This window comes from Erysipelatoclostridium sp. An15 (assembly GCF_002160675.1).
In the GTDB taxonomy this organism is placed as follows: domain Bacteria; phylum Bacillota_I; class Bacilli_A; order Erysipelotrichales; family Coprobacillaceae; genus Thomasclavelia; species Thomasclavelia merdavium.
In genome coordinates this window covers 1-57,671 of record NZ_NFLA01000002.1, presented here as the reverse complement: position 1 = coordinate 57,671, position 57,671 = coordinate 1, and the positions used below count along the sequence as shown (strand labels likewise).

The following is a 57,671-nucleotide window of genomic DNA, read 5'->3' as shown; positions in this document are numbered from 1 at the left end:
ATTACATGTTATTGATAGTCTCCCTTACTAGTGTCGTTTTAATGCAAGTGATGATGTATCTAAAATTTATCAAAAGTAAATATTTAGCCCTGATAATTGCTTTGGTAAGTTTAATTTTTCTATATATATATCAGTATAGTTATATTGAAATGTTAGTTATATTATCCTTTACTATCTTACATAGCTTGCTTTACCTAGAAGTAATCCCTCTCTTTGTCCATAATACGATAGAGGTTTATACAAACAAAAGAATGATGATTTTATCAGTAATGATAATGTTAGCTATTACTTCTTTAATTGAAGTTAATCAAGTTTATACAATGATATTATTAAGATTTTATTTATTACTTAGTGTTTATTATCTAGGTATAAATAATACAATGCCCACAATTTTATATATATCAATTGTCTTGATGTTTATGAATTCTTTATTAAAAGATGAGATATTATCATTAATCCTTCCCTTTAGTATATTCTTTATGTATAAACCGGAAAATAAGTTAATATGTTCAACAGAGTATTTGTTAAGTCATTTAATATTGCCGTTTTTTATTACCTATGATTATTTTTATCATAGCTTTGTTATTGTTGTCAGTGCAGCGTTGTTTCTATTTATTCCAAGTTTTAAGAAAAAGCCAAAAGTACTAAGCGAGGAGTATAAAAATGTAACTAGTCGCAATAAACTGATTCAAAAAGCCAATACATTCGCCTCTTTGTTTAAACAATTAACTGATATTTTTCAAGAAGCTAATCGTGATGTAAATATTGGTGAGTTTGTGGGATATGTCTATGAAGATGTTTGCAGCCGTTGTCCTAGCAGGGATTTATGTTTTTATCGTGATGGAAATGTAAGTAGATTAGGTAAGTTGATCAATAAGGGATTTAAAAGTAGTTATAGTGAAGATGATTTAAAATATATTGAACAAAATTGCATTAATCCTGATCGGTTTATAAGCGCTGTTAATGAATATAAAGAAAGTTATGATAAGATCAAAAGAATTAATCAGGAAAACTTTCATTTAAAAAAAGATTTATTTTATGAATTTTCATTGTTAAGTGATGTTTTTAATAATTTTAGTAGTTCATTAGAACAAACACCATTAAGTGATGATAGTTTAAAAGAACATTTATTAGGCTATCAATTTAATATTACATATTTATATCGTCATCAAATATCGATGCATTGTTATACTTTAGAAATTGGGTTGATGGATATTAGTAAAGAAGAAGTTGTTGAAGAATTGATTCCAATTATTGAAGGATATTTAAATGAAAAACTAGAGGTGGTATCGATTAAAGATACTATGCATTATCTAGGTTACACATCTTTAATTTTAAAACATCAGCAAAATTATTCTTTACAATATGGGATCCAGCAATATTCTTTAGAACCAATGTATTGTGGCGATTCTTTTAGTGTATTTCATCAAAATAATATGCATTATTTAGCTTTAAGTGATGGTATGGGTCAAGGTAAAGTAGCTGCTAGTGAAAGTAAGTTAACGTTGGAAGTTTTATCAAAGCTGATATTAAATGGCATTGGTTTGAAAGATACTATTGATTCGGTTAATTCGTTATTAAAAATAAAAAATCGTAATGATGTTTTTACAACATTAGATTTATGTAATATTAATCTTGCAAATGCTAGAATGAAAATGATTAAATATGGTGCTAATCCAAGTTATCATATTAGAGGTAGCGTGGTAGAAAAAATTACATCTCATACTTTACCGGTGGGAGTAGTATCTAAATTAAAAATGGTTAGTTATGAAATGCCGTTATTTAATAATGATCTGATTATTATGTCTAGTGATGGTGCTGGGAGTAATTTTGAAAAAATTATATCTGATAATATAGCATTATTAGAAAATAAGCATCCTCAAGAAATAGCTACTTACTTAATGGATCAGGTTTTAAATGAAAATAATTTAGATGATATTAGTATAATTGTAATTAAAGTTATTGAAAATGAGGTAGAGTGAAGTGATATTTATTATTGCTTTGAATAATGGTAATAAAGTTTGGACTTGATAGTTCAGACTTTTTTATATATAGGAAATAAAGTCGAAAAAATTATCTGTTATTAAAATGATAATTTGATATAATGGTAAAGATAATTGAGGTGAAATAATGGATAATTTTAAACGCTTATTATCTAAAGAAAAAAAATATATAGTTGGGGTATCTGGTGGTTGTGATTCAATGGCGTTACTGGATATGTTACGAGTTGCTAAGTATCGTTTAGTAGTCTGTCATGTTAATTATCATTTACGTCATGATAGTGATTTAGATCAAAAAAATGTTTGTGAATATTGTAAAAAAAACCAAATTCCTTTATTTGTTAAAGAAATAGATCCAGCTAATTATGGAAAAGAAAATTTTCAAGAACAAGCCAGGATTTTAAGATATCGTTTTTACCATGAAATAGCTAGTAAGTATCAAACTAATGAAGTTATTTTAGCGCATCATCTTGATGATGTAATTGAAACAATCGTGATGCAAGTACGCCGTAATAATACTCGTGGTTATTTAGGAATCAAAGAAATTAGTAATGTCTTTAATTTAAAGGTTATTAGACCATGTTTAAATGTAAAAAAGGAATTTTTACGTAATTATTGTCATGAACATAATGTTGCATACCGTGATGATTATACTAATTTTGAAACAGAATTTACCCGTGATTATGTTAGAAATGTTGTTTTAAAAGATTATGATGATAAAAAGGTGGATAAACTATTAAAATGGGCCGATAAGCATAATCAGGATTATTTAAACCAATATCAAGATATTCAAAAATATCTAATGATTTATCATCAACAAGAGAAAATTGATTATACGACTATTCCTGATGAGTTATTAGAAAAATTTATTTATGAAGTTGTAAAAGAAAAAGTATATCCGCCATTAATTAGTGAAACCTTAATTAAGGAAATAATTAAACAGATTAAAAGTTCTAAGCCAAATATTGATATGTCATTACCCGTTAATATTAGGTTCATAAAAGAGTATAATAATATACGTGTTGCCAACATAGATAGCGAACAAGGTTATCGTTTTCAATATGATCATTTGCAATTTGATTATCAACAGTATTTTTATTTAAGTGGAGAAGGTCATTTAAATGAAGGTATTTATGTAGATGATCATGAATTTCCGATTGTAATTAGAACAGTACTTCCTGGTGATGTTATTGTTACTGCAGGAGGAACCAAAAAAGTAGCTCGGTTATTTATTGATAACAAAATACCTAAACAGCAAAGAAAAATTTGGCCAGTTGTAGAAAATAACCAAGGTGAGATTATTTTGGTTCCTCATCTTGCAAAAAATATTAGGTATTTATATTTAAAACCTAATTTATATGTGGTAAAATTATGAACATGACTAGGAGTGGAAAAGATGCATAAGGATATAAAAGAAATATTAATAAGTGGCGAAGAAATTAGTGCTAAATGCCAGGAACTGGCAAAACAAATTAATGAAGATTACCAAGGTAAAGAAGTTATCCTGGTAGGATTATTAAAGGGGTCAATTCCTTTTTTAGCTGAACTATCAAAATATTTAGATTGTGATGTTCGTTTTGATTATATGTCTGTTAGCAGCTATGATGGTGTTGAGTCAAAAACATTGGTAGTTAAACAAGATTTAAAAGAAGATGTTAGAGGTAAAAATATCTTGATTGTAGAAGATATTTTAGATACAGGTAAAACATTATTCAACGTTAAAGAAATGCTCTTGAAGCGTGAGGCCAATAGTGTTAAGATTGTTACCATGTTAGATAAAGAAGAGGGACGTGTTTTTAACATGAAGGCTGATTATGCAGGGTTTAAGATCCCTAACGCATTTGTAGTTGGATATGGTTTAGATTTTAATGAAAAATATCGTCAATTACCATATGTTGGAATATTAAAAGAGGAATGCTATAAGTAAGGAGAGTATATGAGTAAAAAGAATGGATTAATAAAATCGATTCTTCCGTGGATTGTAGTGTTATGTTTGATTGGCGGTTTTGTTACTTTTATGAATCAAGGTAACAATCAAGAAATTAAATATAATGAATTCGTGGAAGTTATTCAAAATGAGGACGTTAAAGAAGTCGAAATTGTACCATCATCTTTAGTTGTAGATGTTTCTGGTTCTTATGAAACTAAAAAAGATGGTAAAAAAGAAACTGTTGAATTTACAACAACGATTCCAAATACTGAAACTGAAATCCAATCATTAACTTCATTATTGAGTGAAAAGGATATTGAAACTACAGTTGTTGATGCTAATGATCAAGGAATGTTTTTACGAGTAATTTTAAGTATCTTACCTTATGTTTTATTACTTGGAGGTATGTATTTAATCTTCAAGATGATGGGACAAGGTGGTGGAAATGCTAAAGCATTTGACTTTGGAAATTCTCGTGCTAAGTTAGAAAAAAATTCTAAAACTCGTTTCAGTGATGTAGCTGGAGCTGATGAGGAAAAAGAAGAATTACAAGAATTGGTTGAATTCTTGAAAAATCCGAAAAAATTTGCTCAAATGGGAGCAAGAATTCCTAAGGGTGTTTTATTAGTAGGTCCACCAGGAACAGGTAAAACATTATTAGCAAGAGCTGTATCTGGTGAAGCTAGTGTACCATTCTATTCAATTTCTGGTTCTGAATTCGTAGAAATGTTTGTCGGTGTTGGGGCTGGACGTGTTCGTGACATGTTTAAAAAAGCTAAACAAACGGCACCATGTATTATCTTTATCGATGAAATTGATGCCGTTGGACGTCAAAGAGGAACTGGAATGGGTGGAGGACATGACGAAAGAGAACAAACCCTTAACCAGTTATTAGTTGAAATGGATGGATTTAGCGGAAATGAAGGAATTATCATTTTAGCGGCAACTAACCGTGCTGATGTTTTAGATCCAGCTCTGTTACGTCCAGGTCGTTTTGACCGTCAAATTCAAGTTGCAAATCCTGATAAAAATGCTCGTGCTGAAATTTTAAAAGTTCATGCTCGTAACAAAAAATTTGCACCTGATGTTGATTTTAAAAATATTGCTCAAAGAACACCAGGGTTCTCTGGAGCTGAATTAGAAAATGTTTTAAATGAAGCAGCTTTATTAGCAGTACGTGAAAATCATAAAGTCATTTCAATGGCGGATATTGATGAGGCGGTTGACCGTGTTATGGGTGGACCAGCTAAAAAATCACGTAAGTATACAGAAAAAGAACGTCGTTTGGTAGCTTACCATGAAGCAGGTCATGCGGTAATTGGCTTAACATTAGAAGATGCTAATAAAGTACAAAAAGTAACTATTATTCCTCGTGGTCAAGCGGGTGGATATAACTTGATGACACCTAAAGAAGAAACTTATTTCCAAACTAAAACACAATTAGAAGCTAATATTGCTGGTTTTATGGGTGGACGTGTGGCTGAAGAAATTTTCTTTGGTGATGTAAGTTCAGGTGCTCATAACGATATTGAACAAGCAACAAGAATTGCTAGATTAATGGTTACTGAATTAGGTATGTCAGAATTAGGACCTATTAAATATGATTCTGGTCAAGGAAATGTATTCTTAGGTCGTGATTATACACAACATAACAATTCACATTCTGGACAAATTGCTTATGAAATTGATGTTCAAGTTCGTAAGATTATTGATGAATGTTATGATAAAGCTAAAGAAATCATTTTAGCCAATAAAGATAAATTATCTATTATTGCTGAAGCTTTATTAGAACACGAAACTTTAGCTGGTGAACAAATTGAAGCATTGTTCAATACAGGAAAAATGTTAGATCGTCATAATGGTAGTGATGATATTGAAGTGGATGATAATGTTACACCATCTTCACCAAATCAAACTTCATTTGATGACGTAGATGATTTATTAGATGATATGAAATAAAAGCGCTAGTCGCTTTTTTTCATATTAAAAAGAGGTAATAATTAATGAACAGACGTAAAAAAATATTTATATATTTTATTATTTTATGTATGTTAATACCGATGATTTTATCATCGGTTGCGATATTTTTATAAGGAGACAATATGAAAGATTATTTAGTTAGAGGAATTGTTAATAGCAAAAATTGTCGTGTGTTTGCTTGTCAAACAACAAATTTGCTTGAAGAAGCTAGAAAACATCATAATTTTTGGCCAACAGCTTCTGCTGCTATGGGAAGGATGATGTCAGCAACTTTAATGATGGCCAAAATGAATAAAAATGAAGAAAAAATGACAGTTGTTATCAACGGTGGTGGACCAATTGGAACAATGATGTGTGTCACTAAAGGTGATGGCAAAATTAAAGGATTTGTTGCTAATCCAGAAGTTCATTATACTTATAATGATACTGGAAAACTTGCAGTAGGAGTAGCAGTCGGAAATCAAGGAACGTTACAAGTTATTAGAGATATGGGATTAAAGGAACCTTTTACTGGCTCAGTCCCTTTACAAACTGGTGAAATTGGTGATGACTTTAGTTATTATTTTGCTGTAAGTGAACAAACTCTTTCTGTAGTATCAGTTGGTGTTTTAGTTAATGATACTAATGAAATTTTATCATCAGGTGGTTTTATTATTCAGTTATTACCAGAAGCAACTGAAGAAGATATAGCATATATTGAAGAAGCGGTGAAAAACTGTCCACCTGTTTCTAAATTAATTAATGAGGGAAAAACACCGGAAGAAATATTAAAATTATTGTTTAGTGATGTTGAAATAACAGAACATCAGGATTTATTCTTTAAATGTGATTGTTCTAAAGAAAAAATGGCATCAGCATTAATTACAGTTGGTAAAGATGAATTACAAGCAATGATTGATGAAGATCATGGGGCGCAGTTATGTTGTCAATTTTGTAATGCAAAATATGATTTTAGTGAAAATGAATTAAAAGAACTGTTAAATAAGATTTAAAAGAAGGCAAGTGCCTTCTTTTTTGTATTATAAATCAAATAAATCTGTGATTATTTGCGTTAAAAAATCGTTAAATAATGGTAAAAGTATATTATTTAATGTAAAAAAATGTTATTATTAAAGTATAATATAACACATAAGAAATGAGGGAAAAGAATGAAAAAGTTATTTTTTGTATTTTTATTTGCTACTATGATTACTGGATGTGGTGGCAGTGAAAAAACTACTACTGTTTGTAAAGGGAATATCGATGAATTAACTACTAATACAACAACGATTGAATCTAGTGACGATCAAGTAGAAATTATGAGAGCAGAAGTTGTATATGATGTTACTGGTTATGTAACAGATACATTTCCTATTGAATATTGGGAATCACAGCTAAAATCTATTAACGTTGATTATGACTCATTAGATGGTGTAACTGCTAAATGGGATGTTGATGATACTATCATTACTTTAAACGTTGAAATTGATTATACTAAAGCAGATTTTGATCAATTAGCAGATGCTGGTGTAATTACTACAAGTGGTGGGGAAGATGAGATAACATATATTTCACTTGAACAAACAATTAAAGAACAAGAAAATGCAGGACTTACATGTAAAGAACAATAAAAAATATAATAATATAAAAGAGAAAGCACGGTCTTTCTCTTTTTGTAAAAGGAGTATTGATGATGAAATGTAAAAAGTGTGGTTTTGAGGTATCTGAAAATGACTTGTTTTGCGCTAATTGTGGCGCTAAAGTCGAAATTGAACCTAATAAAAAGCCTAATAATAAAATGAAATTAATAATTGCAGCTATTGTTGTTGTAATTTGTGCTGGTGGAATTGGCTTTTTTTTAATGAACAATAATAATGATGAAGATAAAGCTAATAATAAAGAAGTTGTATCTAATCAAGAAGAAGATAATGACAAAGATGATAGTAAATCAGATGACGAAGACGAAAGTTTAGTTATCTGCCAAGGGAATCTTGATGAAATAACTACTAATACGACAACTATTGAGGCAACTAATGATAAAGTAAATGTTATGAAAGCAGAAGTTGTTTATGATGTAACTAATTATGTAAGTGATCAATATTCAATTGATTATTGGCTATCTCAATTGAAATCAATTAATGTCGATTATAATTCATTGCAAGGAGCTAGTGCATCTTGGGATGTTAATGGGACTATAATTACAATGAATGTAGAAATTGATTATGATAAAGCAGATTTTGATGAACTACTTGCAGCGGGTGTTCTTACATCAACTGATGAAAGTAAAAAGATTGTTTATGTTTCATTAGATGAAACAATAAAACAACAGGAAAATAGTGGTCTTGTATGTAAAAAACAATAATAAAAAGAAAGGCGGGGGAAGCCTTTCTTTTTAATTGTTGAAAACCAACATATTTAGGAATATAACTAACTAACTAGATAACTTACATCTATTTTTGGGGAGGAAAATAGCGGGGAAAGTAAGTTACCTATTGATATTATGGTTAAAGATAAATATTTTATACATTTATATTTATTTTTCTTTCAAATATTGTTAAGATAACCGTTGAGGTGGAGAAATGTTTAAAATAGGAAATATAGAAATCGAAAATCCTGTCGTTATGGCACCAATGGCTGGAATTACAAATATGGCTTTTCGACGTATTATTAAAGAGTTTGGTGCAGGATTAGTTTATTCTGAAATGGTCAGTGATAAAGCATTATGTTATGGGAATACTAAAACAATTGAGATGTTACAAATTGATGAAAATGAACATCCTGTAAGTATTCAATTATTTGGTGGTGAGGTAGCAACAATGGTTCAAGCTGCTAAATTTATTGATGAACATTCTAATTGTGATATTATTGATATTAATATGGGTTGCCCAGTTAATAAAGTATTAAAGGCAGATGCTGGAAGTAAACTGTTATTATATCCAGATAAAATATATGAAATTGTAAAAGGAATCGTTGAAAATGTCTCTAAACCAGTTACTGTTAAAATAAGAAGTGGATTTGATCATGATCATATTAATGCGGTTGAAGTAGCAAAATTAATCGAAAAAGCTGGAGCTAGTGCGATTGCGATTCATGGTAGAACTCGTTCACAAATGTATGAAGGTAAAGCAGATTGGGATATTATTAGACAAGTAAAAGAAGCGGTGAATATTCCTGTAATTGGAAATGGTGATATTCGCAGTGTTGAAGATGCAAAAAGAATGTTTGCACAAACTAATGTTGATGCAATCATGGTAGGAAGAGCTGCTTTAGGGAACCCTTGGCTGATTAAACAAATAGTAGAATCGTTGAAAACTGGTGAAGTTTTACCAGAACCAACTTATCAAGAAAAGATTGCCCAGTGTTTGGCTCATGGGCGTCGTTTAATGGAAATTGAACCAGAAAAAATTGCGATGTTTCAAATGAGAGGACATGCTCCATGGTATATTAAAGGTCTTAAATCTTCAGCACGTGTAAAAAATGAATTATCAAAAATTGATACTTTTGAACAATTGGAACATATTTTAAAAGAATATAAAGAATATCTCGATACTTGCAACTAGTAGTTATTTTGGTATAATGGTGAGTAATAATCAAAGGGGGTTATTCATATGATTATTGATGGGAAAGAAATTTCAGCAAATATTAAAGAAAAATTAAAAGATGAAGTAGACAAGATCAAGGAAACATATTCACGGGTTCCTAAATTAGCAGTTATTTTAATAGGGGATAATCAAGCTAGTCAAACTTATGTAAGAAATAAAGAACGTGCTTGTAAATATATCGGAATTGATTCGTTAATGTATAAACATGATAGTTCTTTTAGTGAAGATGAATTGTTGTTGGAAATTGAAAAATTAAATTGTGATGATAGTGTAGATGGAATTTTAATCCAATTACCATTACCGGATCATATTGATGAACAACGAGTTATTGAAGCTATTGATCCTGATAAAGATGTTGATGGTTTTCATCCAATCAACATATCTAAATTATTTTTAGGAAAGCATAGTTTAGTTCCTTGTACGCCAAAAGGAATGATGGTTTTGTTAGAAGAAATTAATTATAATCTAGACGGTAAAGAAGTTGTTGTTGTTGGACGAAGTAATATTGTAGGCAAACCTGTGAGTTTACTTTGTTTACATCACAACGCTACGGTAACAATAGCTCATAGTAAAACTAAAAACTTAAAAGAAGTATGTAAACGAGCAGATGTGTTAATAGCAGCTGTGGGCAAAGCTAAATTTTTTAATCATGAATATGTTAAAGATGGCGCTGTTGTCTTAGATGTTGGTATTAATCGTGATGAAAATAATAGGTTATGTGGCGATGTTGATTTTGAAGATGTTAAAGATATTGTTCATGGTATAACACCGGTTCCTGGTGGAATTGGACCAATGACGATTACAATGTTAATGAAAAATACGATTGAAGCATTTTATTTAAGGAATGGTGGAAAAAATGGAATATAAATTAAATGATATAGTAGAAATGAAAAAGCCGCATCCTTGCAAAAAATCAATGCAATGGCAAATTATTAGAATGGGTGCTGATATTAAAATAAAATGTTTAGGTTGTGGAGCGGTAGTAATGTTATCACGTCGTGATTTTGAAAAAAAATTAAAGAAAGTAATTGGTCAATAATATGGATGAGGATGAAATTATTGATGATGAATTAGATAATATTATAGACGTTTATTGGCACGAAAGTGCCTTTTTGTTTATATTCAGTTAATATTTCGCGAATAGTATGAATTATGTTAAAGTGTGTTATCTTACACATATATTTTGTTTTCGTCATATTGCTATGTTACAATGGGTAGAAATAATACAGAGGACTGGTATAAATGTTAAAAAGATTATTAGAATTAGTTACTGTTGAAGAGACAGTAGGAGCAATATTGCTATTTTTAGCGGTATTGATTATTGCTTCGATAAGATGGGGAAATCTTACTTTTTCGGTTAAAACATTAAATCAAATGATTTTTCATGCTAAAGTCCCGATGGATGGTACTGATGATGGAATTTATGCAGATTGGTTTATTCATACTGTTCCTGGCAGCTTTGTAATAACTTTTGCTATTGGCTGGACGCTTTTTCATTTACCGATTGAAGGATTAAATTTATATCTTCATGAAAATCTAATTACGATTGGGATTTTTGCTGTTGTTTTAGCTTTATTTTATGCGATTTATAATTATCAAATTATTAGCTATGTGTTTGATATGGTCAAAAAGAGTGATTTATATGAGAAATACTATGTTGATCCTAGATATGTAAATATTACATTTCCTGATAAAAAAAGAAATTTAATTCATTTATATTTAGAATCAGTAGAAACATCATATATGTCTAAAGAATCTGGTGGTGCTCAAAAAGAATCTTATATGCCAGAATTAGAGGTTTTAGCAAATGATAACATAAATTTCTCACATCAAGATAAACTAGGTGGAAGTTATACATTAGAGGGTACTCAATGGACTATTGCATCAATAGTAGCACAAGAATCCGGAATACCATTATTATTGCCGATTACTGCTAAATCATATGATAACGATTCTAGTTTTTTAAGTGGTGTTTATACTATTGGAGAAGTACTAGAAAAGAATGGGTATGTTAATGAAGTAATAATGGGTTCTGATAGTAACTTTGCCTGTACATCGAATTTTTATAAGCAGCATGGTAATTATATTATATCTGATTATGATACTGCGATTAAAGAGAAACGAATTAGCAGTGATTATTTTGTTTTTTGGGGTTATGAAGATCAAAAGTTGTTTAAATTTGCTAAAGAAGATATAACTAAATTAGCAGCTGGTGATAAACCATTTAATTTTGTAATTGAAACTATTGATACTCATACACCAGATGGATATGTTTGTGATTGTTGTGAGCATAAATATGATAATCAATATGCTAATGTAATTGCTTGTCAATCTAAGCAGGTTAATGAATTTATTAATTGGTGTAAAAAACAAAGCTGGTATGAAAATACAACGATTGTAATTACTGGTGATCATAATAGTATGTCTGAAAAGTTTTTTAAACATTTAGATCATGACTATATTAGAACACCTTATAATTGTATTATTAATAGTCCGATTTCAAGTGAATATTGTGAAAATAGAAAATTTTCAGTTATTGATTTATATCCAACGATGTTAGCAGCGTTAGGGGCAAAAATTGATGGTGATCAATTAGGTTTAGGCGTGAATTTATTCTCTGGTAAAAAAACTTTAATTGAAAGATTTGGTTTTAAAAAGATCAATCAGGAAGTAAAGAAACGTTCGGAGTTATACCGCTGTTATTTAGCTGGTGAACAAAAAGATGTTATTAAAAAAAGAAAATGGCATGAACGCCAAAAGAATTATAAAAGGGATACTTAACGTATCCCTTAACGTGTTTTTTGTAATGCTTTTTTTAATTTGAAATCATCAACAAAGCGTATATTTGTTTCATATGATTTTTGTCCATAAATAAAACGTAATTTTGTTTCTTTAGGATAAGTAACTCTTTTGATACGACGGTAATCAAGTTTTACGCGTCCAATCATCATTTGACGTTGTCCAACAAAGATAATTTGTTGAAACAAATAACAGAAAATAATTGTTCCGACTGTTAAAATATTTAATGGTGCATAAAGATCATTGATATCATTAAGAATAGCTAACACCATTAAAGAAACGCAAGTTACAAATAAAATCAAATATAAGATCAATAACGCTATATAAAAGTATTTACCAGTATCACTTAGACACAAAGATAATGTATGATCATTTTTCTTGGCCCGATACAAAGTAACTGCGTATGAGATATTAGTATAAGTAAACCATAGTAGTGCCAAGAATACCAAAATAGGTAAAACAGCAAAAATATTATCCATTAATTATACTCCTTCTTTCAATAATATTATTATACTAGAAAATTAGTAATAAGCCTATATAAAATTTATTAAAAATAGCAAAAAAACACATAAAAATGGAAAAATGATAAAAAAATAACTCTATAATTACTATTTTTTATAAAAAACACTTCATTGGTGGTAGATATGGTAAAAAAACATTAATGTAATATTAGTAAATAATAACTTGTTTTTCTAATAAATATAGATACAATTATATATAGTATTAATTGAAAAGGGTGGTCGTATGCAAAATGTTGTTTCAAGCTTAAACTTAACGGTCGAATGTCAGGAAGCAGATTATAAGGGAAATTATCGTATTTCAGCTTTATTTTCTAAATTATCAGATTTAGCGACTCAAAATGCGATTAAAGTTGGAATTTGGAATCCTGAATTAGGAGATCATTATGGTTTTGTTCTGTCAAAAGAAACGATGGTTTTAAAAAGACCAATTAAAGTAGATGAGAAAATTGTATTGCATACTCGAGCAGCTGATCGAAAAAGAATACAATTCATTCGTAATTACTGGGTAAATGATGAAAACGGTGATGAAATTGCTGCTATGTATTCTTTGTGGACATTGATTGATTTAAAAAATCGGAGAATTATTAAGCCGGAAAAAGCGGGTATTGTGATGCCGGAATTAAAACCGTATCAATATACTATCGAAAGTTATCATGAAATAAAAAAAGACTTAGAACTTACATATGTAATGAAACGCCAGGTTTTATATAGCGATGTTGATGTCAATCAGCATATGAATAATAGTCGTTATATTGAATGGGCCTTAGATGCTATTGCAATAGAAGAGTTTGATAATAAGTATTTTAGTGAAGTGAGTGTTTTTTTTAAAAAAGAAATGGCACCGGGGACAGTTGCTAAAATATATCGTTATATTGATGATGAATATGTCAAGATTGTTTTTAAATCGGAAGATGAAGAAATTGATTATTTTGAATTTGGTGGTTATTTAGTTGCGGTCTAATAAAATTTTCATACGATGAAAATAGATTTTCAATATTTGAAAATATTTTTATTAATTATATGCTATTATATTTTTGTCCCAAATATCTATAATAGTATTCGTTTTCCCGTATAGAATACAGATATTTAAAAAGCCCCGTCCCAAGGGCTTTTTTCCTAACTTAAAATCAAATACCATAAAAAATCTAGTACATTGGTACTAGATTTTTTTGACTCATATATTCATATGTGATGTTTTAGTGATATAAATAATGTTATTAGTTATATCATAAATCTTTAAAATTACTATAAAAACTAATAAAAATTATGCTTTAGTTGTGATAAAATTATGATTATTGATATAAAATAAATTGACTGTTTTTAACTGATGGGCTAAGATTAAATTAAGGGGTAATCGTTATGGCAATAAAAAAGAAATTAAAAAAATTTTTGTGGTCAACTAAAAAACAACAAATAGTCACATCGGTATTTTTAGGTTTCATTACAATTGCGGTAATTGGTGGTTGTTTATATACTTTTAAGACTGATAAACCAGTGTATCAAAAACAGGAAGATAAAATTTATAATAATATTAAAAAAACACATGATGAAAGTGATTTAAAAGGACTGGTTACTGGGATTAGCGATCGTTATATTGTTCAAAATGCTACAGGTATTAATTATTTTTATAATATTCAATGTAATAGTGAAATTATTAAGTATATAAATGTTGATGATTCAAAGGTTGATTTAGCAACTCCAGGTAGTTATCAAATAAAATATACTATAGGAGCTAAAACTAAAAAACTGGCAGAATATTTAAAAGAAAGCAGCACTGCTAATGAAGATGAAGTTGAAGAAATTGTTGTTAATAAAAAAATAAATGTCATCACTTTAGAAGAAGCTATTACTTTAGCTGATGCTGGTAATTTTGTTTATAGTGATAATAATCAGTTAGTGAGTAAAAGTGATGGAACAGTAACAGATGTTAGTGAAGAAACAATCGAAAATGCAACAAGCCCAGAATCTTTAGAAGATGATGAAACTGAAAATGAGCGTTCTACTAATCAACGACCATCTAATTCTAATGATCAGCAATCTGATAATAATTCCAATACTCATCATCATAGCTGGCAAGAAATAACTGAAATACGTCACGTTGAAGCAACTGGACATTATGAAGAAGTCGAAGTGGCAATATGTAATGAATGCGGATATGAAAATGGTCATAGTGAAAATTGTAGTCAAAATGCTGGATATACAATTAATATTCGACCAATATGGGTTCAAGATAGTGAAGCTTATGATGAAGTTGTTGTTGTTGGTTATCGTTGTAGTGGTTGTGGGGCTGTTAGTGATATAACATATTAAAATAAGCTAGTCTTATAAGATGGTTAATTAACCATTTTACAAGATTAGTTTTTTTGTTGATAAAATAATTTTATTTTTACAACAAATAGTCAACTATTTGTATTATAATGACTTTGTATACAAATTATAAAAAGGAAGGTTAGTAAAGATGGATATTTATGATAAAGCAGTAGAATTACATCGTAGTAATAAAGGTAAGTTAGAAGTAGTTTCAAAAGTAAAAGTTAGTAGTATGGATGATATGGCTTTAGCTTATACACCAGGAGTAGCAAGACCTTGCACTCTTATTAAAGAAGATGAAGATAAGGCTTATGAATTAACAGGTAAAGGCAATAGTATTGCAGTTGTAACTGATGGAAGTGCAGTATTAGGACTTGGAAATATTGGACCTAAAGCAGCGATGCCAGTTATGGAAGGTAAAGCGGTATTATTTAAAGAATTTGCCAATATTGATGCATATCCAATTTGTTTAGATACTCAAGACACAGAAGAAATTATTAAAGCAGTAAAATATATTGCACCTGGTTTTGGGGGTATTAATTTAGAAGATATTAGTGCACCACGTTGTTTTGAAATTGAAGAACGTTTAAAAGCAGAATTAGATATTCCAGTATTCCATGATGACCAGCATGGTACAGCAATAGCAGTTAGTGCTGGATTGATTAATGCTTTAAAATTAGTTAAGAAAAACATGAGTGAAGTTAAAGTGGTTATTAATGGTGCTGGAAGTGCAGGAATTAGTATTTGTAAATTATTATTACAACTAGACGTTAAAAACATTACTATGGTAGATCGTTTAGGGATTGTATGTACTGGTGAAAGCTGGATGAATAGTGCCCAGAAAGAAATTGCTAAAGTAACTAATTTAGATAAAATGCATGGTACTTTAGTAGATGCTATTAAAGGTAGTGATGTATTTATTGGAGTATCAGCAGCTAATGTATTAACACCTGAAATGGTTAAAACAATGAACAATGATGCGATAATTTTTGCCATGGCTAACCCACAACCAGAAATTGAACCATCATTAGCGTTAGAAGCAGGGGCTCGAGTAGTAGCAACAGGACGTAGTGATTATCCAAATCAAATCAATAACGTTTTAGTTTTCCCAGGTATTTTTAGAGGGGCTTTGGATGGACGAGTTGATAATATTACTGAAGAAATGAAAATAGCTTGTGCTAAAGCGATTGCTAATATTATTCCTGAAGATCAGTTAAAAGAAGATTATATAATTCCTGATGCTTTTGATAAAAGAGTTGTACCAGCTGTAAGAAAAGCGGTAATAGAAGCTAAATAAGCACAAAGGAGGTGGACGGGATGATTTTAGATTATCCTAAAGTATATGAAAATAAACAATTAATAGGTCATGGTGGGAATCAAGACTGGTTTATTGATTCATGGGCTAGAAAAGCAGGTTGTGCCAGTGTTAGTGCTACAGATATTTTCATATATTATACTAAAAAGGAAACGGAATTTGATAAGCGAGAGTATCTTGATTATATGAATGAAATGTTTAAGGTAATGGAACCTGGTAAACGAGGTTTTCCTTATGTTTATCTTTATGCCCGTCGCCTTAGTAAATTATTAAATGATTGTAGTTATCAAATCATTCGTCGTCCTCGAGTGGTTGATGCAAACAAAATTGTTTGTGCCAGTATTGATGATGGTCATCCATTAGGATTATTGATTTTAACTCATCGGCGTCGAGCGATTCGTGATGATTTGTGGCATTGGGTCACTATTGTTGGATATGAAGAAACTAAAAAGGGTCTGGTGATTATCTTTTTAGATTGCGGGGAGTTAAAAAGAATTCCAGCCCGGATTATTTTTGAAAAAAGTCGGATGAATGTTGTTAAGATGGTTAGATTTTTTTATTCAAAGTAAAAGATTGAGATTTTCTCAATCTTTTTGTCTAAATGAGGTGTTATGATGGATAGACATATTTATATATATTTACTTATTGTTAATGTGATTGCATTTATTTTATATGGAACTGATAAATATAAAGCCAAACATCATTATTGGCGAATATCTGAAAAAACACTTTTTGCTGTAACGATAGCTGGTGGTGGAGTAGGAGCACTTATTGCAATGTATGTTTTTAGACATAAAACTAAAACACCCCTTTTTAAATGGGGTGTTCCAATCGTTTTGTTAATACAAATATTAATATATTTATTATTAGTAAAACAAAGTTTTACAGTTATACTTGATAAACTGTTATTTTAACATCAATTGTGACATTTAATTTATCAAGAGTATCTAGAACGCTACGGCGTTCTTTTTTGATATGGTAATAATGTGGTGTCATTTTCAATAGATTTAAAGCATCTTCACGATTTGGGATTTCAATAGTTTTAACTAAATCAAAAGATTCAACGTTTTTAAAATCTAAACGAATATATTTATCACTTTTGACTTTGATTTCATCATAAATCAGTTCCTTGATTTCAATTAAATGATTAGGGTTAGCAGTTACATGGATAATATAACCACCAGGTTTTAAAGTTCTTTCTAGTTCCTTTTGATTAACTACAGTAAATAGAGCAGTAATAAAATCAAGTGAGTGATCTAAGATTGGGATATTTTTACTATTACCGACAATCCAATAGATATCTTTAGTATATTTTGTAGCCATATTAATAGCCTCTTTAGAAATATCTAAACCATAAATATTATCATTTTTAAAAGCATTCTTTAAACCATTAGTATAATAACCTTCACCACAACCTAAATCTAATATTTCTAATTGTTGATTGTTTTGATATTTATTAATAAGACTAATAACATTATTTAATATAATATCATAATATCCTTTAGTTAAATAAGCTTTTCTAGCTTGTAAGCTTTCTTTACTGTCGCCGGGATTATTAGAAGCTTTATCAGGGTTTAATAATAGATTGATATATTTAGATTTTGCGATATCGTAACAATGATTATTGATACACTTATATGAGTTTCCTTCTTGGATTAGTGCCTGATGGCATTTTGGACAAGCTAATTTGTGCATTTGTTTCACCTCGCAAAGTATTATAACATAATTCTAATCTGTGGTATAATGTTTTATCGAAGGAGATGGCTTATGAGTTGGTTTACATTAATGGAAATGGCTTTAGTTGCCATAATGACTGTTTATTTGACGTATCATACCCATTTAGTTTTTCGTCCTGTTAAGGAAGCTAAATTAATTACTTTTTTAATTATTGTAGTATTGATTTTTTTATGTCGGATTAGTATGAATGTATTTGGCTTTCTAGTAAATACGTGTTTTTGTTTTATTGTTTTTGATATTATTAATTTAATATTATTTAAAACTAAATTAAATCGTTATTTTAAATTGATTTATCGCCGTGGGATAATTGCTTTGGTTATTAGTATTATTTTAAGTGGTTATGGTATTTATAATGCTAAAAACATAGTTGTTACTACTTATGATGTTGAAATAAATAAAAATTTTGAAGATAAAAGATTGATGGTAGTTTCTGATGTTCATTTAGGTACGGCTATTGGTAAGGATGATTTGGATAAGATCAATGATGAAGCTAATGAAATTAATCCTGATGCAATTGTTTTGCTTGGGGATATTTATGATGAAGGAACAACACAAGAAGAATTTGATTATTCACTGGAAGTTTTTTCTAAATTAGCAGCAGATTTTTCGGTTTATTATGTTGAGGGGAATCATGAAATTGGTTTTCAAGGTGGTAGTCCGTTAAAAGAGTTTAATGTTGTTGATAATCTAGAAAAAATTGGCGTTCAGGTCTTACTTGATCAGGTTGTACAACTTGATGATATATATTTAATTGGCAGGCAAGATTATTCAGTGAAAAGTCGTGTAGCTCTTGAAAATTTAACGAGTAATTTAGATAAAGATAAGCCGTTAGTTTTATTAGATCATCAGCCTCATGAATACGATATTAGTAAGGAACAAGGGATTGATTTAGAATTATCAGGTCATACTCACGCCGGTCAAATTTTTCCACTAGAATATTTTTATAATTTAATTAATGTTAATGATTTAAATTATGGAATGGAAACTGATGGGAATTTTAATGCTATTGTAACATCTGGGATGGGAACCTGGGGCTATGCAATGCGTACTTCTAGGCATAGTGAAATTTTAGTTGTTAACTTGATTAGTAATTAAACTAAATATTTTTGCTTAAATATTATTGACCGTGTTATAATGTCAAAAGATAAGGAGATAAATATGATTGTTATTGAAACTGTTAAATTAACAGATGCTGCGCGTTTATTAGAAATATATCGGCCCTACGTAGAAAAAACGGCAATTTCTTTTGAATATAAAGTGCCAACTCTTTTGGAGTTTGAACAAAGAATAAAAACGACAGTGGCTAAGTATCCATATTTGGTAGCTAAAGATGGTAATCAAATTGTAGGATATGCATATACGTCAGCATTTAAACAAAGGGCTGCATATGATTGGGCAGTAGAAACTTCGATTTATGTTGATGTTAACTATTGTGGTCAAGGAATTGGTAGTGCTCTTTATCGAGAATTAGAAAAAATCACTAAAAAGCAAAATATCATTAATATGAATGCTTGTATTAGTAGTGATAATCAAGATAGTATTTCTTTTCATAAAAAAAATGGCTATCGTCAGGTTGCTTATTTTAGTAAATGTGGTTATAAATTTAATAAATGGCATGATATGATTTGGATGGAAAAGTTTGTTGGTAAACATCCAGATAATCCTAAACCAGTAATATCATATTGTAAGTTACTAGAAACTAAAGATTAAAAGGAGGTTTTAAATAATGGGATTGTTTAAAAAGAAAAAGGAAAAAGTGGATTTGGATCAAGTTTTTAAAGATAAATATAAAGATATAAATCGAACTGTGCAGGATGCAAATAATGAAATAGATTTAGAAATTCAAATCTCTTTATTAGAATTAGCGTATGATAAATATAATGATTTATTTGAATTGATAGATCAAGGAGTGGATTATGATAAAGATCATTTTATTTCATTGCAAGCTGATCTAAAGAAACAAATTAATTTATTGAAAGGTTTATCAGATGAAAATTAAAACATATCAAAAAGATTTTGATTATACATATACATTAGGAGTTTTTGAGACGATTGAATTATTAAAAAGCAAACCTGAACAAGTAATCAGAGTATATCTAAAGAGTAATTCACATTTAAACCAAGGAGTAGCTTTGATTAGTGAACTTTGTCAAAAGCATCATATTGAAGTAGTTGAGAGTGATAAAACAATTAATAAGTTGTCTAAAAAAGATAATTGTTTTGCAATAGCAATTATAAAAAAATATCCAAGTGTATTAAATGATGGAAATCATGTGGTATTGGTAAATCCTGGTGATATGGGTAATATGGGAACAATTATTAGAACTATGCTTGGTTTTGGTTACAATGATTTAGCGATTATCCGTCCAGGGGTTGATGTGTTTTCTCCTCGAGTAATTCGCTCTTCGATGGGGGCAGTATTTAATATTAATTTTGCTTATTATGATAGTTTTGATGAATATTTAGCTAAATATCCTGATCGAAATATTTATCCTTTGATGTTAAAGGGAGCTGAAAATATCCATCGTTTTAAAATACCTGAAAAAAAATATTCATTAGTATTTGGTAATGAAAGCAGTGGCTTACCTGATGAATATTTGAATTATGGCCAATCAATCTTTATACCACATACAGATAAAATAGACTCATTAAATTTATCAATGGCTTTAGGAATAACGCTGTGTTATTTTTCTAAAGATAATTTTATAGATAAAACGGTTTTAAGAGATTAGAAGGTGTGTTATTTGGGAGCGCACCTTTTTATGTAAATGTTAATGATAAAATATTATTGACATAATAATAAAATATAATATAATAAAACTGTCAAAATATTTTGACCAGCTTTAAAAGGCTGTTAGGAGTGATTGCTATTCTAATTGTTCTCCAAATATATGTTTTAGTACTATCTCTCCTGTATCTAAAGAAAATGACACGATGTATTTACCATAAAACGATATATTTCCCACTGGTATCTGTTTTGTATGGCTGTTTTCTATCGGTAATGACTTGATTAAGTGTCATTTTCTTTTTTTAACTAAAAAAAACTCATTGTTTTTATGGAAATTTAGAGGAAATAATAGTATTATTATAACAGAAAAAAGAAAAGGAGAATTTATTATGGGATTAGTTTCAGCAACAGAAATGTTAAATAAAGCAAAAGAAGGACATTATGCAGTTGGTCAATTTAACATTAATAATCTTGAATGGACAAAATCTATTCTTTTAACTGCAGAAGAATTAAAAGCGCCAGTAATTTTAGGAGTATCTGAAGGTGCTGCTAAATATATGACTGGTTATAAAACAGTAGCAGCTATGGTATCAGCAATGGTTGATTCATTAGGAATTACTGTACCTGTAGCTTTACACTTAGACCATGGTAGCTATGAAGGAGCTAAAGCTGCTTTAGATGCTGGTTTCTCTTCAATCATGTTTGATGGTTCTCATTATGGAATTGAAGAAAACATTGAAAAAACTAAAGAAATCGTTGAATTATGCCATGCAAAAGGTGTTTCTGTAGAAGCAGAAGTAGGATCTATCGGTGGTGAAGAAGACGGTGTTGTCGGAAAAGGTGAAGTAGCCGATCCAAAAGAATGTAAAATGATCGCTGATTTAGGAGTAGATTTCTTAGCAGCTGGTATTGGAAATATTCATGGTAAATATCCAGAAAATTGGGAAGGTTTAGACTTTAATGCATTAGATGCTATCCAACAAGAAACTGGAAAATTGCCATTAGTATTACATGGTGGAACTGGAATTCCTGAAGATATGATTAAAAAAGCAATCAACTTAGGTGTTTCTAAAATCAATGTAAATACTGAATGTCAATTATATTTCCAAGAAGCAACAAGAAAATACATTGAAGCTGGAAAAGATTTAGAAGGTAAAGGATTTGACCCTCGTAAATTATTAGCACCAGGTGCTGCAGCTATTCAACAATGTGTTAAAGAAAAAATGGAAATCTTTGGATGCATTGGTAAAGCATAATAGAAGATATTTAAATTTAGGAATCTCACTTAATGGTGGGATTCTTTTTTTATAGTCAATTAAATTATTATATTTACAATATAGATGTTGACCACGAGCTTGAATGATCAAAGCGGCTGTTAATATAAGCAAACTAACGATTGTTATATAGGAGTTTGTTGTTTTAGGATATCTATTTATAATTCATTTAGGATAGTTTTAAACTTATATTGACGGTTATAAAGTTTGGTTTTAAAATAGTATAAACTCATTTGTTTTATTTTGGTGATAAGTTAGATTTGACTAAAATCATTTGTGAAATTAAATTTTAAATTTAGGTTGTTTTTGCCTATAATTTAATATATAGTAGTAACGTAGAAAAAAATAAAGGAGGACTAAAATGAGTGAGGTAATTGCTATTGAAGGCGGACATAAATTAAATGGAACAGTGGTTATAAGTGGTGCGAAAAATGCTACCGTAGCTTTAATTCCTGCGATTGTCTTAGCGGATAGTCCTGTGACTATATATGGTGTACCCAATATTTCTGATGTAGATGCATTAGGAGTATTATTGAAAGAATTGAATTGTGAAGTTATAAAGGGTGATGGAGAGCTTGTTGTTGATCCATCAAATTTAATAAATAAACCATTAGTAAGCGAAGCTGTTGATAAACTTAGAGCTTCTTATTATTTAATGGGGGCATTACTTGGGAAATGTAAAAAAGTTACTATGAAAATGCCTGGTGGGTGTTTTTTAGGGCCTCGTCCAATTGATTTACATATCAAAGGATTTGAAGCTTTAGGGGCGACTGTTAATTATTGTGAAAATGGAACTTATACAATTGAGGCAGAACGTTTAGTAGGAAATAAAATCTATTTAGACTTTGCTTCAGTAGGAGCAACTATTAATATTTTATTAGCAGCGGTTAAAGCTGAAGGAAAAACAACAATTGAAAATGCAGCTAAAGAACCAGAAATTATCGATGTAGTCAACTTGCTTACTAAAATGGGAGCTAAAATTCGTGGTGCTGGTACTGATACGATTACTATTGAAGGGGTAGAAAAACTTGATGGATGCTATCATGAAATTATTCCTGATCGTATCGAAGCTGGAACATTTTTAATTATAGCAGCTGCGGCTGGAGAAAAAGTGATTGTTCAAAATGTTATCCCACAACATTTAGAGGCGGTTACTTCAAAACTGAAAGAAGTCGGCGTAAAAATGGATATAATTGGTGATAGTATAATTGTTCATGGTGGTATAGAAAACTTAAAACCAGTGGATATTCGTACTCAAGTGTATCCAGGTTTTGCAACTGATTTACAACAGCCATTAACAGCATTGTTGACGCAATGTCAAGGAGTTTCTCAGGTGGTAGAAACTATTTATCCAGAAAGATTTGGACATTGTTATCAGTTAAATTCAATGGGAGCGAAAATTGATCAAGAAGAAGCGATGTGTTATGTCAATGGGCCAACTAAATTGCATGGTAATCGAGTTTATGCAACTGATTTAAGATGTGGGGCGGCATTGATTGTTGCTGCATTATTGGCAGATGGTGTTACAGAAATTGGTAATGTTTATCACATTGATCGTGGCTATGAAAATATTGATCATAAATTAATTTCGCTTGGTGCAGTCATTACAAGACGTCAAGTTGAAGATTAATTGATAAATTAGAAAAAATGTCTTGAAATCTTAATATTTTAATGTTATTATACTATGGCAACTTACTTTGTAGTCAAAGGACTATAAGGCGGAAGGAGATTGAGAAAATGAAAAAAGGAATTCATCCAAATTACAAAAAAGTAAAAGTCGTTTGTACTTCTTGTGGAAACGAATTTGAATCAGGATCAGTATTAGACGAAGTACGTGTTGATACTTGCTCTAATTGTCATCCTTTCTATACTGGTAAACAAAGATTTGCTAGTGCTGATGGACGAGTAGAAAAATTCAATAAGAAATACGGTTTAAAATAATCGATTGAGGCTTCGGCCTCTTTTTTTGTGCAAAATAAAAAATCTTATTTAAAAATAAGACTTGAAATATTATGTAAATAAAATTATAGCTATTAATCCCTAGCTGCTGCTTCTCGGGCAAAGGCAATCATTAGATCTGCAATGGGAAAGCAGGAGAAACAGCAGCAAGAGTATTTTCAGCTTATTTAAATTGGTTTTAAATAAGCATAGAAAAGCATATTTGTTGTTTATTTTTTATCTTGAAGATAGATATCAGCGATAATTTGGGCAACTCGTTCGATACCTAAATCACTATTGATTGTTAAATCAAAGTTTTTTAAATGACCCCATTTTTTAGTGGTATAGTAGTTATAATAATTACTACGTCCTTTATCGCGCTTCATGACATATTTTTTATAATCATCATGTTGTTCTTTATATACTTCTTTAACACGATGGATTCTTGACTCTAATGGGGCGTGAATAAAGATGGTTAAAACATCATCATAATCTTCTAAAATATAGTCGGCACATCCGTTAACAATGATACATGAATCATGATTAGCTAGATGGCGTATGATTTTAGATTGCATAACAAAAACTTGGTCATTTAAAGGTAAGCTGAACGCTGCTGACGACATTGTATACATAAAGCTTGAAGATTTTTGTTCAGAAACTTTACGAATTGCATCAACATCCATTCCCATTTCTTTTGCCGCTAAATCAATTACTTCATTATCGTAGTAGAATAAACCAACTTTTTCGGCTACTTTTTGTGCAATTAAGCGACCACCAGAACCGTATTCTCTGGCAATTGTAATTATTCTAGGCATAATAAATCCCCCTTTATTTAATATTTTATCACAAATGATAGTAATGATGATACTTTTTTTATTTATAGAAATAATTTACGTTAAAATTAAATTTGCATTTTGATGAGATTAAAATAATTGTTTTTATTTATGTTTATTTGTATAATATTGTAAATAAAGAGGAGGAAAAATGGAATTTCATGTATTAGCAAGCGGTTCAAAGGGAAATAGTACTTTTATTTTTGACCATGGGGTTGGCATTTTGATAGATTGTGGTATCACTAGGAAACAATTGTTATTCAAATTAAAAAGTCTGGGTTTTGATGAAAGCAATATTAATGTTGTTTTATTAACTCATGATCATTATGACCATAATAAAAATATTGGTATTTTTGACACTAAAATCTGTTTTTGTGGAAAAGGGTGTATAAAAGATGTTGACGATAGCCATATTTTAAAGCCATATCAAGAAATACAGTTAAGTGGATATAAAATATTGCCCTTAAGTATTTCTCATGATGCAACAAGCCCATTGGCTTTTGTAATTGAAGGGAGTAAAGAAAATATTTTATATATGACTGATACTGGTTATGTATCGCAAAAAAATCGTCAGTATCTTCACAATCTAAATTATTATATTATTGAAAGTAATCATGATATTGAGATGTTAATGGCAACTAAACGACCATTTTTTTTAAAACAAAGAATACAAAGTGACACTGGGCATTTAAACAATGAATACAGTGCTCGATTGATGGTTGAGATGATTGGGGATAAAACTAAGGAAATTGTTTTAGCACATTTAAGTGAAGAAGCCAATACAAAAGAAAAAGCTTTGGCTACCTATCATCAGATTTTTATCGAAAATGGTGTTGATTTTGAAAATATTAAAGTAGCTAGTCAAGTTGATGTAGTTAGTGGAGGCAAACGTGAAGATTAAAATTATTTGTGTTGGAAAATTAAAAGAAAAGTATTTAGTAGCAGGAATAAAAGAATATTTAAAAAGATTGCAAGCATATTGTAAAGTTGAAGTATATGAAGTTAGCGATGAAAGTATTCCTAATAACTGTTCTTTGTCTGAGGAGACAATTATAAAGGCTAAAGAAGGACGAAGGATGTTAGATAAAATCAAACAAGATGATTATGTTATTTTATTGGATGTTGATGGAAAACAGTTAGATTCAGTTGAGTTAGCTAACAATATGGAAAGTGCAATGATTTCAGGAAAAAGTACGATTGATTTTGTTATTGGTGGTTCTTTAGGCCATGGTGAAGAAATATTAGATCGAGCTGATTTACGCTTAAGTTTTTCAAAAATGACTTTTCCGCATCAATTAATGCGTTTGGTTTTGGTAGAGCAAATTTATCGAGCATTTAAAATTATGAAAAATGAGCCGTATCATAAATAATTAAATAATTTAAAAAGTAAAAATAAATGATGGATAAGGGCAACAAAGTGCCCCTTTTTGCAGTAAAAAATGTATTTCATAAATGAAGGATAGATTAGCAAATATATTATTCTTAAATTTCTATCTTTTTATCAAAAATTACATAAGTATTAAAAAAATTATGATTTAATTAGTTGTGATAAAATTAATAAGTAAAAATTATATTTGTGATAATTGGATATGTTTAAGATATTTTAAATAGAAGTTGTTTTATTAAGTGTAAGCATGATATGATATGAAAAAAGGAGGCGTTGACTGTGGAAGTTGTTTTGGTAATTAGCATGTTTGTTTGTACAGCTTTAGCGTTAAACTTTCTGGTGAATGGAAAACATAAGTTATCAGGAACGTTTGAAGTTATAAATTTGTGTTTGATCGTAGCGACAGCATATCAATTTAAATTGGTTGATACGATTATTTGGGTATTAATAGTATTGGCACTTATTATTCTTGTTTTATTATTTTTAAATAAGAAAAGAAAAGATAAGAAAATGCAAAGTGAATTAATTGAAGCGAGAATTGTTGATAAAGGAGAATAAAATGGAAACTGTAAATATTGTAATTGAAATGGAAAATGGAGATGTAATGAAAGGAGAATTATATCCTGAAGTTGCACCAATAACTGTAAAGAATTTTTTAGATTTAATTGATCAAGATTTTTATGCAGGATTAATTTTTCACCGCGTTATTCCTGGATTTATGATTCAAGGAGGTGGATATGATGCAAGTTTTAACCATCATGAAGCACCAAGTATTAAAGGCGAGTTTAGCAGTAATGGCGTGAAAAATGATTTGTTACATACTCGTGGAGTACTATCAATGGCACGAACAATGATACCAGATTCGGCATCATCACAATTTTTTATTATGCACGAAGCAGCACCACATTTAGATGGTGAATATGCAGCATTTGGTAAAATTACTGATGGATTGGAAGTAGTTGATAAAATTGCTAATGCGCCAAGAAATTTTCAAGATTGTCCAAATGAGCCAATTGTGATTAAAACAATTAAACGTGTTTAAAATGGGAAATAGGTTTGGATAGCAGGCTTTAATAACGTAGAGGTAGTAACTAACCGGATGATTTGAATACTAGCTTCTTTTATAGAAGCTAGTATTTTTGTGAATTGAAACTTTACGATTTTTAAGTGGTAATTTTAGGCAAAAGTTATATAATAGTTTAAAGATAGGGGATGATGCGATGGATAAATATGATATTAAAAAGAAATATTCACAATTGTATCGAGCTACGACTAAAAAAATAAGCCGATTAATGGTGCCTAAAATGAAATACATTGCTGTTGATGGGGTTGGAAATCCTACCGTTGCAGAATTTAAACTTAAGTCAGAACTGATGTTTAGCTTAAATAAAATTTTAAAAAAATATTATTTAATGGAAAATATTCAATTTAGTGGTGCTAAACTTGAAGGAATTTGGGATACGTATGATAACAGTCATTTTGATGTAACACGTAAAAAAATGATTAAGTATACATTATTGATGCCTCAACCTGATATATTAACAAATGAAATGCTTGAGGAGGCTAAAGCAAAATTGTTTAGTAAAACAGAGAGTTTTTTTTCTTTGGATATTTATTTAAAGGAATTCGAAGAAGGGGAATGTTTACAGATGTTACATATTGGTCCCTATAACACAGAAATAAATTCTACTAAAAAGTTAATGGAGTATATTACGGTAGCTAATTTAAAATTAAGTGGATTTCATCATGAAATATATTTAAATAATCCTAAAAAAGTAGCACCTGAAGATTTAAAAACTATAGTACGTTATCCAGTGGAGGGAAATTAGAATGAAATTAATGTTTATATCCGATATACATGGATCATATTATTATTTAAATAAAGCACTAGAAGCTTATTATAATGAAAAGCCTGATAAGTTAATTTTATTAGGCGATTTATTATATCACGGGCCTCGTAATGATTTACCGAAAGAATATGCACCTAAGAAGGTTATACCTGTTTTGAATGATTTAAAGAATACAATTATTGCTGTTAGAGGAAATTGTGATGCAGAAGTTGATCAGATGGTTCTTGATTTCCCGATGATGGCAGATTATGCAACAATTGATGTTGATGGACATCATTTCTTTTTAAGTCATGGTCATTTATTTAATGAAGAAAATTTACCTAATTTAAATGAGGGTGATATTTTTGTTTATGGTCATATTCATAGACCAGTAGCTAAGTGCGAAAATGGGATTTATATTATAAATCCATCATCAATTTCTTTGCCTAAAGAGGGAAGGAATAGTTATGGTATTTATGAAGATGATAAATTTATTATTAAAGAATTTGATAATACAATTGTAAAGGAAATTATAATTAAATAAATATAAGAAATATTAGTGACACGTGTCAAAAATATTTAATAAAATTGATAGAAATAATATATGAAAGTGTTATAATATAAGTACATAGAAAACTAAATAATTAGATGTGAAAGGAGTAATTTTTTTATGTACAAAATTTTATTGGTATGTAATGCTGGAATGTCTACAAGCATGCTAGTACAAAGAATGGAAAAAGCTGCTGAAGCTGATGGTATTGATGCTAAAATCATTGCTTTACCAATTACAGATGCAGCTACTCAATTGGATGAATGGGATGTTATAATGTTAGGCCCACAAGTTCGTCATGAATTAAAAGGATTAAAAACAAAAACAACTACACCTATAGAAGTAATCGAAATGCGCGATTATGGAATGATGAATGGTGAAAATGTATTAAAAGCAGCAATTAAAGTTATTGATTCTAAATAATAGTTATCTATAAAAAGCCCTAATGGGCTTTTTTGTTTTGTTTAAAAAATGCAAGTTCTTAATGTTTTTTTATTGATTGATTTATCTAGATGTTAAATAATTAAAAAGTCCGTGCAAATTTATTAAAAGTATGGTATTTTTAAATTAGAGAGCAGCTAGGAGGGGTATCATGGTAAAATACATCGAAATTGCAGATGATATTAGATCCAAGATAAAAGGTGGCAAATACACCTATGGACAAAAACTCCCATATGAATATGTATTATGTGTGACATATCATTGTAATAAAGAAACAATGAAAAAAGCTCTGGATATTTTGGTTAAAGAGGGATTGATAATTAGAAGACGAGGGGCTGGAACTTTTGTTAAGGATTATGATCCGTCTTCTGATTCGCCTAATAAAGCTAATCTTTTTACTAAAGGATTGACACAACGCTATGAAGGAATTAAAAAAATTGAAACAGAGGTAATTGTTTTTGAGGTTATTCCAAGCGATGAGCATATATCGAAAAAATTACAAATTGAAGAAGGTTCGTTTGTTTATCATATTATAAGATTTAGAAAGCTAGACAATCGACCCTATGCTTTGGAAATTATTTATATGCCAATATCAGTAATTCCTAATTTAAAACTGGAACATTTAAAATCATCAATTTATCGATATATTGAAAAAGATTTAAAACTAAAAATCCAAAGCGCTCATAAAAAAGTTCGTGGGCATTTATCATCACCTTTAGAACAACAATATTTAGGACTAAAGGAAACGGATCCGTATTTTGAAGTTGAACAGATAGCGTACTTAAGTACTGGCGTAATTTTCGAGTATTCATTTTCAAGGTTCCATTATAATGATTTTGAGTTACAAACTGTTACAGTTGCTACGTAAAACACTACATTTATGTAAGCGTTTTTAATTTTTTTTCAAAAAAATATACGGTTAAAAACCCTCAATATACCAATGTTTTTTTAGTCGATACCGGTTTTATTTTTAAAAGTATGGTACTTTTAATTGCAAAAAGCATTGACTTTTTGGCAATTAAATTTTATACTTATATTGTCAATAGATATTTTAAGGGAGGAAAAAATATATGGACAAAATGGCAGATGTCCTTGGACGTGTTGGTGCGTGGTGTGGACAAAACAAGTATTTATCTGCAATTAAAAATGCGTTCCAAACTTTCATGCCTTTAACTATTGCCGGTGCGATAGGGGTATTATGGTGCAACGTATTAGTTAACGCAGATTCTGGGTTAGGTATGTTCTGGGAACCAATCATGGCTCTTGATTTTATTAACCCAGCATTCTCAGCAATTCAATTTGCTACAATTTCATGTATCACAGTTGGTATCACTTTTGGTATCGCTCAAGAAATTGGTGAATCAAATGGTGAAACTGGATACTTCGCAGGTTTATTAGGACTTGCTTGCTGGTTAGCAGTAACTCAAAATAGTTTTGGTAACTATGCATTAGTAGAAGGTGCTGATAAAGCAGCAAAAGTAGTATTAAATGATTCAGGTGCAATGACAGTGTTCGCTGGTCTAAGTGGAAATACCTTAGGTGCAACTGGTCTATTTACAGGTATGATTATTGGTGTTGTTTCAGTTGAAATCTTCTGTGCATTACGTAAAGTTGATAAATTGAAATTAAAAATGCCTGAATCAGTTCCACCTGGTGTTGCTCGTGCATTCGAAGTATTAATTCCTGCATGTATTACTTTAATCATTATTGCAGTTATTGGACGCTTAGCTGAATTAGCAACTGGTCAATACTTGAATGACTTGATCTCTACTTATATTCAAGGTCCTTTAGGTTCAATTGGTGCTACAGTTCCAGGTGTTATCGTTATTTATTTATTAATCATGTTATTCTGGTTAGTTGGTATCCATGGTAACAACATGTTATCAGCTGTAAAAGAAGCTTTATTTACTCCAATTATGCTTGAAAATATTGAAACTTTCTCAAAAACTAACGATGCTTATAGCGATGAATTAGGAATTTTCGCAATGGCTTGGTTACAAATGTTCGGTGAATTCGGTGGTTCTGGGGTTACAATCGGTTTAGTTATCTCAATCTTAGTATTCGGTAAACGTGAAGATAACCGTACAATCGCAGGTATCTCTTCAGTTCCAGCATTATTCAACATTAACGAAACTGTTACATTTGGTATCCCAATGGTATTAAACCCAATCTTAGGTATTCCATTCGTATTGGCTCCAATTGCAACTATCGTTGTTGGTTATATTTTAACAGTTATTGGCTTCTGTCCAAAAGCAGTTATCAATACTCCTTGGACAACTCCACCTATCTTACATGGTTTCTTAACTACAGGTGCCAATGTAATGGGTGCAGTTTCTCAAGCAATTGCTTTGGTTGTATCTATCGTAATCTATGCACCATTCTTAATTGCATACGAAAGATTCCAAAACAAACAAGCTGCAGAATAAAAATAATATGTTTGAAAGGAAAGACGGAGTTTCCGTCTTTCTTTTATTTAATAATATAGCAGCTATAAGTTATGGGTTTGGGATAATTTATAATTGCTATAATGTTTTAGGTACGATATAATATTATAGTAAATATTTTTTAGAAGAGAGGTTATTATGAAAAAAATAGAATTTAAACGGGCGTTAAATCCGGCAATTTTATATTTTGAAATATTTTATATAATATATGTGGTTGTAGAATTTATCTTTGGTAATTTAATGAGTGCAATTATTGTAGCTATTTTTGGTATAGCGATAGTAGTTTATTTCAATTTATTTCGTCCTTATAAATATACAATAGAACGTAAAAACTTAATTATTAATCGTCGTCTTGGCAAAGATAAAGAAATTAATCTTCTTACTTGTGAAACAATTTGTGATCCGGTTCCAAAGATGACTAAAATCATTACTAGCCCTCGTGCTTTAGAAATTTATACAGGAAATAAAAAAAGAATTGTTGTTACACCTAGAGATCGTATGAAATTTATTGAAGAAGTTGTTAGAGTTAATAAACGTATTCATGTTCAAAATAAAGAATATGCGGCAACTCATCATTCATATGAAAAGAAACGTAAAAGAAGATTGAAGGAAGAAGCACAAGCTGCTAGAAAGCAGGAAACAAAAAGTTAATATAATAATAAAAAAGTAATCGCTATGATTACTTTTTTTGTTGATGAATAAATATTATCAGAATAATAAAAAAATATTATTTTAATGTTGACACTAGAAACAACTAACTGTATAATAACGGCATACAAGGCATATATTATATATATATGGTTGTATTGGTAAACTACAAGGGGGAACTTAGAATGGAAGATATGAATAAGTTATTAGAAGATTACGGAATTTTAGCTTTCACTGATGATACAATGAAAGAACGTATTCCTAAATCTATTTACAAAGCTTTTCATGAATCTTTAGATAAAGGTGAAGAATTATCTAAAGAATGTGCTACAGTAATTGCGAACGCAATGAAGATTTGGGCATTGGAACATGGAGCTACTCATTTTTCACACTGGTTTATGCCAATGACAGGTTTAACAGCTGAAAAACATGATGCATTTTTAGAACCAGAAGGATCTAAAGCAGTTTTACAATTTAGTGGTAAAACTTTAAGAAAAGGTGAACCTGATGCTTCATCATTCCCATCTGGTGGCTTAAGAGCAACATTTGAAGCTCGTGGATATACTGCATGGGATTGTACATCACCTGCGTTTGTTAAAGATGGAACACTATATATTCCTACTTTGTTTTGTTCATATACAGGTGAAGCACTAGATAAAAAGACACCATTACTTAGATCATGTGATGCTTTATCTAAAGCGGCATGCCGTTTATTACCATTAATTGGTGTAGATGGAGTAACAAAAGTGTCAGCTTCTGTTGGTGCTGAACAAGAATATTTCTTGGTAGAAGATAAATATTATCAAGAAAGAATGGACTTAAAATTAACAGGTAGAACTTTATTTGGTGCAATGGCACCTAAAGGTCAAGAATTAGAAGATCACTATTTTGGAAGTCTTAAACGTAAAGTTTCTGCTTTCATGAAAGATTTGGATCGTGAATTGTGGAAATATGGTATTCCATCAAAGACTAAACACAATGAAGTTGCTCCTGCTCAACACGAAGTTGCTTGTGTATATACAAAAGTAAATATTACTAGTGACAACAACCATTTGTTAATGCAGATCATGCAGGATGTTGCTAAGGCTCATGGTTTACGTTGTTTATTACATGAAAAACCTTTTGCTGGTGTAAATGGTTCTGGTAAACATAATAACTGGTCTGTTATGACAAATACTGGTATTAATTTATTTGATCCAGGTAGTAATCCAGTTGAAAATAAACCATTTATTGCATCACTTGCATGTACTATTAAAGCGGTTGATGAATATGCTGATTTATTAAGAATGAGTATTGCAAGTGCTGGTAATGATCATCGTTTAGGTGCTAATGAAGCACCACCAGCAATTATTTCAATGTTTTTAGGAGAAGATTTAAATGCATTAATTGAAGAAATTTGTGATGGTAAAAAGATTAGTAAAATTGATACTGGACGTTTTGCAACTGGGGTTTCAGTTGTTCCAACATTCTCTAAAGATAATACTGATCGTAACCGTACTTCACCATTTGCATTTACTGGAAATAAATTTGAATTTAGAGCAGTTGGTTCTAGTCAATCAATTGCCGGGCCAAATACTATTTTAAATGCTATTTTAGCTGATGAAATGGAAAAAATGGCAGATGAATTAGAAGCTGGAAAAACTTTTGACGAAGTTGTCAAGGAATTCATTTCTGAACATAAAAGAATTATCTTTAATGGTGATGGATATTCAGCTGAATGGGAAGAAGAAGCAGCTAGACGTGGTTTATTAAATAATAAAAATACTGTAGATGCTTTAAAATGTTTAAAAGAAGAAAAGAATTTAGAAATGCTTGATCGCTTAGGTGTTTATAGCCGTGTTGAATTAGGTTCTCGTTATGAAATTTTACTTGAAAACTATGTTAAAACAATCCAAGTAGAAGGATTAACAGCGTTAAAGATGGCTAAAACACAAATCTATCCTGCAGTTTGTGATTATTTGAGTAAAGTATCTTCAGAAGTTATTTCTGGAAAAGAAGCGGGTATTGATGTTGGTTTCTTAGTTGATGATGCAAATAAATTAGCAGGATTAATTAAAACAATGAAACAACAAATCGATGTTTTAGATAAAGATATTACTGATGCTCAAAATATGGATGTAGAAATATTTGAACAAGCAGTTGCATGGCGTGATAATGTATTTAAAGCAATGAATGAATTACGTGAAACTGTAGATACAGTTGAAACATTAGTAGATGCTGACTATTGGCCAATTCCAACATATGTAGATTTACTATTTGGAATTTAAAAATATCTAATTAAATAATATGAAGACATGAGCTTGAGGGGTTCTTTGGGCTCATGTTTTTTTTTTTTTTTTTAATGGGTGCCTAATAGCATTTTTATAAAAGCGTATAATAATATAAGGAGGTAAGACATGTATTTTCCAAGTATTGATTCGTTTAGTTTTACAGGGATAGCTGTTATTCTTGGTTTTTTTCTTACTAATGAGTTTTCAGTAAATGAACAAGCGGCATTAGGAGCCTGGTTTAATGTAATTGGTGATATTTTATCATCAAATGCAGCTTGGCAGGCAGTATTAAATGAGCGTTTTGAAGATAAAGAAAAGGATGATGAAGATAGTTTGACTGTAATCAAAGAGGCTTTAGAAAAGTTAAAAGATAAAGTTGAAAAGTGGGAAAAAGAAAATGAACCTAATAATCATTAGATTCATTTTTCTTTTTTTGCCATAAATAAAGAAACAGTAGCATAATTAAACAGCCAGTACTATCAATTAAAACATCAGTGAATTGACCACTTCTGCCACTAATAAACAATTGATGAAATTCATCACTACAAGCATATAAAAAAGAAATTAAAAATGTTATTTGGAATATAATTCTTTTATTAAAAGCAATTTTAATTAGTGCGTAATATGTAAATAACGCTAGGATAGCATATTCGCTCATATGAGCTAGTTTACGGATTAGAAATGTTAATGTTTCTTTATCGATATTTATAAATTGTAATATTATATTAGCAAAAAAATTGCTTTGTGATGAAGAGTCGTTACCGTTAGTATTCGACATTATAAAAATAAAAATCATCCAAATAATCATCGGTAAAAAGTATCTTATTTTTTTCATGGAAATAATTATAGTAGATATTGCAAAATATGACAAGTTTTTAATGAAGAAATCGTTTAGTTTGATAGTATTAGTGATTAAGTGATAAAATTAAGATATTAAAGGGAAAAGATGTATGTTTATGAGAAAATTCTCATTTAATTATTATGTGTTTTTAAGCAAAAACAATTAAAATTAAGTTATGATATAGATGTAAAGGAGGAAATGAGATGGAAAAATTGTTAAGGTATAAAAAACAAGTAGTTATTCTAGCTGTTTTGTTAATAGTTCTAATTGTTTTTTCAGGAATATATATTTTGAATACAACTTTAAACAATATTAACTGTTCTAAAAGTGAAGCACACATGATCGCTTTAAATCATTTTCCTGGATCAATAATATCCTCTGAAATTGAATATGATAACTTAGAAATAATATATGAAATTGCAATTCGTGACCAGAATTTAGAAGTAATAGATGTAGAAGTTAGTGCAAAAACTAGTGAAATTATCGGTTATGAATATAAGGAGTGATAAAAGTGGCAATACTAATAGTAGAAGATGAAAAAAATATGTCTAATTTATTAAAGTTAGAATTAACGCATAGCGGCTATCAATGTGATCAGGCTTTTGATGGTGAAGATGGATTAAAAAAATCATTAGAGAATGATTATGAATTAATACTTTTAGACTTGATGTTGCCAAGGATAAACGGAATAGAGCTATGTCGCCAATTACGTGAAAAAAAACAAACACCAGTAATTATGTTGACAGCACGTGATGAAGTAATGGATAAAGTAAATGGTTTGCAAGTAGGAGCAGATGATTATTTAGCTAAACCATTTGCAATGGAAGAATTGTTGGCAAGAATTAATGCTTTATTAAGACGAGTAAATATGCAAAATAAAGTTAATGAGTATGTTTATGGTCAAGTTAAAATGATTATTGATAAGCGGCAGGTTTTTTATCAAGAACATGAGGTAACTCTAACGACAACTGAATTTGATTTGTTGGCTCTATTAGTAAAAAATGGTGGTAAAGTGGTCAGTCGTAATGATATTCTTGATCAAGTTTGGGGTTATGATGGTGATGTTTCGACTAATGTTGTTGAAGTATATATTCGGTATTTGCGTAATAAAATGAAAGGTATTCCAATCGAAACAGTTCGTGGAGTAGGGTATCGTTTGGGATGAAAAAAAAGTCATTTCGATTTCAATTAATTAGCTCAACATCATTAATTATTATGAGTGTAATTGTTTTGTTTAGTTTAATTCTTGTACTTTATATGGTTTATTATTTGCTGATTGTTGGCCGTATCTATGCGATGGATGAAGATCTAGCAATTCCTATTGCAGGGGTAGTAATAGTTCTTTTACTAATTTTGTTGGTTGTAGCATTAGTCACAAGTATTATTTGTGGAGTTGTAATTAGCAAGCGTTTTTTAAAAACGGTAGAACAATTTACTAATAATATTCAAAAAATAAAAAGCGATGGTTTTGAACATCGTCTAAAAATTGAAGGAAATGATGAACTAGCAATGTTAGGACGAGAATTTAATGAGACAATTAGTTTAGCACATCAAGCATTAAAACAACAAGATCAATTTGTAAGTGATGCATCACACGAATTAAAAACACCACTTGCAATTATTAAAGGAAACATTGAAATGTTGCAGCGCTGGGGTAAAGATGACCCGGAAATTCTAAATAATGGTTTAGAGGTTGCTCATAGTGAAGTTGAACGTTTAGCGCAATTATGTAATGAATTATTACATTTAACAAGAGAGATGAAGATTCAATGTGATAATCCAATTGAAGTAGGACCAATTGTTGAAGAAATTGTAAATAATTTTAAAGAAATGCATCCAGAATTTGAGTATGTAATTACAGTAAATTCAACTGATCAAGTTTGGATGCAACCAGAGCATTTGAAACAATTATTAATTATTTTGATAGATAATGCAATTAAATATGCACGAGATGATTCTAAAAAAATTGAAATATCTTATGATTCATTAAAATTTAAAGTAAAAGATTACGGCATTGGAATAGATACTGATAAAATTGAATATATATTTGATCGTTTTTATCGGGCCGATGAATCAAGAGCCCAAAATAATAACAATTTTGGATTAGGACTGGCAATTGCTAAAAGAGTTTGTAGCAGTTATGGGTATTCATTAGAAGTTGCCAGTACGATAAATGAATATACTGAATTTACAATAACATTTATAAGGAGTAGTGAATGATATGAAAAAATTAGCAAGTTTAGTTTTATTAGGATTAGTATTAGTAGGATGTAGTAATAGCGGTAGTGGTGATGTTATGACGATGGAAGAAGCCCAAAAAATAGCTTTAGAAGAAGTAGATGGTGAAGTTATTAAATCAAGCAAAGATCGTGATGATGGAAGAACATATTATGAGTTTGAAATTGTAACTGATAGTGAAAAATATGATTTAGAAATAGATGGTGAAAGTGGTGATATTGTTAAAAAAGAAAAAGATGATGATTATGTAGCTAATCAAAACACAACTAATAATCAAACTAATCAAACAACTATTACCGAAGACGAGGCTAAGAAGATAGCTACAGATCGAATTGGTGGTAGTGGTGAATTTGTTAGATGTGAATTAGATAATGATGACGGTGTTTTAAAATATGAAATTGAAGTGATTAAAGATAACACTGAATATGATATAGATGTTGATGCCACAACTGGTGAAATTACAAAATACGAAGAAGATCGACGTTAAACTATCCAGATAATTGGATAGTTTTTCTTTTTGTTTAATTGTTGATAAAATAAACTGTTTATTATATAATAGTTTAAAATTAAACTATTCGAGGTGAAAGAATGAAAACATTTAGTCTAACTATTTATTCATACATATTGAAATATTATAATAGTTTATTTGATGATTTGATAAAGGAGTATCAAATATCTCAAATTGAAATTGATATCTTAGCTTTTTTAGCAAATAATCCTGAATATCATTATGCTCAAGAAATTGTTGATGTTCGTGGTATTTCTAAAGCTCATGTTTCCATTGCGGTTGAAAAATTAGTAAAACGAGGTTTTTTAAATCGCGAAACGGATCCTAAAAATAGAAGATGTAATATTTTAAAAATTACTGATGAAGCAAGTGAATTGATTACTAAAATTCAAGATGTTCAAAGTTATTATACTAAACAAGTTTACCAGGGAATGAGTAAAGAAGATAAAGAAAATTTTAACTACTATTTAAGTAAAATGTATCAAAATATAGGAGGGAAAATTAATGAATGAACGACTAGAAAATGAAAAAATATCAACATTATTAATTTCGTTAGCTATCCCATCAATATTAGCTCAGTTAACAACTTTAATTTATAATCTAGTTGATCGAATTTATATTGGCAGATTACCCAATAGTTCATTAGCAATTGCTGGAATTGGTTTATGTACTTCAATTATTACAATAATTACAGCAGTTACTAATTTATTTGGCCGTGGTGGGGCACCATTAGCTTCCATTCGCTTAGGTGAAAAAAATACTGAAGAAGCACAAAAAATTTTAGGGAATTGTTTTAAAAGTTTAATGATTACATCAATTATCATTATTGTGATTTTAAATCTATTTGGTACCCAGATTTTAATGTTGTTTGGGGCAAGTGAAAATACACTGGACTATGCTTTACAATATTTACGAATTTATAGCTGGGGAACTATTTTTGCGCAATTAAGTGTGGGATTAAATTATTTTATTAATGCCCAGGGTTTTGCTAAATATGGTATGTTCACTTTATTATTAGGTGGTATATTAAATATTATTTTAGATCCGGTATTTATTTTTCTTTTTGATATGGGGGTTGCAGGAGCAGCTGTTGCCACTGTTATTTCACAATTTGTATCTTGTTTATGGGTTTTTGGTTTCTTCTTTGGTAAAAAAACTATGTTAAGATTAACGAAAAAATCACTAAAATATGACTTGAATGTCATGAAAAGAGTGTTTGGATTAGGACTATCACCATTTTTTATGAGTTCTACAGAAGGTATTTTACAAGTTTCATTTAACCGCCAATTATTATTTTATGGTGGTGATATTGCTGTTAGTGCGATGACAATTATGATGTCAATGTCACAAATACTATCACTGCCAATGGAAGGAATTGCCCAAGCTACGCAACCGATTATTAGTTATAATTATGGCGCAGGTAAATATGATCGAGTTAAAAAAACAATTTCGCTAGCTTTAAAGGCAGCATTAACGTATTCAATTGTTGGTGTTTTATTAATGGAATTATTCCCAAGTTTATTTGTTCAATTGTTTGCTAACGACCCGGAATTGGTTGAACTAGCAAGTTGGATGTTAAGAGTATATGTTTTTGGTTTTATTATTATGGGTGCTAATTCAACTTTCCAACAAACTTATACATCATTAGGATTTGGTAAAAGATCATTTTTCTTTGCTTTTTATCGAAAGATAATTTTATTGATTCCATTAATTTATTTCTTACCTAATGTTATTTCTAATGGAGTTTTAGCAGTAATGCTTGCAGAACCAATTTCTGATTTATTAACTACTATTACTAATAGTTTTTCATTTAAGTCATTTATAAAAAAGCATTTACAAACTACTGATTAGTATAAAATTATATTAGGGTAGTATGCAAGATCATATAGCTGTTAACTAAGTTAACAGCTATTATTATATATTTAGATACTTTTTTAGGTAAAAGATGCTGTAAAGGTAATATTTTAATAATTAATAATAAAAATATACTTGCATAATAATAATTTATCATTTATACTTAAAAACGTAATCATAAATGATAAGGGGGAATAAATATGATTAATACAGGCGACACAGGATTTATATTGATTTGTGCAGCATTAGTATTATTAATGACACCTGGTTTAGCTTTCTTCTATGGGGGTATGGTTAGAAGAAAAAATGTTGTTAATACAATGATGACATCAATATTTGTAATCGGTATTGCAATGGTAATGTGGGTATTATTTGGATATTCACTAGCATTTGGCAACGATCACTTTGGAATTATTGGTGATTTAAGCTTTTTGGGGTTAAATGGCATTGGTTTGCAGCCCGGTAGTTATGCAAATTCTATTCCTAGTTTAGAATATGCTGCTTTTCAAATGATGTTTGCAATTATTACACCAGCATTGATAACTGGAGCAGTTGCTGGAAGAATGAAATTTAAAGCATTATTTATCTTTATTATCGCTTGGTCAACAATAGTCTATTATCCAATGGCCCATATGGTTTGGGGACTTGGTGGCTTTTTGGCAGAAATAGGTTCAGTAGATTTTGCTGGTGGTAATGTTGTCCATATTAGTTCAGGAGTAAGTGCTTTAATCTTATGTATTGTTTTAGGTAAACGTAAAGATTATGATCATGCTAAATATCGTATCCATAATATTCCATTTGTAGTATTAGGCGCTAGTTTATTGTTATTTGGATGGTTTGGTTTTAATGCCGGAAGTGCTTTAAAAGCTAACGGACTTGCAGTTCATGCTTTTATGACTACTGCAGTTTCAGCAGCTGCTGGAATGTTATCTTGGATGGCTATGGACGTATGGATGAACAAAAAACCAACTCTTGTTGGTAGTGTTACTGGATTAATAGTTGGTCTAGTAGCTATTACACCAGGAGCCGGTTATGTTCCTATCTGGTCAGCGATTATTATTGGTTTAGTTGGTAGTCCGATTTGCTATTTGATGATATCTAAAGGTAAAAAACGTTTTGGCTACGATGATGCATTAGATGCATTTGGATGTCATGGAATTGGTGGTATCTGGGGCGGAATTGCTACAGGATTATTTGCTCAAACATCAATTAACAGTGTAGCAAGATGGAATGGATTATTTTTTGGTGATACCCAATTATTAGTAGCTCAAATTATTAGTATTTTAGTAACTATTTTAGTAGCTGTTGCTGGAACACTTATTTGTATTGCTATTGTTCGTTTATTTACTACTTTAAGAGTAGAAAAACGAGAAGAACAAATTGGTTTGGATATTTCTCAACATAATGAAACTGCATATCCATCATTTAATGGATTGGATTAGGAGGTGTTCATATGATTAAAATAGAAGCATATATTCGTGAAGAAAAGTTTGAAGATGTCAAAGAAGCACTATCACAAATTGAAGTCCATGGAATAACGGTTTATCAAGTAATGGGATGTGGAATCCAAAAAGGGTATACTGAAATTGTTCGTGGTAATGAAATAGAAGTAAATATGTTACCAAAAATTAAATTTGAAATAATTGTTAGTGATGAAAACTGGGAAGCTAAAACCATTGCAGCAATTAAAAAAGCTGCATTTACAGGTAATCCTGGTGATGGAAAAATTATTAGCTATAACTTAAAGAGTGCTTTAAGAATAAGAACTGGAGAAACTGGCAGTGATGCTATTAATTAAAAGTCAGCTATGGCTGGCTTTTAATATGTGCTATTTTATGATATTTGTTTAGATTTTTTTAAGTAACTGATTTATAGCTCTTTTTGTGATAAAATTATAATTAATATAGAAAGAAGGGATGAGAAGATGTTTAATGTAAAGAACTTTTGGGATAATGATGATGTTTCGATAATTGATAGTAAAGGACCTTTTTCAGTTATTGAGTATCAAAAAGATTTAAGTGTGACACCGCAAAACGCTCAGATGGCTTATTTTGCGGATAAGATGAATGTTAGAAAAAGACAGGTAATTTGTCGTGTTGCTCAAAGTAATATTACTATCCAGGCTGGAGCAATGCAGTGGATGGTAGGGGAAGTAAATGCAACTACTGGCATTAAAGGTGTTGGTGATTTATTTTCTAAAGCTGTTAGGGGGAAAGTTACTGGTGAATCAGCTATTAAACCAGAATATACTGGTAATGGGTTATTAATACTAGAGCCAACTTATAAACATATTTTATTGATTGATACTAATGAATGGGAGCAATCAATTGTTTTAGATGATGGTTTATTTTTAGCTTGCGAATCATCATTACAACATAAAGCAGTAGCTCGTTCTAATATATCATCTACTGTAGCTGGAAATGAAGGCCTTTTTAATTTAGGAATTTTTGGTAGTGGAATAATTTGTTTAGAATCTAAATGTCCAAGAGAAGAATTAATTGAAGTGACTTTAAATAATGACGTTTTAAAAATAGATGGAAACATGGCGATAGCTTGGAGCGGCACTCTAGATTTTACAGTAGAAAGATCAGGAAAAACATTAATCGGTTCTGCTGCTTCAGGAGAAGGCTTAGTTAACGTTTATCGTGGGAGTGGCAAAGTGTTATTGGCGCCAGTTGGTGATGAAGCTATGTTCTGGCGAACAACTGAGTAGTAATATATAGATTGGGATTAATATTAATCTCAGTCTTTTATTTTTTGAGTTAAATCATTATAATATAATTAAAATGTAAGGAGGAATTTATGTTAGCTAGGTTACATGTTGTAATATCAAGTGAACAAGATAAAGATTATCAACAAGTTAAAAAGAAATTATTAGATATTAATCCTGATTTTTCAATCTCACCTAATCGACCATATCAGCCAATAAAAGATCATAGTGAATTTTATATTACAGTGGATTTAAAGCCTGAAGAAGTTCAACCATTATTAGATCAGCTTAATAATGATTGGAATGGCGAAATGGATGATTGTGATTGTTATGGTTTTAATACTAAGATGTTTGATGAATTAGTATATTGTTTAGAGTTTACGTATTTTAATGATTAAGTTGAAGGACAATCGTTTTAGCGGTTGTCCTTTAAAAACAAACAGGTTTTTATTTTAAAAGTAAATTGTGTATAATGAAGTAGGGAGGTGGGAGTCGTGACAAAAAGAAAAGAAAATAGTGAAGTCGATATTTTGTATAATTTACTTACATATATTAACGCTTCATATAGTCAAGATATGTATTATACAATTTGTTATCAGGTTTTAAATAATATTGAAAAAATTCCTGATATATCGATTAATGAATTAGCTGATTTGTGTTATACTTCGCCAGCAACGATTTCAAGATTTTGTAAAGCATTGAAATGTGATAATTTTGCGGATTTTAAAAAAGAAGTTCAAGATGGACTGCGGCAAGCTAGCCATGAAATAAAAATGGAACCTGAAGATTTAGTAGCTATTCATCAAAATCCACAAAAATGTGTAGATCTTGTTTATGGGTTGACAATTGATTCATTGATTGAAAGTAAAAAATATATTGATATTCATGAAATAGATCGATTATGTGATATTATTTATGATGCAAAAAAGTTACATTTTTTTGGCTTTCAGTTTAATAAAATTTTAGCTTCTGATATTCAATTTAAATTAGTTAAACTAGGTAAATTTTCATATGCTTTTGCTGATCGTGGTGATGATAGTCAGCGAATTGAATTGCTTGATGAAGATAGTGTTGCCATTGTATTATCTGTTCGAGCACGGGTTCATCCAATCGGTGATTTAATTACATCAATAAAAAATCGAGGTGCTAAAGTAATTTTGGTTACTTTAAATCCTGATAGTGAAGTTATAAAGCAGGCAGATAAGACATTTATTGTTCATGGAAAAGAGAGTGATTTTACAGAGTCATCAATTTCAGGAACAACTGTTTTAAAAACTTTTTTTGATGTTTTATATGTAAGGTATGGATTGTTATATCCAAGAAGATAGGAGGATTTTTATGTATAGTTTTACAAATGATTATAGTGAAGGAGCTCATCCAAAAATAATGGAAGCCTTAATTAAAACAAATTTAGAGCAATGCGATGGTTATGGTTTAGATAAATATTGCAAGGAAGCAACAATGTTATTAAAAAAACAATTACAAAATGATAACGTTGATGTTCATTATCTAGTTGGGGGAACCCAAACTAATGCTATTTTAATTTCATCGGCTTTAAAACCTTATCAGGCTGTTATTGCTGTTGATAGCGGGCATATTAATGTTCATGAAACAGGGGCAATTGAAGCTACTGGACATAAAGTATTAACAGTTCCTCATAAAAATGGAAAATTAACACCAGATATGATTGTTGATATTTTAAATCAACATCCAGATGAACATATGGTACAACCTAAGATGGTTTATATTTCTCAATCAACTGAATATGGTTCTGTATATTATCTTGATGAATTAAAAGCAATCTATAAAACTTGTCAAGAACATCAGTTATACTTATTTGTTGATGGGGCTCGACTTGGAAGTGCTTTGGCAATAGAAAATACGCCTTCATTAGCCAATTTAGCTAAATATAGCGATGCCTTTTATATAGGCGGTACCAAAATGGGAGCTTTATTTGGTGAATGTTTAGTAATTATTAATGATGATTTAAAACCAGATTTTCGTTATAATATTAAACAAAAAGGAGCAATGTTAGCTAAAGGCAGATTGCTAGGAGTGCAATTTAAAGAACTTTTTAGTAATAATCTTTATTTAGAAATTGGGCAATATGAAAATAAAATGGCTGATTTATTACGAGCTGGGTTAAAGAATTTTAAAATGTATGTTGATTCACCTACTAATCAGTTGTTTCCAATTGTAAATGATAAACTAATTAAAGAGTTAGAAAAGGATTTTAGTTTTAATATTATGGATAAAATCGATGATGATCATCACTGTATCCGCCTAGTTACATCTTGGGCAACACCACAAGAAGCAGTTGAAAATTTTGTTGAAAAAATAAATCAAGAATTTGTTGATTAATCGATTAAAACTTGTAATGATTGTTAATAAGTAATATAATAATTGTAGGATTGTTCCTATATAAAAATAATACGAGGAGAAATTAATATGAACAAAGCTGAATTAATCGAAGCGATTGCTTCAAGTACAGAAATGACAAAAACAGATGTTGATAAAGTAATTACTTCATTTGTTGATGTAGTAACTGATGCTTTAACTAAAGGTGAAAAAGTATCATTAAAAGGTTTCGGTAATTTTGAAGTACGTGAAAGAGGAGAAAGAACTGGTCGTAATCCAAGAACTGGTGAACCAATGACTATTGCAGCTAGTAAAGCACCAGCTTTTAAACCTAGTACGGCTTTAAAAAACGCTGTAAATAAATAAGTTTTCTAAAATGGTCTATTAGGCCATTTTTTTGTATTATTTGTGATTTAGTAATGTGAAAATAAATGAAGGTGAAATAATGTATAAGTATGAAAAAATAGAGCATAATCATAATTTACCAACAAAATTACATGATTTTTATTTTGAAAATTTTAATGGTAAAGCCATTGGAAAACATTGTCATCAAAGCGTTGAAATATTAGTACCTTTATATGGTAATTTTGATTTATGGATCGATGGTGATATTAAAACAATAACTGCTGGAAAACTATGTGATTAACTCTAAGATAATACATGAAATTCAACCTGATTTTATGCAAGAGTATTACAAAGGTTATACATTGCAGATAGATTATGATTATTTAAAGAAGTGTTATCGAGATATTGATAAAATATATTTTAGACAGCCTGATGATTATATAAATAAAATTATTTTAGAAAAAATATTAGAGATTATCAGATTTTATAATACAGATAGCCATGATGATGATATTAGAATTAATAGTTATATTAAAATGCTTGTTTTTTTGTTACTGGAAAATTTAAGTTGTAAAAAAAGAAATGTTATCGAAACTAAACATAAAAATATGATTGTTGAAATATTGAGATTTATCGATGAAAATGATGATGAATGTTTAACAGTATCAAAGATTAGTCAAAAATTTAATATTTCTGAAGGTTATGTGCGTAAATTATTTAAAGAAAATTTAAATATGACATTAAAGCAGTATATAAATCAGGCAACTTTTAATCATATTAAATCTTCTAAAAGCAAAAGTGCTTAATAAAAAAGATTTCTCTTATAAAATGAAAGAGAAATCTTTTTGACTATAAATATTTTTAATAAAGTATTAGTTATTTTTTATCACTGTTACTTTCAATAAACTTAACATCAATTTGATAATTACCTTCAATGCCTGGAATAGCATTTAAATATTTTTTTATAGTATCTTGAGTCTTAGTAGCTGCTTGAGACAATAGACCATTTTCAATGGCTTCAGCTTCAACAGCTTCTTTTTGACTAGTTGCGAAAGTTGCATAATCATTGACAGAAATAGGATTAAAAATATTACGTGATTCATCATAAACTTCAATACTGCTTTCATCAATTTCATTACTTAAGATTTCTATATCAGGGATGGAAACAGTAATATTGTCATTAGAAACATCTACTTTGATTTTATCCATTTTGATTCCAGCTTTTAATTGTCCATCATATGTAATTAAAAAACTTTTTTGTGTTAATGGAATATCCCAGCCATTAAATTGTAAACTATTAGAGAATTCACCAACTTTAGTATAGTTATATGATAAAGTGGCTAATTCTTCAATATCTTGAAGTTGTTGAGTGATTCCAGTTGAAGTGATTTCTGGTTCATCACTATTACTTGCAAATCTAGTTCCTGCAAAAAAGATCAATGCACAAACTATGAAAATGGCAATTAAACCACCAATTGCTTTTTTTGTTTTACCTAACATATCTAAAATTTTCATCATATCACCTACACTTTTGGATTATAACATAATTCGACAGAAGTTACGATAAAAAAAAGCCGTTAGGCTTTTTTATTCAACAATTGTTCCATAAACTTCACGACCACATCCAGCAGCGTTTGATTCATCAGTATCAATATGCATTGCAAGGGCATAGCTATCACTTACACGACATACTACATCACCAAAAGTTAATGAACGTCCTTCAGTTTCGATTTTTACACTAACAACATCTTTATCTTTAACCCCAAATTCCTTGGCATCTGCAGGTGTCATATGGATATGACGTTTTGCGGCAATTACACCACAAGGAATTTCAACTTCACCAGCTGGTCCAATAATTTTACATCCAGCAGTTCCTTCGATATCTCCAGATTCTCTAATTAAAGCATTAAAACCTAAAGAACGAGCATCAGTTAATGAAATTTCAACTTGAGTAGCATTTCTTGTTGGACCTAAAACTGACATCTTTTGTTCCCCTTTTGGACCAACTACTGTAACTTTTTCTGCACAAGCAAATTGCCCTGGTTGAGATAAATCTTTTTTGTTTGTTAATTGGTAACCTTTACCAAATAATGTTTCAAGATCGCTGTTTGATAAATGAACATGTCTTGCTGAAGTTTCTACGATAAATTTTTTTGCCATAGTTAATTCTCCTTTTTCTTTATTATATATTACTCTTTTTAATGTTATTTTCAAGAAGTTAGTAGAAAAAGGGTGAAAAATTTAAAAAAAATTAAATTTTTTTAAATAGAAAAATTTATTAAATTAGTAAAAAATAATTATTAACAGTGCTAAAAAATAGTTGTTTTGCAATAAAAATGGCATAAAATAACGCTAAAATACGATAAAATTAGGAAATTCCTAAAAATAACACCTATCTTTACACTTTAATCGAAATAGTGTATTATGAGGCTACAAAAAAAGGGGGAACCGATATGAACGAAAATAGAAATCTTGGCTTATATGACAAATCTTTTGAACATGATAATTGTGGTATTGGTGCTGTTGTCAACATAAAAGGAGTAAAGACGCATATAACAGTAAGTAATGCCTTGAAAATCGTTGAACAATTAGAACATCGTGCCGGTAAGGACGCTTTAGGGGAAACTGGTGATGGTGTTGGAATTTTAACTCAAGTACCATATAGTTATTTTAAGAAAACTATTAAAGATTTTTCCTTACCATTAGAAGGATGCTATGGTGTGGGAATGCTTTTTTTACCAATAGAAGAACATTTACGTAATCGAGTTAAAAGAATGTTAGAAACAATTGTGAAAAAAGAAGGAATGGAATTTTTAGGTTGGCGAAAGGTGCCGACAGTTCCTGAGGTATTAGGTAAAAAAGCTTTAGAAGCAATGCCTTCAATTTGGCAATGTTTTATAAAGAAACCAGAAGATGTCGCTAAAGGAATTTCTTTTGATCGTAAGCTTTATCAAGTAAGAAGAATATTTGAACAAAGTAATTTTGATAATACTTACGTATGTTCTTTTTCATCACGAACAATTGTATATAAAGGAATGTTTTTAGTTGGTCAATTACGTTCATTTTTTGTTGATTTACAAGATGAAGAATATAAAAGTGCTATTGCATTAGTTCATTCGCGTTTTTCAACAAATACCATGCCATCATGGCAAAGAGCCCATCCTAATCGTTTTATAGTTCATAATGGTGAAATTAATACCATCAAGGGAAATGCTAATAACATGCTTTGCCGTGAAGAAATTATGGAAACAGATTTATTAGATACTAATAAGGTGTATCCAGTAGTAGATGTTGATGGTTCTGATTCAGCTATGTTAGACAATACTTTAGAATTTTTAGTAATGTCTGGGATGGAATTACCACGAGCAGTTATGATGTGTATTCCAGAACCGTTTGAAAATGACAAAAGCATGTCACAAGCAAAGAAAGATTTTTATGAATATAATTCTACTTTAATGGAACCATGGGATGGTCCAGCTTCAATCTTGTTTAGTGATGGTGAAGTAATGGGGGCAGTTTTAGATCGTAATGGACTAAGACCATCACGCTACTATATTACTAAAGATGATTATTTAGTATTATCATCAGAAGTCGGAGCTTTGGATATACCACCTGAAGATATCGTAGTAAAAGATCGACTTCGTCCTGGAAAAATGTTATTAGTAGATACTAAAGCTGGTAAGTTAATTGAAGATAATGATTTAAAAGAAAGTTATGCTCATAAACAACCATATGGTGAATGGCTTGAAAGCAATTTAATTAAACTAAAAGATATGCGTATTCCTAATGCTCGTGTAGAACGTTATCAAGGTGATGAATTGACCAAACTACAAAAAATATATGGTTATAGTTATGAAGATGTAAATACTTATATTAAAAAGATGGCTTTAAATGGTAGTGAAGAAGTTGTGGCAATGGGTAATGATGGACCATTAGCGGTATTATCAAAACAACATCCACCATTATTTAACTATTTTAAACAATTATTTGCTCAGGTTACCAATCCACCAATTGATGCGATTAGAGAAGAAATTATTACTTCAACATCACTTTGCATTGGTAGTGAAGGAAATATCTTAAATGATAATGAGCAAAATTGTCGTTTACTTAAAATTGAAAATCCAATTTTAAGTAATACTGATTTATTGAAAATAAAGAATATTAAAAAAGATGGTTTTAAAGTTGCCGTATTATCAATTTTATATTATAAAAATACTTCACTTGAAAAAGCTTTAGATAAATTGTTTGTTGAAGCGGACAAAGCTTATCATGGTGGTGCTAATATTTTGATTTTATCTGATCGTGGCGTTGATGAAAATCATGTTCCAATTCCTTCATTATTAGCAGTAGCTGCTATGAATGAACATTTAGTAAATACTAAAAAGAGAATGTCTGTGGCTTTGATTATTGAATCAGCAGAACCAAGAGAAGTTCATCATTATGCTACGTTGATTGGATATGGAGCTAGTGCTGTTAATGGTTACTTGGCTCAAGATACTATTTTTGAATTAATTGATGAAGGTTTATTGGATAAAGACTATTATGCAGCTGTTGATGATTATAATGAGGGAATTTTACATGGTATTGTTAAAATTGCTTCTAAAATGGGAATTTCAACGATTCAATCATATCGCGGTTCTCAAAATTTTGAAGCAATTGGACTAGCAAAAGAATTTGTTGATAAATATTTCCCAAAAACAGTTTCTCGAATTGAAGGAAAAACAATTAAGGATATTGAAGATGATGTTGATTATCGTCATAGTCGTGTTTATGATCCATTAGGACTTGGGGTTGATATTACACTAGATAGTCGCGGTGATCATAAAGAACGTAGTGGAAAAGAAGAACATTTATATAATCCACAAACGATCCATAAACTACAATTAGCAACGCGTAAAGGTGATTATCAATTATTCAAAGAATATTCAGCTATGATCGATGAAGAAGGAAAAGATTTAAATTTACGAGGATTATTGCAGTTTAAAAAGACTAAATCAATTCCTATTGATGAAGTTGAAAGTGTTGAAAAAATTGTTCAGCGTTTTAAAACAGGAGCAATGTCTTATGGTTCAATTTCTAAAGAAGCTCATGAAACAATGGCAATTGCAATGAATCGCTTAAAAGGGAAGTCAAATAGTGGTGAAGGTGGCGAAGATCCTAGTCGTTTTATTCCTGATGAAAATGGTGATAGTAAATGTTCAGCAATTAAGCAGGTTGCTTCAGGACGTTTTGGGGTAACTTCAGAATATTTATGTTCAGCTAAAGAAATTCAAATTAAAATGGCTCAAGGAGCTAAACCAGGTGAAGGAGGTCAATTGCCAGCTGGAAAAGTTTATCCATGGATTGCTAAAACACGTCATAGTACGCCAGGCGTTGGTTTGATTTCACCTCCACCGCATCATGATATTTATTCTATTGAAGATTTAGCACAATTAATTTATGACTTGAAAAACGCTAATCAAGATGCTCGAATTTCAGTTAAACTTGTTTCAGAAGCTGGAGTTGGAACTGTAGCTGCTGGTGTTGCTAAAGCTGGTGCTGGAGTTATATTGATTTCTGGTTATGATGGTGGTACTGGAGCAGCACCAAGAAATTCAGTTTATAATGCCGGTTTACCTTGGGAATTAGGTCTTGCTGAAGCTCATCAAACATTAATTATGAATGATCTTCGAGGACGCGTAGTTTTAGAAACTGATGGTAAATTAATGACTGGTCGTGATTTGGCTATCGCTACATTATTAGGTGCTGAAGAATATGGTTTTGCAACAGCACCGTTAGTAACGATGGGATGTGTCATGATGAGAGTTTGTAACTTAGATACTTGTCCAGTAGGCGTTGCTACTCAAAATCCAATTTTAAGAAAAAGATTTACCGGTAAACCTGAATATGTAGAAAACTTTATGCGCTTTGTAGCTCAAGAGTTAAGAGAATATATGGCGATGCTTGGTTTTAGAACAATTGACGAAATGGTAGGACGTAGTGATTTATTAGAATTAAGACCTGATGTTAAAAATGTTGATTTATCAAAGATTATCAATAATCCATTTGTTAATTCAAAAGAAACTCATCATAATCCAAAAAATAATTATGACTTTAAACTAAATGAAGTTAAAGATACAACTATCTTATTAAAACAATTTAAACAAGCATTAGAAAATAATCAAAAAGCGCAAATAGATATTGAAGTATCAAATATCGATCGTACTTTAGGAACATTATTTGGATCAGAAATTACCAAAAAATATAATAATAAATTAGATGATGATACCTTTACTGTTAACTGTTATGGTTCAGGTGGTCAAAGCTTTGGAGCTTTTATCCCTAAAGGATTAACTTTATCATTACATGGTGATAGTAATGATTATTTTGGAAAAGGTCTATCAGGTGGAAAATTAGTAGTAGTACCACCAGATAATTCTAATTTTAATGCTGAAGAAAATATTATTGTTGGTAATGTTGCTTTGTATGGTGCAACATCAGGACAAGCGTATATCAATGGTATTGCAGGAGAACGTTTTGCTGTACGTAATTCTGGAGCAACAGCAGTTGTTGAAGGAGTAGGTGATCATGGCCTTGAATATATGACAGGTGGTTTAGTTGTTGTTTTAGGTAAAACAGGTCGTAACTTTGCTGCTGGAATGTCAGGAGGAATTGCCTATGTATATGATCCTGATAATCGTTTATATTCACGAATCAACAAGGAACTAGTTATGTATAGTGCAGTAACTAGTAAATATGATGAAGAGCAGTTACGAAAATTGATTTCAAAACATTATGAACATACTAAATCAGCGGTTGCTAAAAGAATCTTAGATAACTTTGGTCAAGAAGTTACCTTGTTTAAAAAAGTTGTACCTCATGATTATAAACGGATGATTGAATTAATAAAATATTATGAAAAGCAAGGTTTATCAAATGAACAAGCTAAAATAGAAGCTTTTAATGAAGTTAGAAAGGAGGCGTAAACATGGGAAAACCAACTGGATTTTTAGAAATAGAACGTAAGGTAAGTGAGGAAGTAGAACCTCAAAAGCGAATTTCAAATTTTAAAGAATTTCATATTCATTTAAATAAAGACCAACAAGCCTGTCAAGGAGCACGATGCATGGATTGTGGTGTACCATTTTGTCAATCAGGTAAAATGCTTGAGGGGATGGTTTCTGGTTGTCCGTTAAATAATTTGATACCAGAATGGAATGATCTGGTTTATCACAATAATTATAAACAGGCTTTATCTAGATTGTTGAAAACTAATAATTTTCCAGAATTTACTTCTCGTGTTTGCCCGGCTTTATGTGAAGCAGCTTGTACTTGTGGTTTAAATGGTGAGCCAGTAACAGTCAAAGAAAATGAGCATGGTATCATTGAAGATGCATATGAAAAAGGTTTAATCAAACCATGTCCACCAAAACAAAGAATCGATAAAAGAATTGCAATAATTGGTTCTGGGCCAGCAGGATTAGCTGCTGCTGATCAGCTAAATAAACGTGGTTATCAAGTTACTGTATATGAACGAGATGATCGTATTGGCGGTTTATTAATGTATGGAATTCCTAATATGAAGCTAGAAAAAGATGTTATTGACTGTCGAGTAGCAATAATGAAAGCTGAAGGGGTTACTTTTAAAACTAATTGTGGTATTGAAACTAAAGAACAGGTAAAAGAGCTGTTGAATCAATATGATCGTGTAATTTTAGCGTGTGGCTCAAGAAAAGCTCGTAATATTGACGTACCTGGTCGCCAAGGTAAAGGAATATATTATGCCGTTGATTATTTAACGATGGTAACAAAATCATTATTAAATAGTGATTTAAAAGATCAAAAATATGTAAATACTAAAGATAAAAATGTGTTAGTTATTGGTGGTGGTGATACTGGTAATGACTGTGTAGCCACAGCGATTCGTTTAGGATGTAAAAGTGTTATGCAATTAGAAATGATGCCAGAATTACCTGAAATCCGTAGTGAAGATAATCCATGGCCACAATGGCCACGAATTAAAAAGACTGATTATGGTCAAGAAGAAGCAATTGCCATTTTTGGTCATGATCCTCGTTGTTATCAAACAACAGTCAAAGAGTTTATCTTAGATAAAAAAGGTAACGTTAAACAGGCAATATTGATATCATTAGAACCAAAAGAAAATAAAGAAACTAAACGTGTAGAAATGGTACCAGTAAGTGGCAGCGAAAAAACTATTGATGTAGACTTAGTATTAATAGCGGCAGGATTTATTGGCTGTGAAGATCATGTAGCTAAAGCTTTTGGTATAAAAGTAGCGCCACGAGGAAATGTATTAAGTGATCAAAATTATCAAACTAATATTAAAAGCTTATATGTTGCAGGTGATATGCGACGCGGACAATCTTTAGTAGTCTGGGCTATTAAAGAAGGTCGTGAAGTAGCTCGTAGTGTTGATATTGATTTAATGGGATATAGTAATTTATAAAAGATTCGCATATATTATGTTTGACTGTTGACTATATTTTGTCAACAGTCTTTTTGTAACACAATAAAACCCCCAGCTAGGCTGGGGGTGTATAAAAGCTTTAGTGGAGTGATAATGAAAAACCTCCATGTTATAATATACTTGCGGCTACCAACTGCAAATAAAATAACACGGAGGAATGACAAATGAATAAACAATATTCAGATGACTTACATAGTTTATCACACACAAAATGGAGATGCAAATATCATGTAGTATTTGCACCAAAATATAGTATTTCAGGATTTATGGGATTTCTAAAAGGGAAAAGTAGCCAAATCATATTTGAAAGATGGGCGAATGCAAGATATAAGTATAGACATCGAGAATTTTGGTGCCGAGGATATTATGTAGATACAGTGGGGAAAAATACAAAAAAAATTAGGGAGTATATCTCAAATCAGTTGAAAGAGGATCAAGAAGGGGAACAACTAACTCTGGATTTTGAAGACCCTTTTAAGGGTAAATAACGACAAGGTGCATGCGGTAGCCGTAAGGCATAAGGAGTGTCTTCAGACATGCGCTTTGGGAGCAGGACTATGCCCGCATAAGTAAAACCACCGGCTAGGCCGGTGGATATTTATTTTGAAAAATAATTATTATGATTATAAATGTACAGTTTTTATTTATAAAATTTGACTTGATTAACCATTAGACACAGCCATGCGATCAAGTTTAGATAAATCCAAAATTAATAAAAATTTGTTGAAAATTATAAAATAGATAAGAAAAATAATAGTAAGTTTATATTATGATAATTAGTGAATATAGCTGTAATTTTCAATTCAATGACTTTTAAAATTGGTTATGATACAATAATAACATAATAATAAAATTACTGTTGGAGGGATAAGCATGAAGCGAATAAGTACTGGAACTGAAAATTTTAAAGAGTTAATAGATAATAATTATTATTATGTAGATAAAACAATGCTTATTGAAGATGTAATATCTGATAAAGTAATGATGTATAACAGACCGAGAAGATTTGGAAAGACATTGAATCTAAGCATGCTTTATTATTTCTTTTCAAATCAGGAAAAAGAAAACAGTTATTTATTTAAAGGATTGAATATATCAAAAGATAAAGAAATCCTAAAACATCAAAATCAGTATCCGGTTATCTTTTTGACTTTAAAAGATATGAATAATAATAATTTTAAATCACAAATATATAAGTTTTCATCAATTATATCAGGCATCATAAATAAATATATAGATAGGATTATTGATAGTCCATTATTGAATTATAGAGATAAAAGCTGGCTGGAAAAATATTATAATGTAAATGCAAATCTCGACGAAATTAAAGAAGCACTATATAATATAAGTATAATTTTAAATAAATATTATAGAAAAAAAGTAATAATATTAATTGATGAATATAATGTACCATTACAAAGTGCTTATAATCATGGTTATTATGATGAAATGGTAGATTTTTTAAGAAGTGTCTTTTCATCAGCTTTAAAAACCAATGATGCCCTGGAAAGAGGGGTATTGACTGGATGTCTTAGAATATCAAAAGAAAGCATCTTTACCGGTCTTAATAATTTTATAGTTAGAAATATTACTGATAGAGAAGCATCAGATTGTTTTGGTTTTACCCAGGAAGAAATCGATAAATTATTAGATTATTATGATCTTATCGATAAACGAAATGAGATAAAAGACTGGTATGATGGTTATTTATTTGGTGAAACAGAAATCTATAATCCCTGGAGTGCTTTAAATTATATCAAAAAAGTTTTATCAGATAATCAATATCAAGCGATATCCTTCTGGGCCAATACCAGCAGCAATGATCTAGTAAAACAGTATATTGAAAACAGTACGATTACAATGAAAGAAGAGTTTGAAGAACTGATCAATGGAAAAAGCATCATCAAAAAGATCGTACCGGAACTAACGTATCGGGAAATGAGTTTTAAAAATTCAATGAATGATGATATCTACAGTTTTCTATTGTTTACCGGATATTTAAAAATCAAAGAAAAAGTATATGAAAATAATGAACTGGTAGAAGATACCTATAAACTGGTCATTCCCAATAAAGAAGTAAAAAAGATTTATGAAAATATCTTTATGAAATGGTTTGAAGGATATCAAAGAGAAAATCGAAATGAGTTTATAAATAAACTACTTGATGGCAAAGAGAAGGATGCACAAAAGATTTTGAATCAGGTTTTAAAAAGTAGTATTAGCTACTATGATAATTATGAAAGTTTTTATCATGGATTTATGGTAGGATTTTTAAATGTGGATGGCTATGAGGTTAAATCAAATCGAGAAAGTGGAGAAGGGAGATTTGATTTAGCAATATTGCCAATGGATATTGATGATCAAGCGATTATTATTGAATGCAAGCATTCAAGCAGTATTAAAGAGCTAAGGAAAGATAGCAAAGAGGCAAGTAATCAGATTATAGAAAAACGATATATTGAAGGATTAGTTGATGAAGGATATGAAAATGTAATTGGCTATGGAATATCTTTTTATAAAAAACAATGTATAATTACCAAGGCATAAACAATTATTAAGACAATTCATGATCAAATGAATTGTCTTTTTGTATGCCGGGCATGGCATATATCTAGGTGGTGAAAGTCCACTGTGGGGGTGATGTCGCAACTGCCAACCACTAGCCAATATCAAGGGTGTCCACCGTGAGGTGGAATCTGAAAGAAGATGGAGGCAAAACTCCGGTCCGAGGAACACGAATCATATCAGGCATATAGCGGGGATGAGTGTGCAAAACAACACGAAGTCATAAGATATAAAAGTCAAGATAATTTGACCAATTTGTTGCAATTAAGTGTTCTCAGTTTTTTTAGGATTTAATTTATCTTTGATTCGATAAGATGGACCTGTGATATTAAATAAATATGAATAATGAAGAATCCTGTCTAATATGGCTTTAGTTATCATTTCATCATTTCCTAATATCTGTGGCCATTTATCAAATGAAATATTGCTTGTAAAAATAGTAGATCGTTTAGTATATCTTAAATCAATCAATTGAAAAAATAATTTAGCTTCCAGTGGTGTTATTTCATTAAATCCAACTTCATCAATGACTAGCAGCTTATACTTATAAAAGAGTCTTAGTTTTCTTTCTAATGTCCCCTCATTATATGCCTGTCTTAGTATATTGATTAATTTATTAAATTTAATAAAATATACACTATTTCTTCTTATAGCTACTGTATATGCAATTGCTATTGCCAAATGTGTTTTTCCAGTACCAGGGTTACCTACAAATACGATATTTGTAGCATTTTCATAAAAATCCGATTCAATAATGGATCTTATTTTTTCTTCTTTTATACCTGGCTGAAAATTAAAATCATAATCATCAACTTTTCTTAGAAAAGGAAATGCTGCTACTTTTACATTATAAAGTCTGTTATTCTCCTCTTTAGCTATCACTTCCTTATTCAGTATCTTATGCATTACATGCAGTTCTTCTTCAGCTATTTCATTATTCATTACTAATGAATTTAAATATGAATATGCTGATTTCAGTTTTAAATAATTCAATTGTTCCAGTACATCATTAGTCATTGTCATAAATTATATTCTCCAGTTCTTTTAATATTATTTGATTGCTTTCTTTAACTGCCTGCTTATCTGTTTTCTTATAATAAAGTTCATGTTCTTCTTTTATATTAAATTTATTATTAGTAATAGGATGTTTTTCAATAATTTTTCCGTTATAATATATAAGAAGTTCTTTGTTTTGGACCGCTAGTCCGACACGTTTTCCAATATATTCTTGTGGTAGGGAATATTTATTGTATTTATACTGGAATAG

General features: G+C 30.1%; 61 protein-coding genes and 1 pseudogene. 54 read left to right on the top strand and 8 right to left on the bottom strand.

What is annotated here, in order from left to right; all coding sequences use genetic code 11:
* Nucleotides 1–251 precede the first annotated feature (251 nt).
* From B5E92_RS01330 to B5E92_RS01285, 11 genes are all read left to right on the top strand, one after another.
* The gene (locus tag B5E92_RS01330) at nt 252–1,982 is read left to right on the top strand and encodes a PP2C family protein-serine/threonine phosphatase (RefSeq protein ID WP_239406368.1); all 1,731 of its coding nucleotides are present in this window, start codon (nt 252–254) and stop codon (nt 1,980–1,982) included.
* Between the two features lie 148 nt (nt 1,983–2,130).
* Complete coding sequence (gene tilS, locus B5E92_RS01325; RefSeq protein ID WP_239406367.1) at nt 2,131–3,375, top strand: tRNA lysidine(34) synthetase TilS; 1,245 nt, start codon at nt 2,131–2,133, stop codon at nt 3,373–3,375.
* Nucleotides 3,376–3,396: 21 nt separating this feature from the next.
* Nucleotides 3,397–3,927 (top strand): hypoxanthine phosphoribosyltransferase, encoded by a 531-nt coding sequence (gene hpt / locus B5E92_RS15765; protein ID WP_239404264.1) that lies wholly within the window; start codon nt 3,397–3,399, stop codon nt 3,925–3,927.
* 9 nt (nt 3,928–3,936) lie between these two features.
* Nucleotides 3,937–5,889 (top strand): ATP-dependent zinc metalloprotease FtsH, encoded by a 1,953-nt coding sequence (gene ftsH, locus B5E92_RS01320; RefSeq protein WP_087298619.1) that lies wholly within the window; start codon nt 3,937–3,939, stop codon nt 5,887–5,889.
* A gap of 143 nt (nt 5,890–6,032) precedes the next feature.
* Nucleotides 6,033–6,902, top strand: a complete 870-nt coding sequence (hslO, locus tag B5E92_RS01315) for an Hsp33 family molecular chaperone HslO (RefSeq protein WP_087298618.1) — start codon at nt 6,033–6,035, stop codon at nt 6,900–6,902.
* A gap of 156 nt (nt 6,903–7,058) precedes the next feature.
* Nucleotides 7,059–7,520 carry a DUF1307 domain-containing protein gene (locus B5E92_RS01310; protein WP_087298617.1) on the top strand — a complete coding sequence of 154 codons (462 nt, stop codon included), beginning with the start codon at nt 7,059–7,061 and terminating at the stop codon, nt 7,518–7,520.
* 62 nt (nt 7,521–7,582) lie between these two features.
* Nucleotides 7,583–8,251, top strand: coding sequence for a DUF1307 domain-containing protein (locus tag B5E92_RS01305; RefSeq protein WP_239404263.1), 669 nt, complete (start codon nt 7,583–7,585; stop codon nt 8,249–8,251).
* A gap of 217 nt (nt 8,252–8,468) precedes the next feature.
* Nucleotides 8,469–9,449 (top strand): tRNA dihydrouridine synthase DusB, encoded by a 981-nt coding sequence (dusB, locus tag B5E92_RS01300; protein ID WP_087298616.1) that lies wholly within the window; start codon nt 8,469–8,471, stop codon nt 9,447–9,449.
* Between the two features lie 48 nt (nt 9,450–9,497).
* Nucleotides 9,498–10,358, top strand: coding sequence for a bifunctional methylenetetrahydrofolate dehydrogenase/methenyltetrahydrofolate cyclohydrolase FolD (folD, locus tag B5E92_RS01295; protein WP_087298615.1), 861 nt, complete (start codon nt 9,498–9,500; stop codon nt 10,356–10,358).
* Entirely contained in the window at nt 10,336–10,530 is a 195-nt protein-coding gene (locus B5E92_RS01290; protein ID WP_204215235.1) for a DUF951 domain-containing protein, read from the top strand. Before folD ends, B5E92_RS01290 begins: the two co-directional genes overlap by 23 nt.
* 203 nt (nt 10,531–10,733) lie before the next feature.
* Entirely contained in the window at nt 10,734–12,272 is a 1,539-nt protein-coding gene (locus B5E92_RS01285; protein WP_087298613.1) for an LTA synthase family protein, read from the top strand.
* Nucleotides 12,273–12,280: 8 nt separating this feature from the next.
* Here the strand turns inward: B5E92_RS01285 and B5E92_RS01280 are convergent, their stop codons facing one another.
* On the bottom strand, nt 12,281–12,769 hold the full coding sequence (locus tag B5E92_RS01280; protein ID WP_087298612.1) for a hypothetical protein: 489 nt from the start codon (nt 12,767–12,769) through the stop codon (nt 12,281–12,283).
* Nucleotides 12,770–13,034: 265 nt separating this feature from the next.
* Between B5E92_RS01280 and B5E92_RS01275 the strand changes: the two genes are divergently transcribed.
* The 5 genes from B5E92_RS01275 to B5E92_RS01255 all read left to right on the top strand — a co-directional run bounded on the left by B5E92_RS01275 (nt 13,035) and on the right by B5E92_RS01255 (nt 17,350).
* Nucleotides 13,035–13,772, top strand: coding sequence for an acyl-[acyl-carrier-protein] thioesterase (locus B5E92_RS01275; protein WP_087298611.1), 738 nt, complete (start codon nt 13,035–13,037; stop codon nt 13,770–13,772).
* 398 nt (nt 13,773–14,170) lie between these two features.
* Nucleotides 14,171–15,121, top strand: a complete 951-nt coding sequence (locus tag B5E92_RS01270; protein WP_087298610.1) for a hypothetical protein — start codon at nt 14,171–14,173, stop codon at nt 15,119–15,121.
* A gap of 148 nt (nt 15,122–15,269) precedes the next feature.
* The gene (locus B5E92_RS01265; protein ID WP_087298609.1) at nt 15,270–16,418 is read left to right on the top strand and encodes an NADP-dependent malic enzyme; all 1,149 of its coding nucleotides are present in this window, start codon (nt 15,270–15,272) and stop codon (nt 16,416–16,418) included.
* A 20-nt stretch (nt 16,419–16,438) separates the two neighbouring features.
* Nucleotides 16,439–17,005 (top strand): hypothetical protein, encoded by a 567-nt coding sequence (locus tag B5E92_RS01260; RefSeq protein WP_087298608.1) that lies wholly within the window; start codon nt 16,439–16,441, stop codon nt 17,003–17,005.
* Between the two features lie 45 nt (nt 17,006–17,050).
* On the top strand, nt 17,051–17,350 hold the full coding sequence (locus tag B5E92_RS01255; RefSeq protein WP_087298607.1) for a DUF1294 domain-containing protein: 300 nt from the start codon (nt 17,051–17,053) through the stop codon (nt 17,348–17,350).
* On the opposite strand, the gene B5E92_RS01250 is transcribed toward B5E92_RS01255, so the two are convergent.
* Nucleotides 17,325–18,131, bottom strand: coding sequence for a methyltransferase domain-containing protein (locus B5E92_RS01250; RefSeq protein WP_087298606.1), 807 nt, complete (start codon nt 18,129–18,131; stop codon nt 17,325–17,327). The genes B5E92_RS01255 and B5E92_RS01250 overlap by 26 nt on opposite strands.
* Nucleotides 18,132–18,203: 72 nt before the next feature.
* On the opposite strand from B5E92_RS01250, the gene B5E92_RS01245 reads away from it, so the two are divergent.
* From B5E92_RS01245 to rpmE, 7 genes are all read left to right on the top strand, one after another.
* Complete coding sequence (locus B5E92_RS01245) at nt 18,204–19,268, top strand: metallophosphoesterase (RefSeq protein ID WP_087298605.1); 1,065 nt, start codon at nt 18,204–18,206, stop codon at nt 19,266–19,268.
* Nucleotides 19,269–19,331: 63 nt separating this feature from the next.
* Nucleotides 19,332–19,883, top strand: coding sequence for a GNAT family N-acetyltransferase (locus B5E92_RS01240; RefSeq protein WP_087298604.1), 552 nt, complete (start codon nt 19,332–19,334; stop codon nt 19,881–19,883).
* Between the two features lie 16 nt (nt 19,884–19,899).
* Nucleotides 19,900–20,172 carry a hypothetical protein gene (locus B5E92_RS01235; RefSeq protein ID WP_087298603.1) on the top strand — a complete coding sequence of 91 codons (273 nt, stop codon included), beginning with the start codon at nt 19,900–19,902 and terminating at the stop codon, nt 20,170–20,172.
* On the top strand, nt 20,162–20,905 hold the full coding sequence (locus tag B5E92_RS01230) for a TrmH family RNA methyltransferase (protein WP_087298602.1): 744 nt from the start codon (nt 20,162–20,164) through the stop codon (nt 20,903–20,905). The genes B5E92_RS01235 and B5E92_RS01230 overlap by 11 nt, the downstream gene beginning before the upstream one ends.
* 385 nt (nt 20,906–21,290) lie before the next feature.
* On the top strand, nt 21,291–22,157 hold the full coding sequence (gene fba, locus B5E92_RS01225) for a class II fructose-1,6-bisphosphate aldolase (protein WP_087298601.1): 867 nt from the start codon (nt 21,291–21,293) through the stop codon (nt 22,155–22,157).
* Between the two features lie 379 nt (nt 22,158–22,536).
* Entirely contained in the window at nt 22,537–23,805 is a 1,269-nt protein-coding gene (locus B5E92_RS01220) for a UDP-N-acetylglucosamine 1-carboxyvinyltransferase (protein ID WP_087298600.1), read from the top strand.
* Between the two features lie 107 nt (nt 23,806–23,912).
* Complete coding sequence (gene rpmE, locus B5E92_RS01215; RefSeq protein ID WP_087298599.1) at nt 23,913–24,116, top strand: 50S ribosomal protein L31; 204 nt, start codon at nt 23,913–23,915, stop codon at nt 24,114–24,116.
* Between the two features lie 227 nt (nt 24,117–24,343).
* Here rpmE and B5E92_RS01210 read toward each other — a convergent pair whose 3' ends face one another.
* The gene (locus B5E92_RS01210) at nt 24,344–24,928 is read right to left on the bottom strand and encodes an AAA family ATPase (protein ID WP_087298598.1); all 585 of its coding nucleotides are present in this window, start codon (nt 24,926–24,928) and stop codon (nt 24,344–24,346) included.
* Between the two features lie 169 nt (nt 24,929–25,097).
* Here B5E92_RS01210 and B5E92_RS01205 point away from each other — a divergent pair, with 169 nt between their 5' ends.
* The 12 genes from B5E92_RS01205 to B5E92_RS01150 all read left to right on the top strand — a co-directional run bounded on the left by B5E92_RS01205 (nt 25,098) and on the right by B5E92_RS01150 (nt 34,932).
* Entirely contained in the window at nt 25,098–25,847 is a 750-nt protein-coding gene (locus tag B5E92_RS01205; RefSeq protein WP_087298597.1) for an MBL fold metallo-hydrolase, read from the top strand.
* Nucleotides 25,837–26,316, top strand: a complete 480-nt coding sequence (gene rlmH / locus B5E92_RS01200) for a 23S rRNA (pseudouridine(1915)-N(3))-methyltransferase RlmH (RefSeq protein WP_087298596.1) — start codon at nt 25,837–25,839, stop codon at nt 26,314–26,316. Before B5E92_RS01205 ends, rlmH begins: the two co-directional genes overlap by 11 nt.
* 296 nt (nt 26,317–26,612) lie before the next feature.
* Nucleotides 26,613–26,891 carry a hypothetical protein gene (locus B5E92_RS01195; RefSeq protein ID WP_087298595.1) on the top strand — a complete coding sequence of 93 codons (279 nt, stop codon included), beginning with the start codon at nt 26,613–26,615 and terminating at the stop codon, nt 26,889–26,891.
* 1 nt (nt 26,892) lies between these two features.
* Entirely contained in the window at nt 26,893–27,375 is a 483-nt protein-coding gene (locus tag B5E92_RS01190; RefSeq protein WP_087298594.1) for a peptidylprolyl isomerase, read from the top strand.
* A gap of 178 nt (nt 27,376–27,553) precedes the next feature.
* Nucleotides 27,554–28,162 carry a GyrI-like domain-containing protein gene (locus B5E92_RS01185; protein ID WP_087298593.1) on the top strand — a complete coding sequence of 203 codons (609 nt, stop codon included), beginning with the start codon at nt 27,554–27,556 and terminating at the stop codon, nt 28,160–28,162.
* A gap of 1 nt (nt 28,163) precedes the next feature.
* On the top strand, nt 28,164–28,706 hold the full coding sequence (yfcE, locus tag B5E92_RS01180) for a phosphodiesterase (protein ID WP_087298592.1): 543 nt from the start codon (nt 28,164–28,166) through the stop codon (nt 28,704–28,706).
* Nucleotides 28,707–28,832: 126 nt separating this feature from the next.
* The gene (locus tag B5E92_RS01175) at nt 28,833–29,135 is read left to right on the top strand and encodes a PTS sugar transporter subunit IIB (protein WP_087298591.1); all 303 of its coding nucleotides are present in this window, start codon (nt 28,833–28,835) and stop codon (nt 29,133–29,135) included.
* A 169-nt stretch (nt 29,136–29,304) separates the two neighbouring features.
* A complete protein-coding gene (locus tag B5E92_RS01170) occupies nt 29,305–30,021 on the top strand; it encodes a GntR family transcriptional regulator (protein ID WP_087298590.1) in 717 nt (238 codons plus the stop codon).
* Nucleotides 30,022–30,223: 202 nt separating this feature from the next.
* Nucleotides 30,224–31,579: a PTS sugar transporter subunit IIC gene (locus B5E92_RS01165; protein ID WP_087298589.1), complete on the top strand. Its 1,356-nt coding sequence runs from the start codon at nt 30,224–30,226 to the stop codon at nt 31,577–31,579.
* A gap of 156 nt (nt 31,580–31,735) precedes the next feature.
* Complete coding sequence (locus tag B5E92_RS01160; RefSeq protein ID WP_087298588.1) at nt 31,736–32,248, top strand: PH domain-containing protein; 513 nt, start codon at nt 31,736–31,738, stop codon at nt 32,246–32,248.
* A 182-nt stretch (nt 32,249–32,430) separates the two neighbouring features.
* A complete protein-coding gene (locus tag B5E92_RS01155; RefSeq protein ID WP_087298587.1) occupies nt 32,431–34,512 on the top strand; it encodes a glutamine synthetase III in 2,082 nt (693 codons plus the stop codon).
* Nucleotides 34,513–34,641: 129 nt separating this feature from the next.
* A complete protein-coding gene (locus tag B5E92_RS01150; RefSeq protein WP_087298586.1) occupies nt 34,642–34,932 on the top strand; it encodes a hypothetical protein in 291 nt (96 codons plus the stop codon).
* Here the strand turns inward: B5E92_RS01150 and B5E92_RS01145 are convergent.
* On the bottom strand, nt 34,919–35,323 hold the full coding sequence (locus tag B5E92_RS01145) for a VanZ family protein (RefSeq protein WP_255376180.1): 405 nt from the start codon (nt 35,321–35,323) through the stop codon (nt 34,919–34,921). The genes B5E92_RS01150 and B5E92_RS01145 overlap by 14 nt on opposite strands.
* 236 nt (nt 35,324–35,559) lie before the next feature.
* On the opposite strand from B5E92_RS01145, the gene B5E92_RS01140 reads away from it, so the two are divergent.
* From B5E92_RS01140 to B5E92_RS01070, 15 genes are all read left to right on the top strand, one after another.
* Nucleotides 35,560–35,862: a PepSY domain-containing protein gene (locus tag B5E92_RS01140; RefSeq protein WP_087298584.1), complete on the top strand. Its 303-nt coding sequence runs from the start codon at nt 35,560–35,562 to the stop codon at nt 35,860–35,862.
* Nucleotides 35,863–35,867: 5 nt separating this feature from the next.
* Nucleotides 35,868–36,521, top strand: coding sequence for a response regulator transcription factor (locus B5E92_RS01135; RefSeq protein ID WP_087298583.1), 654 nt, complete (start codon nt 35,868–35,870; stop codon nt 36,519–36,521).
* Entirely contained in the window at nt 36,518–37,576 is a 1,059-nt protein-coding gene (locus B5E92_RS01130) for a cell wall metabolism sensor histidine kinase WalK (RefSeq protein ID WP_087298582.1), read from the top strand. The genes B5E92_RS01135 and B5E92_RS01130 overlap by 4 nt, the downstream gene beginning before the upstream one ends.
* A gap of 1 nt (nt 37,577) precedes the next feature.
* Nucleotides 37,578–38,081: a PepSY domain-containing protein gene (locus B5E92_RS01125; RefSeq protein ID WP_087298581.1), complete on the top strand. Its 504-nt coding sequence runs from the start codon at nt 37,578–37,580 to the stop codon at nt 38,079–38,081.
* Nucleotides 38,082–38,182: 101 nt separating this feature from the next.
* Nucleotides 38,183–38,614: a MarR family winged helix-turn-helix transcriptional regulator gene (locus tag B5E92_RS01120; protein WP_087298580.1), complete on the top strand. Its 432-nt coding sequence runs from the start codon at nt 38,183–38,185 to the stop codon at nt 38,612–38,614.
* The gene (locus tag B5E92_RS01115) at nt 38,607–39,953 is read left to right on the top strand and encodes an MATE family efflux transporter (protein WP_087298579.1); all 1,347 of its coding nucleotides are present in this window, start codon (nt 38,607–38,609) and stop codon (nt 39,951–39,953) included. Before B5E92_RS01120 ends, B5E92_RS01115 begins: the two co-directional genes overlap by 8 nt.
* 203 nt (nt 39,954–40,156) lie before the next feature.
* Nucleotides 40,157–41,398 carry an ammonium transporter gene (locus B5E92_RS01110; RefSeq protein WP_087298578.1) on the top strand — a complete coding sequence of 414 codons (1,242 nt, stop codon included), beginning with the start codon at nt 40,157–40,159 and terminating at the stop codon, nt 41,396–41,398.
* Between the two features lie 11 nt (nt 41,399–41,409).
* Nucleotides 41,410–41,754, top strand: coding sequence for a P-II family nitrogen regulator (locus B5E92_RS01105; protein WP_087298577.1), 345 nt, complete (start codon nt 41,410–41,412; stop codon nt 41,752–41,754).
* Nucleotides 41,755–41,880: 126 nt separating this feature from the next.
* Nucleotides 41,881–42,669: an AIM24 family protein gene (locus tag B5E92_RS01100; RefSeq protein WP_087298576.1), complete on the top strand. Its 789-nt coding sequence runs from the start codon at nt 41,881–41,883 to the stop codon at nt 42,667–42,669.
* Between the two features lie 89 nt (nt 42,670–42,758).
* Nucleotides 42,759–43,064 carry a hypothetical protein gene (locus B5E92_RS01095; RefSeq protein ID WP_087298575.1) on the top strand — a complete coding sequence of 102 codons (306 nt, stop codon included), beginning with the start codon at nt 42,759–42,761 and terminating at the stop codon, nt 43,062–43,064.
* A 96-nt stretch (nt 43,065–43,160) separates the two neighbouring features.
* Nucleotides 43,161–43,994, top strand: coding sequence for a MurR/RpiR family transcriptional regulator (locus B5E92_RS01090; RefSeq protein WP_087298574.1), 834 nt, complete (start codon nt 43,161–43,163; stop codon nt 43,992–43,994).
* 10 nt (nt 43,995–44,004) lie between these two features.
* Nucleotides 44,005–45,027 carry a low specificity L-threonine aldolase gene (locus B5E92_RS01085; protein WP_087298573.1) on the top strand — a complete coding sequence of 341 codons (1,023 nt, stop codon included), beginning with the start codon at nt 44,005–44,007 and terminating at the stop codon, nt 45,025–45,027.
* Nucleotides 45,028–45,114: 87 nt separating this feature from the next.
* Nucleotides 45,115–45,390, top strand: coding sequence for an HU family DNA-binding protein (locus B5E92_RS01080; protein WP_087298572.1), 276 nt, complete (start codon nt 45,115–45,117; stop codon nt 45,388–45,390).
* Nucleotides 45,391–45,469: 79 nt separating this feature from the next.
* Entirely contained in the window at nt 45,470–45,670 is a 201-nt protein-coding gene (locus tag B5E92_RS01075) for a hypothetical protein (protein WP_087298571.1), read from the top strand.
* Nucleotides 45,663–46,175 (top strand): AraC family transcriptional regulator, encoded by a 513-nt coding sequence (locus B5E92_RS01070; RefSeq protein WP_087298570.1) that lies wholly within the window; start codon nt 45,663–45,665, stop codon nt 46,173–46,175. The genes B5E92_RS01075 and B5E92_RS01070 overlap by 8 nt, the downstream gene beginning before the upstream one ends.
* A 70-nt stretch (nt 46,176–46,245) precedes the next feature.
* Here the strand turns inward: B5E92_RS01070 and B5E92_RS01065 are convergent, their stop codons facing one another.
* The gene (locus B5E92_RS01065) at nt 46,246–46,884 is read right to left on the bottom strand and encodes a DUF4230 domain-containing protein (protein ID WP_087298569.1); all 639 of its coding nucleotides are present in this window, start codon (nt 46,882–46,884) and stop codon (nt 46,246–46,248) included.
* Nucleotides 46,885–46,956: 72 nt separating this feature from the next.
* Complete coding sequence (gene pduL, locus B5E92_RS01060; protein WP_087298568.1) at nt 46,957–47,529, bottom strand: phosphate propanoyltransferase; 573 nt, start codon at nt 47,527–47,529, stop codon at nt 46,957–46,959.
* Nucleotides 47,530–47,822: 293 nt separating this feature from the next.
* Here pduL and gltB point away from each other — a divergent pair, with 293 nt between their 5' ends.
* The 4 genes from gltB to B5E92_RS01040 all read left to right on the top strand — a co-directional run bounded on the left by gltB (nt 47,823) and on the right by B5E92_RS01040 (nt 56,386).
* Complete coding sequence (gene gltB / locus B5E92_RS01055) at nt 47,823–52,334, top strand: glutamate synthase large subunit (protein ID WP_087298567.1); 4,512 nt, start codon at nt 47,823–47,825, stop codon at nt 52,332–52,334.
* A 2-nt stretch (nt 52,335–52,336) separates the two neighbouring features.
* Entirely contained in the window at nt 52,337–53,818 is a 1,482-nt protein-coding gene (locus B5E92_RS01050) for a glutamate synthase subunit beta (protein ID WP_087298566.1), read from the top strand.
* Nucleotides 53,819–54,003: 185 nt separating this feature from the next.
* Complete coding sequence (gene tnpA / locus B5E92_RS01045) at nt 54,004–54,327, top strand: IS200/IS605 family transposase (RefSeq protein ID WP_087298565.1); 324 nt, start codon at nt 54,004–54,006, stop codon at nt 54,325–54,327.
* A gap of 385 nt (nt 54,328–54,712) precedes the next feature.
* Nucleotides 54,713–56,386, top strand: coding sequence for an AAA family ATPase (locus B5E92_RS01040; protein ID WP_087298564.1), 1,674 nt, complete (start codon nt 54,713–54,715; stop codon nt 56,384–56,386).
* Nucleotides 56,387–56,668: 282 nt separating this feature from the next.
* On the opposite strand, the gene istB is transcribed toward B5E92_RS01040, so the two are convergent.
* The gene (gene istB, locus B5E92_RS01035) at nt 56,669–57,427 is read right to left on the bottom strand and encodes an IS21-like element helper ATPase IstB (RefSeq protein WP_087285701.1); all 759 of its coding nucleotides are present in this window, start codon (nt 57,425–57,427) and stop codon (nt 56,669–56,671) included.
* Nucleotides 57,414–57,671 (bottom strand): annotated as a pseudogene (locus B5E92_RS15445) (hypothetical protein); the annotation flags it as partial. The gene istB and the pseudogene B5E92_RS15445, both read right to left, overlap by 14 nt.

Coding starts and splice junctions, on each gene's coding strand:
- B5E92_RS01140 (WP_087298584.1), top strand. CDS start 35,560: ATGGAAAAATTGTTAAGGTATAAAAAACAAGTAGTTATTCTAGCTGTT.
- B5E92_RS01170 (WP_087298590.1), top strand. CDS start 29,305: ATGGTAAAATACATCGAAATTGCAGATGATATTAGATCCAAGATAAAA.
- B5E92_RS01100 (WP_087298576.1), top strand. CDS start 41,881: ATGTTTAATGTAAAGAACTTTTGGGATAATGATGATGTTTCGATAATT.
- B5E92_RS01220 (WP_087298600.1), top strand. CDS start 22,537: ATGAGTGAGGTAATTGCTATTGAAGGCGGACATAAATTAAATGGAACA.
- B5E92_RS01185 (WP_087298593.1), top strand. CDS start 27,554: ATGGATAAATATGATATTAAAAAGAAATATTCACAATTGTATCGAGCT.
- B5E92_RS01130 (WP_087298582.1), top strand. CDS start 36,518: ATGAAAAAAAAGTCATTTCGATTTCAATTAATTAGCTCAACATCATTA.
- B5E92_RS01280 (WP_087298612.1), bottom strand. CDS start 12,769: ATGGATAATATTTTTGCTGTTTTACCTATTTTGGTATTCTTGGCACTA.
- B5E92_RS01290 (WP_204215235.1), top strand. CDS start 10,336: ATGGTGGAAAAAATGGAATATAAATTAAATGATATAGTAGAAATGAAA.
- B5E92_RS01175 (WP_087298591.1), top strand. CDS start 28,833: ATGTACAAAATTTTATTGGTATGTAATGCTGGAATGTCTACAAGCATG.
- B5E92_RS01245 (WP_087298605.1), top strand. CDS start 18,204: ATGAGTTGGTTTACATTAATGGAAATGGCTTTAGTTGCCATAATGACT.
- dusB (WP_087298616.1), top strand. CDS start 8,469: ATGTTTAAAATAGGAAATATAGAAATCGAAAATCCTGTCGTTATGGCA.
- yfcE (WP_087298592.1), top strand. CDS start 28,164: ATGAAATTAATGTTTATATCCGATATACATGGATCATATTATTATTTA.
- ftsH (WP_087298619.1), top strand. CDS start 3,937: ATGAGTAAAAAGAATGGATTAATAAAATCGATTCTTCCGTGGATTGTA.
- B5E92_RS01125 (WP_087298581.1), top strand. CDS start 37,578: ATGAAAAAATTAGCAAGTTTAGTTTTATTAGGATTAGTATTAGTAGGA.
- B5E92_RS01275 (WP_087298611.1), top strand. CDS start 13,035: ATGCAAAATGTTGTTTCAAGCTTAAACTTAACGGTCGAATGTCAGGAA.
- B5E92_RS01205 (WP_087298597.1), top strand. CDS start 25,098: ATGGAATTTCATGTATTAGCAAGCGGTTCAAAGGGAAATAGTACTTTT.
- B5E92_RS01235 (WP_087298603.1), top strand. CDS start 19,900: ATGGGATTGTTTAAAAAGAAAAAGGAAAAAGTGGATTTGGATCAAGTT.
- B5E92_RS01085 (WP_087298573.1), top strand. CDS start 44,005: ATGTATAGTTTTACAAATGATTATAGTGAAGGAGCTCATCCAAAAATA.
- B5E92_RS01165 (WP_087298589.1), top strand. CDS start 30,224: ATGGACAAAATGGCAGATGTCCTTGGACGTGTTGGTGCGTGGTGTGGA.
- B5E92_RS01310 (WP_087298617.1), top strand. CDS start 7,059: ATGAAAAAGTTATTTTTTGTATTTTTATTTGCTACTATGATTACTGGA.
- B5E92_RS01050 (WP_087298566.1), top strand. CDS start 52,337: ATGGGAAAACCAACTGGATTTTTAGAAATAGAACGTAAGGTAAGTGAG.
- hpt (WP_239404264.1), top strand. CDS start 3,397: ATGCATAAGGATATAAAAGAAATATTAATAAGTGGCGAAGAAATTAGT.
- B5E92_RS01330 (WP_239406368.1), top strand. CDS start 252: ATGATGATTTTATCAGTAATGATAATGTTAGCTATTACTTCTTTAATT.
- B5E92_RS01190 (WP_087298594.1), top strand. CDS start 26,893: ATGGAAACTGTAAATATTGTAATTGAAATGGAAAATGGAGATGTAATG.
- istB (WP_087285701.1), bottom strand. CDS start 57,427: ATGACAATGACTAATGATGTACTGGAACAATTGAATTATTTAAAACTG.
- B5E92_RS01040 (WP_087298564.1), top strand. CDS start 54,713: ATGAAGCGAATAAGTACTGGAACTGAAAATTTTAAAGAGTTAATAGAT.
- B5E92_RS01270 (WP_087298610.1), top strand. CDS start 14,171: ATGGCAATAAAAAAGAAATTAAAAAAATTTTTGTGGTCAACTAAAAAA.
- B5E92_RS01110 (WP_087298578.1), top strand. CDS start 40,157: ATGATTAATACAGGCGACACAGGATTTATATTGATTTGTGCAGCATTA.
- B5E92_RS01265 (WP_087298609.1), top strand. CDS start 15,270: ATGGATATTTATGATAAAGCAGTAGAATTACATCGTAGTAATAAAGGT.
- pduL (WP_087298568.1), bottom strand. CDS start 47,529: ATGGCAAAAAAATTTATCGTAGAAACTTCAGCAAGACATGTTCATTTA.
- B5E92_RS01065 (WP_087298569.1), bottom strand. CDS start 46,884: ATGAAAATTTTAGATATGTTAGGTAAAACAAAAAAAGCAATTGGTGGT.
- B5E92_RS01255 (WP_087298607.1), top strand. CDS start 17,051: ATGGATAGACATATTTATATATATTTACTTATTGTTAATGTGATTGCA.
- B5E92_RS01155 (WP_087298587.1), top strand. CDS start 32,431: ATGGAAGATATGAATAAGTTATTAGAAGATTACGGAATTTTAGCTTTC.
- gltB (WP_087298567.1), top strand. CDS start 47,823: ATGAACGAAAATAGAAATCTTGGCTTATATGACAAATCTTTTGAACAT.
- B5E92_RS01250 (WP_087298606.1), bottom strand. CDS start 18,131: ATGCACAAATTAGCTTGTCCAAAATGCCATCAGGCACTAATCCAAGAA.
- B5E92_RS01230 (WP_087298602.1), top strand. CDS start 20,162: ATGAAAATTAAAACATATCAAAAAGATTTTGATTATACATATACATTA.
- B5E92_RS01305 (WP_239404263.1), top strand. CDS start 7,583: ATGAAATGTAAAAAGTGTGGTTTTGAGGTATCTGAAAATGACTTGTTT.
- B5E92_RS01285 (WP_087298613.1), top strand. CDS start 10,734: ATGTTAAAAAGATTATTAGAATTAGTTACTGTTGAAGAGACAGTAGGA.
- B5E92_RS01115 (WP_087298579.1), top strand. CDS start 38,607: ATGAATGAACGACTAGAAAATGAAAAAATATCAACATTATTAATTTCG.
- fba (WP_087298601.1), top strand. CDS start 21,291: ATGGGATTAGTTTCAGCAACAGAAATGTTAAATAAAGCAAAAGAAGGA.
- B5E92_RS01120 (WP_087298580.1), top strand. CDS start 38,183: ATGAAAACATTTAGTCTAACTATTTATTCATACATATTGAAATATTAT.
- tilS (WP_239406367.1), top strand. CDS start 2,131: ATGGATAATTTTAAACGCTTATTATCTAAAGAAAAAAAATATATAGTT.
- B5E92_RS01240 (WP_087298604.1), top strand. CDS start 19,332: ATGATTGTTATTGAAACTGTTAAATTAACAGATGCTGCGCGTTTATTA.
- B5E92_RS01095 (WP_087298575.1), top strand. CDS start 42,759: ATGTTAGCTAGGTTACATGTTGTAATATCAAGTGAACAAGATAAAGAT.
- B5E92_RS01075 (WP_087298571.1), top strand. CDS start 45,470: ATGTATAAGTATGAAAAAATAGAGCATAATCATAATTTACCAACAAAA.
- B5E92_RS01210 (WP_087298598.1), bottom strand. CDS start 24,928: ATGCCTAGAATAATTACAATTGCCAGAGAATACGGTTCTGGTGGTCGC.
- rpmE (WP_087298599.1), top strand. CDS start 23,913: ATGAAAAAAGGAATTCATCCAAATTACAAAAAAGTAAAAGTCGTTTGT.
- B5E92_RS01260 (WP_087298608.1), top strand. CDS start 16,439: ATGATTTTAGATTATCCTAAAGTATATGAAAATAAACAATTAATAGGT.
- hslO (WP_087298618.1), top strand. CDS start 6,033: ATGAAAGATTATTTAGTTAGAGGAATTGTTAATAGCAAAAATTGTCGT.
- B5E92_RS01105 (WP_087298577.1), top strand. CDS start 41,410: ATGATTAAAATAGAAGCATATATTCGTGAAGAAAAGTTTGAAGATGTC.
- B5E92_RS01160 (WP_087298588.1), top strand. CDS start 31,736: ATGAAAAAAATAGAATTTAAACGGGCGTTAAATCCGGCAATTTTATAT.
- tnpA (WP_087298565.1), top strand. CDS start 54,004: ATGAATAAACAATATTCAGATGACTTACATAGTTTATCACACACAAAA.
- folD (WP_087298615.1), top strand. CDS start 9,498: ATGATTATTGATGGGAAAGAAATTTCAGCAAATATTAAAGAAAAATTA.
- B5E92_RS01145 (WP_255376180.1), bottom strand. CDS start 35,323: ATGATTATTTGGATGATTTTTATTTTTATAATGTCGAATACTAACGGT.
- B5E92_RS01080 (WP_087298572.1), top strand. CDS start 45,115: ATGAACAAAGCTGAATTAATCGAAGCGATTGCTTCAAGTACAGAAATG.
- B5E92_RS01150 (WP_087298586.1), top strand. CDS start 34,642: ATGTATTTTCCAAGTATTGATTCGTTTAGTTTTACAGGGATAGCTGTT.